Below are 57,671 nucleotides of genomic sequence, written 5' to 3' on the forward strand. Positions count from 1 at the left end.
GCGAACCCGGATCTTCATTGCCGGGGTCGTTGAGTTCTTCGTCGAGTTCTTTTGACATGACCGTCTCCGTTAACCGCCTTGGGTATCGATATCGGCATCGGTTTCAGGCTTGTGCTCGCGCTCAGGCTTGAAGTCAGGACTGTAGTCATTTTCCCTGGCCTTGGGGTCGCTGGCAGCCGTCGGGTCCTTGGGCGCATCGGCAGCGGTGCCCGGAGCGGGCTCGCCACCATCGATGGCAGGGTCATTGCGGTTGCTGGTTTGGGGATCGTTGGATGTAGACATGGCATACCTCTTCACAGACCGGTGATAAATCTTTACCGCGTAAAGCTAAGGCGCCACGTGCCCCAGTGAAGTTCCGTCCGATTGCTCAGCGCAGTGGATTGTCCACCTGGATATAAAACGCATAGATGCCCAACACCAGCCAGAACACCATGAACAACCACGGCGCGCGCATGGAAAACAGCAACGACTTGCGATAGCCCTTGTGACTGGACTCCATTTCGGAAAACAGCGGCGATTCATCGTAGGCCAGGCCCATCACCGGCTCGCTGCGCAGCAATTCGCTTTGCTTGTAGTGCCAGTGATCAATGATCTGGTAGGCCGCGCGTATGCCAGGCCAGGCGTTGAGCGAGCTGAGAATACCCAGCGCGGCGAGGATCACCGGTACCACAAGCGTGAACAGCTTGCCCCATTCCGGGTTGAGGTTGCCCATGCCGGACACGAAGGCGATCACCAGAAACGATTGCGCAGTGAGGTAAGCGTCGGTGCGGTTGGCCAAGATGCTGGTTTCGTACTGGATCTCGCGCCGGTAGAAGTCGAGGCGATCCTTGGGCGAGCCGAAGATCTTGGCGTTGTGTTCGCTATGGTCGGTCAGGGCCGCTTCCGGCGTGTTTGGGGAGATGATTCGGGGCACAACGATGCTCCACAAAGTGACGGGACTCATTAGAAGAATCGGGCATGGATGAAGTTCAAGTTTCTTATGCACCAAGTCAGGGCGCCCTCTGCCCCCTTGTGGTGAGCCCGCTTCTGTGGCGAGCGAGCTTGCTCGCGCTGGGCTGCGCAGCGGCCCCCACAAAAGCGCGAGCGCTGCGCACTCCAGCGCGTGCAAGCTCGCTCGCCACAGCTAATCGCCACCTTGTGTGCGTTCCGGCACATCCCTTGCTTTATCCATTCATCTACCCGAAAACAGGAGCATTCGTTACCCCGCGACCCAGCCGACTCCATAAGAAAGTAAGGACCAGGCCTGTTGGCACCCTCAGCCACGGGCTCATAAGAACATGCGTTTTTAAGCGGCAGTGCCACCCAGGAAATCCTCGGCACTGACAAGGTACTGGAATGGCTCGAACTTTCTTCGATGAAATGAATGACGCAAACGGCGTATGCCGTGCCCACTATCAGGATTTTTCCCGCTGGCTGGCCAACACGCCGCCGGAACTGCTGGCCCAGCGTCGCCGTGAAGCCGATTTGCTGTTCCATCGCGCCGGGATCACCTTCACCCTGTATGGAGACGAGCAAGACACCGAACGCCTGATTCCCTTCGACATCATCCCCCGCAGCATCCCCGCCAGTGAGTGGAGCCTGATCGAGCGCGGCTGTATCCAGCGGGTCAACGCACTGAATATGTTCCTCGCCGACATCTACCACGACCAGCGCATTATCAAGGCCGGGATCATTCCGGCAGAACAGGTGCTGGGCAACGAGGGCTATCAGAAGGCGATGGTCGGCCTGGACCTGCACCGCGACATTTACTCGCACATCTCCGGTGTCGACCTGGTACGCGACGGCGACGGCACCTATTACGTGCTCGAAGACAACCTGCGTACCCCCAGCGGCGTGAGCTACATGCTCGAAGACCGCAAGATGATGATGCGCCTGTTCCCGGAAGTGTTCGCCAAGCAACGCATTGCACCGGTGGACCACTACCCCAACCTGCTGCTCAAGACCTTGAAAAGCGCCAGCCGCCTCGATAACCCCAATGTGGTGGTATTGACCCCTGGGCGCTTCAACAGCGCTTTTTTCGAACACGCGTTCCTGGCGCGGGAAATGGGCGTTGAGTTGGTCGAAGGCGCCGATTTGTTCGTGCACGACCTCAAGGTTTTCATGCGCACCACCGATGGCCCCAAGGCGGTAGACGTGATCTACCGGCGCATCGACGACGCCTTCCTTGACCCCGAGGCGTTCAACCCCAAGTCAATGCTCGGCGTACCCGGCCTGGTGGCGGCCTACTGCGCGGGTAATGTGGTGCTCGCCAACGCGATCGGCACCGGGGTGGCTGACGACAAGTCGATCTACCCCTATGTGCCGGCGATGATCCGCTTCTATCTGGACGAGGAGCCGGTGCTGCAAAACGTGCCGACCTTCCAGTGCCGCAAGCCCGATGAACTGTCCCATGTGCTGGCCAACCTGGAGCAACTGGTGGTCAAGGAAACCCAGGGTTCCGGCGGCTACGGCATGTTGGTGGGCCCCGCCTCCAGCGCAGCCGAGATCGAAGATTTTCGCCAGCGCATCAAGGCGCGTCCCCACGCTTACATCGCCCAACCGACCCTGAGCCTGTCCACCTGCCCGACCTTTGTCGAAAACGGCATCGCGCCCCGGCATATCGACCTGCGCCCCTTCGTGCTCTCGGGCAAGGAAACCCGCCTGGTGCCGGGCGGCTTGACCCGCGTGGCGCTGAAGGAAGGTTCGCTGGTCGTCAACTCGTCGCAAGGCGGCGGAACCAAGGACACCTGGGTGGTGGAGGGCTGAGTATGTTGAGTAGAACCGCTGCTGATCTGTACTGGATGTCGCGCTACCTGGAACGCGCCGAGAACCTGGCGCGCATGTTGGAAGTCAGTTATTCACTGTCGTTGATGCCCCAGGCCGGGCGCAGCGATGGCCTGGATGAGCTGGCAATGTCGTTGCTCAGCAGCGGCACCCTGGACAGCTACCTGGAGCGTCACCAGACCCTGGATGCCGAGCGCATGTTGCACTTCTTCGCCCTGGACGAAGAAAACCCGGCCAGCATCTACAACTGCCTGCGCGCCGCCCGAGGCAATGCCCACGCCGTGCGCGGGCGCATCACCGCCGATATGTGGGAAAACCTCAACGCCACCTGGCTGGAAATGCGCAGCATCGCCGCCGGCGGCCTGGCGCGGCATGGCATCAGCCACTTCTGCGACTGGGTCAAGCAACGCTCGCACCTGTTTCGCGGCGCGACCTCGGGCACCATCATGCGCAATGACGCCTACCGGTTTATTCGCCTGGGCACCTTTGTAGAACGCGCCGACAACACCTTGCGCCTGCTGGATGCGCGCTATGAGATGTTTGGTGAAGAGTCCGAAGAAGTCAGCGACTTGTCGGCTCGCGGTTATTACCAGTGGAGCGCCCTGCTGCGTGCGCTGTCCTCGTTCGAGGCGTACACCGAGTTATACCCCAACGCCCTGAATGCACGCTCGGTCTCGGAGCTACTGCTGTTACGCAGCGATGTCCCGCGCTCGCTGCACGCGTGCATCGAAGAGTTGAGCCATATCCTCGCCGACTTGCCCGGCAGTTACGGACGCACGGCGCAGCGCCTGGCGGCGGAGTTCGAAGCAAGGCTGCGGTATACCGGGATCGATGAGATTCTGGAAGATGGGCTGCACGCCCGGTTGACAGACTTTATCGACACCGTGCGCGAGTTGGCGCGGGCGATACACAGTTCTTACCTGGAAGTAATCTAAGCAACACCACCGCTCCCACATTTGAATCGCCGTAAATCTGTCAAACATTGATCGCCCACCAACGCGGCAACAACTGCCGCACCCGTGCCTCGCCAAAGCGGTCATCGATCAGCATTACCACGCCGCGGTCGTGCTGGCTGCGGATTACCCTCCCCGCCGCTTGCACCACCTTCTGGATGCCGGGATACAGGTAGGTGTAGTCATACCCCGCGCCGAAAACCTCGCCCATGCGTGCCTTGATCTGTTCATTCACCGGGTTGAGTTGCGGCAAGCCCAAGGTGGCAATGAAAGCGCCAATCAAACGCGCCCCCGGCAGGTCGATACCTTCGCCAAACGCGCCGCCCAATACGGCAAAACCGATGCCTTGGCTGTGCTGGGTGAACTGGTCCAGGAACGCCTGGCGCTCGGCCTCGGCCATGCCGCGTGACTGCAGCCACAGTGTAATCTGCGGGTGTCGCTCGGCGAGTAACTGCGCCACTTGCTGCAGGTAATCGAAGCTGGAGAAAAACGCCAGGTAGTTGCCCGGCTGCTCGGCAAATTGCCGGGCGATCAATTCCACAATAGGTTCCAGCGACGCCTGGCGGTGCACAAAGCGTGTAGAGATGCGCTCAACGATGCTGACCTGCAATTGCTCGGCCTTGAACGGCGACTCTACATCGACCCAGGCAGTATCCGCCGGCAACCCGAGTAAATCGGCGTAATAGTGGCGTGGGCTCAGGGTCGCGGAAAACAGCACGCTGCTGCGGGCCGCCGTTAATCGGGGGCGGATGAATTCGGCCGGCACCACATTACGCAGGCACAGGGTCGAGCTACTGTGCTTGCTACTGAACTGGCGCTTGCTGATGTCGAAGATGAAGTGTTCGTTGAACAGCTCGGCCACCTTGGAAAATTGCAGTGCTTCAAAGTAGAAGGCTTGCAGGTCGCCATTGAGGGACTCGGGGTGATCGTTGAAGTAGTCGCCCATGGCGCTGGTGCACAGGCTCAGGGCCTGTAGCAGTTTGTCGGGCCGGGTGGCATAGGCCTGATACGGCGCGACTTGTTCCTTGTGCAACGCGTTCCACTCGCGGTTCAGGCGCTGCAAGGGTTTGTTCAGCGGCTCGGGCGCGGTCTCGCGCAAGGTCTTGAGGCTGTATTGGTCGAGGCTGGCGCTGTACATCGAACGGGCGCGTTCCACCAGGTTATGGGCCTCGTCGACCAGCGTCGCAACACGCCATTGGTTCAACTGCGCCAGGCCGAATAACAGGGCGCCGAAGTCGAAAAAATAGTTGTAGTCGGCGACTACCAGGTCGGCCCAGCGCGCCATTTCCTGGCTGAGGTAATACGGGCACACGTCATGGGCCAGCGCCACACTGCGCAGGCTGCGCTGATCGAGCAGGCGAACCCTGGACGCGGCCTGGCGGGCCGCGGGCAAGCGGTCGTAAAAACCCTTGGCCAGTGGGCAGGAATCACCATGGCAGGCTTTATCCAGGTGTTCGCACGCCTTGTCCCGTGCAACCAGCTCAAGTACACGCAGCGGCAGATCCGGACTGCTGTCGTACAGCACCTGGGCGGCATCCAGGGCGAGCTTGCGCCCCGGCGTTTTGGCGGTAAGGAAGAACACCTTGTCCAGCTGCTGCGGCGCCAGCGCCTTGAGCATCGGGAAGAGGGTACCGACGGTCTTGCCGATGCCCGTGGGCGCCTGGGCCATCAGGCAACGGCCGGTGCTGACCGCCTTGTAGACCGACTCGGCCAACGTACGCTGCCCGTGACGAAAATCGGCATGGGGAAATGCCAGGGCTTGGGCGGCCTTGTTGCGCTTATCGCGGTGCTGCATTTCCAATTGGGCCCAGTCGAGGAACAACGCACACTGCTGATTGAAAAAGTGCTCAAGCTGCGCCGCGTCGAAACGTTGGTTCAGCAGCGTCTCGCCTTCGCCAACGATATCGAAGTACACCAGCGCCAAGTCGATTTCGCCGAGGCCGAGCTTCTGGCACATCAGCCAGCCATACACCTTGACCTGGGCCCAGTGCAGTTGCCGATGGTTGGCGGGCTGGGCAGAGAGGTCGCCGCGGTAGGTTTTGACTTCTTCAAGGCGGTTGGCGTCGGGGTCGTAGCCGTCCGCCCTGCCCCGCACGTTGAGCTGCTGGTATTGCCCCTCCAGGGCGACTTCATTCTGGTAGTGCGCGCTGCGCCGGGACGCCACCGTACGGTGGCCGACGATACCTTCCTGGGCGCTGGGCGACGGGGTAAAGCGCAGGTCAAGGTCGCCGACCTTGGCCGTGAACTCACACAGCGCCCGTACGGCCACGCTGTAACTCAAGCGGGTTGCTCCGCCCAGCGCACATAACAGACGGTGACCGGCATCTGGTATTCACCGCAAAATTGCAGCCAGCGCAGTTGGTTGTCTTGCAGGCGATCGCCCGGGCCCTTGACCTCGATCATGCGGTAGGTTTTTTGTGCAGGCCAGAACTGGATCAGGTCCGGCATCCCGGTCCGGTTGGCGCGGATATCCAGCAGCAGGCGTGTGAACCAATGGCGCAGGTGCTCGGCGGGCAGGCAGGCCAGGGCTTGCTCCAACAGCTCTTCGCTGAGCAGGTTCCAGAACACGAAAGGTGATTGGATACCCCATTTGTCCAGAAAACGTTGGCGGATGGTGGCCTTGTAGCGCTCATCCCCCAGTTGCTCGAAACACGCAGCAAACAACGCCTCGCGGCGTTGATGGAAGTCTTCGCTGTGCAGGTCCGCCGGCCCACGCTGGAACGGATGGAAGAACGCGCCCGGCAGCGGCGCGAAAATCGCTTCCCAGCACAACAGGCCGAACAGTGAGTTGATCAACCCATTCTCGACGTAATGCACCGGTGCCTCGGGCTCGTTCAGGTGCGCCTGGACGCAGTATTCCACCGACATCAGCGGCGCCTGGGCGAGTGCCAGGTCAAGGCGTGCAACCGCTTGCGGCTTGGCCTTGGGCAACGCCGGTTCGCCGAGTTTGCGGCGCAGGCGCGGCAATACACGCAGCAAGTGCTGTTGTTCAGCGGCGCTTTCCGGGGCCTGCTGGGCTGCAGTGGCCAGGGCCAGCGCTCGGGCGTAATCCTCTTGGCGCTCAACGACCCGGATCAACCGCGCACGTGCACCGGGATAGGCGCAGGCAAGGTAGATCTGTTCAGCCAGCGCAAGCTCGGCGCAGCGCTCGCAATACTGGCCGATCTGGAACAACAGCTTGGCGCGGCGTTTTTCCAGCCAGGGGTTGTCGGTGCTCAGGCCGGCGATCTGCACCAGCAGCGTGTCCAATGCCTCACCGGCTTCAAACGCTTGCTGGCACTGGTGCAGGAACAGGAACCCCACCACGTCGTCACGCGTGCGTAACCCGCGGGACTCGGCGCAAATCTCGACTTTTTCATAGGTGTAGATGCCCAGGTCTGCCAGCACGAACTCGGACCAGTCCTGGTGCAGGTTGCCAAAGAACATCAAGCGCAGGCGATCACACAACGCCATGACCGTAAGGCTATAGAGCACATCATCCAAGCCCGGGCACCATTGAGCAAAACTGCGCGGCTCGCTGAACCGCGCCGCCAGCGGTTCGAGCCAAGTGGCCTTGTTGCCCTTGGGCTGATCGATCCAGGGCCTGAACGCGCCGAGGATTTCGCCCTTTTGCAGCAAGGCGAACAAGGTGGCAAACGGCAGCGGGCTTTGGTCATCCACCCATCCCAGTTCTCGTAATGGGCCCGCTGCCGCATGGGGGCAGCCGATTTCCACATAATTAAGCTTGGCGCCGCGAAAGTGCACACCCTTGCGCATCACCATGCGCACCAATAACGCCTGGGACGCCTGGGGCAACCTGTCAAATTGCTGAATGAAATGCTGTTCGTCCGCATCGAGCAGATCGGCATAGCGTTGCCCCAGCCAGGCCAGGACCTGGCGGAAGTTATGCAGGTAATACAAGGGGTCTTCGAGGGGGTTGGCCATGGCGCAATGGAGTCAAATACTGGTTATGCATACAGAGTGCCGATGCAAAGCCGTTGTTGCAATCGGTAATAGATAAATGGCGCCTGCAACTTTTTGCAAAAAAACGATCAGATGAGGGAGTTGATCGCGTAACATTTATAGCCCACAGCCAGACGCTGCGGGACTTTTCAGGGTTAAAGGTAAGGGTTATGAACATGAAGAATTTGGGTCTGCCGCTGGTTGCACTCACTTTTCTGGTATTGGCCGGTTGCTCCACGCAAACCGTGGTGACATTGCAAAATGGCACGCAGTATTTGACCAAGGACACGCCCAACGCCAAAACGGCCGATGGCTTCTACGAGTTCACCGATATTGCCGGCAAGCGCATTCGTATCAAGGCCGATGATGTGGCCACGGTGCGCAAGGAAAACTAATCCTCGAATCAACACCGATCAAATGTGGGAGGGGGCAAGCCCCCTCCCACAGTTTTCAACCGCATTCCAACTTAAGCGATAACAATCCCCTCCCCCGACAGACTGCTCACGCCCACCAACGTCACCGAATCGGCGCCAAAACTGATCACCGTATCCCCGCCCACCACCTTGGTGTGATCGCGATAATCGGGACTGCCCTGCACATCGTTGAACACCAGCTTGTCTGTCGACTGATAGCCAATCACTCGATCATTACCAAACTGCCCACTGAACAAAAACGTGTTATGCCCGCTGCTGTCGCGGATCGTGTCATTACCCTTGCCGCCTTCGATAAAGTCCGCGCCCCTGCCGCCCTTGATCAGGTCGTCGCCGTCGCTGCCGATGATAAAGGTATTGCCCTTGTGCGCCTCGGCATTGCGGTTCAAGTCCTGCACCCAGGTGTTGGCCCGTGCCGGATCGGACAGGTTGGCGACGATCACTGTGGAGTCACGGGTCATCTGCTCGTAGAAGCCGGACTCAAGAATGCGCGTCATGCCGTCGCCATAACCGGTGGGCAAGTGCGAGACCCAGGTTGGCAGGTTGAGGATGGAAAACGGCAGCACGTTCCACAGTGCGGAAGCGTAGTGATCGTTGAAGCTGACAATATTGTCGGTGCTCGACTCGTGGGGTTTGTCGTGCACGCCCAGGGACGACAGGTTGAATGAGGAACCGTCCAGCGCCCGGAATACCGGGTCGTTTTCGTAGCCGACGTTAAGCACCTTGTCGCCGGCGCTTTGGGTGGGCGACGCATAGGCCACGTAATTGGAATCGGTGTAGAACCCTGACCATTTGCTCCCGCTCAGATCCGCCATGCTGTTGACCGCAAGGCCGCCCAGGCTGTGGCCGCTGACCACCACATCCTTGCCGCTCAGGCCCTGGGCGCTGGCATAGTCAGCGATGTTGCCGAGCAAGTTGCCAAACGCCTCGCCGGCGTAGTTTTTTGCATAGTCCTTGGGGCCGAATGCAGCAAGCAGGTCACTGATCACATCCCCGATGGAGTCGGTGATCAGGCTTTCCCGTGGCCCCGAGGTGCCACGAAAGCCGATGCCGATTTCCAGCAGTTTGCCGGCGTCATCGTATTTGCCCAGCACTTCCACTTGGGCGGTGCCGTACGCAGTCTTTTCGCCAAAGAAGGTGCCACGGGCATCGACCTTGCCGGTATAGCCCAGGGTGCTGGCGCTGATGGGGGTCCAACCGGCCTGTTGCACTGCGTCGAGGGCGGCTTTTTCTGAATCCGGGTTCCACGGGATCCCGGGAATCACGCCTTGGGCGTTGCCGCTGCCAATCAGCGCGCTCACCAGCGTGGCCGGCAGGCCAAGGCCCAAGCCGTTGTTCTGGTAACCCACGGCAAAGCCGTTATCCAGGTTGTGGTAGGAATACATCGTGATCGCCATCGCATCGGCGAACAACGTTTTGGAGCCCTCGGTGCCGAGGTTTTTATAGTCAAAGATACCCATTGGTAGTGCCTCTCTGTTGTTGGATTTGTAGAGAAAGCCAAAACACCTGTTATCCGTTACCTACTGTAGGAGCGAGCTTCTGTGGCGAGGGAGCTTGCTCCCTCGCCACAACCAATTACACCTGGCCTTTAGAACGCCCAGTCCAGGCTCAAGCCGACGCCGTGCACCTTCTCTTTGCTGGCCAGCAGGCCGTTGTAGTCGAAGTTCACCCGCGCATCCTTGCTCAACGCCAGGCTGACCCGCGCCCCAACCAGTGCGGCATCCCGCACCATCGGCGCACTTTCGACCGCGAACGACGGGCCACCCGAGGCAAACGCCAGGTGTTGCTCGGAATCGGTGCTGCTCAGGTTGTGCTGCCAGCCCAGAGTGCCGGAGACTTCCAATTGCTGGTGGTCGTTGACGTTGAAGGTCTTCAAGGCGCGCACACCCAGGGTGCTCAACACCAGGTCGCGGCTGTCGTCGCCACTTTTCAGCGCAGCGGCATCGCCCTTCTCTTTGAAGCTGTCCGTGTCCAGGTGCACGTAGGCCAGGTTGGCGAACGGCTCCAGGGCCAGCGGTTGCAGGTTGATGCGATACGCCGCTTCGGTGAACACCTGGGTGCTGTGCGCATCGACCTTGGTCTTTTGCTTGCCGGCGACATCACCGTATTGCAGGTCGCGCTTCACATCGGCGCGGTGCCAGCTGTAGGTCGCCCCACCGCTCAGGCGCCAGGCGCCGATTTCATGCCCGGCATAGGCACCGAAGTGGTAGCTGTCGACCGAAGCGCGGCTATGGGTGTCGCTGCCCATGTTCAGCGAGGTATCGCTGTAACCCGCGACCAGGCCGATGCGCGTGGCGTCGTCGAGGGCACCGTCCACCCCGGCAAGCATCCCGCCGATGGAAGTGTTATAGCCAGCGGTGTCGCTGCGGCTGTCGGTCTTGCCCCAGGCGCCCAGGGCCTTGACCCACACGTTGCCACGGCTGTCGATGGCTTGGCTGGTTGCGCCCATCTCGCCATTGCGCAGGCGCTCGCCCACTGCTTCGCGTACATAACGGCTGTCATTGACCAATGCGGTTTGCAGCGCCGGATAGACTTCACCGCTCAGTTGCTGGAACGCGCCCTGGGCCGAAGCGGCCGTCGGTGCCAACAGCAAGCTTTCATACACGCCATTGCCCGCACCCAATTGCTCAGCGGCTGCGGCCACGGCGCGTTGGTTCGGTGTAGCAGCAACACTGGCGAAGCTGTTGGTGCGTGTCACGTCTAACTGCACACCGTTGGCCGCGTAATTCAAGGTGCCGCCGACAAACAGATAGTTGGGCAGTACAGCACCAAAACTGCCGGTGACACCGCCCGCCGCTTGCAGGATGTTGTACTGACGGCCGATCAGGCTTTGGGCCTGGGTTGCACTCAACAGTGTCGGGCTGTTTTCCAGGGCCAGGGTTACGGTGCCGCCATTGAGCGTGGCGGTACCCCCGGCGACGATACGGTCGCTGCTGGCAGGCGATAATTCCACGGCGTAGGTCGAGCCCGGGTTGAAGGTGACATTACCTGCCACGTTCAGGGTGCCAATGGAATTGCCCGGCGCCACGGCGCCGCCGCTATTTGCCGTCAGCGAGCCGATACGCCCCGAGCCACCGATTACGCCGGTCTGGCTGACGATGACATCGGAGGTGAGCGAACCGTTGACCGCCAGCAAGCCCTGGTTGACCAGGGTCGGGCCGCTGTAGGTGTTGGCGCCGGCCAGCACCAGGGTGCCGATGCCCTGCTTGGTCAAGCCGCCATGGCCTGAAATGTTGTTGCTCCACACATCCAGCCCGCAGTGCACGTCGTTGCAAATGCGCTGGGTCGGTTTGCCCGCGTCCACCACCGCACCGACGCCCGGCAGGTCCGCGACGAACTGGCCGCTGCCATAGGCGCCCTCAATGCGGAACTCGGCAGGAATGTCCTCGGCGGTGATAAACATCCCCGGGCCGTTGACCGCCTTGCCCAGATTGATCATGCCCCAGCCATACAGCGAGTCGATACCCGGCGCGCCGAGGTCAGTGGCCGTGGTCTTGAGCACCGTGGAGATCTGGTCGCCGCTCATGTACTCGAAGCGCTCCATCAGCACCGCTGCTGCACCCGCCACATGGGGGGCGGCCATGGAAGTGCCGTTTTTGTTGGCCCAGTCGGTGGTCAGGTTGTTCAGGTCGGTGCCGTTGATGATCGAGCTGTAGATCTTGGTACCGGGTGCCGACACGCAAAAACTCGCCGCATAGCCGCAACGTGAAGAGAAGGTGCTGATCACATACGGATCAGGGCTGGCGGTGTCCGGGTTCTGCTGCAATGCCGCCACCGACAGCCAGTTCGGCGCAATCTCCGGCACAAAATACGCCAGGCCGGAAATCGCGTCCGGGTTGTTGCGGTTGTAGTCGTTACCGGCGGCAAAGATGGTCAGCACACCACTGCGGGCCGCGTCGATGGCGCCTTGATAAGCACCACCTGCGATCGTGCCGAGGATCGGCCGGATCGTATTGAACTGCGCCTGGGCTTCATTCACGGTGAAATTGGGGAACGCCGGATCGCGACCGCCCTTGGCGTACTGGTCACCGATGCCGATGCCCCAGCTGTTGTTGATGATGCGTGCGCCGCTGGCGACCAGCCCGTCCCAGCCAGCCTTGTACACCGCGCCATCGTTGCCGAGGATAATCCCATCTTCCGGGCCCGGGTCACCGTTTTCGGCGGTGAGGATTTGCGCATTGAACGCCACGCCATGCATCGGCCCGCCATCGCGGTTACCCGCAGCAATGCCGCCGACGTGGGTGCCGTGGTTACCCAGCTTGCCGTTGGAGTCCTTGGACGGCGTGCCGTCGTAGCGGAACGCATCACCGGCCTTCACCGGGATATACGGGTCGGTGTATTGGCGAATGCCCTCGGTGACAATCGTCACCACCTTGTCGGGGCTGGCGAATTCCGGATGCTGGGCGTACACCGGCTGGTCGAAGATTCCCAACTTGACGCCCTTGCCGGTGTAGCCGGCGGCATACGCGGTGTCGGCATGCACGGCGCCCAAGCCCCAGTCGGCCTTGAACTCGTTGCTGCGCCAACTGGCGGCATCACCCAGCTTGCCGGTTTCCACATAGGGTGCAGCCTGAGCGGTTCCCAGGCTTGCCAGGCAACACAGCAACGCGCCGTATGGCACGCAGCTCAGCGCCTTGAGCGGGTAGCCCGGGCCGGTGTGGATGGCGGTAGTTAACCCTGACTTGCGTTTTTTCACGGTGACCTTCCTTAGTTTTCTTATTGCACGTGTGTAAATCACTTTCTCCAGAACACCGCCGATTCAATGTGGGCGCTGGTTTGCCTGCTCCCACATTTTTGTTCGCGGTGTCTTCAGAACTGCCAGTTCAGGCTCAAACCCACACCCTGGGTTTTCGCGCGGTCACCCAACTGGCCGTTGTAATCCAGGTTGACCCGCGTCGCGGCATTCAGCGCCAGGCTGGCTTGCAGCCCCACCAACGCAGCGTCACGCAGCAACGGCGCACTGCGCACGGCAAATGAAGGCCCGCCTGCGACAAACGCCAAGTGCTCTTCGGATTCCACGGCGGTGAGGCTGTGTTGCCAGCCCAACGATCCGGAGAGTTCCAGTTGCTGGTGGTCATTGAGGGCCAGGGTTTTCAATGCCCGTACGCCAAGGGTGCTGAGCACCGCATCGCGGCGGTCACTGCCGCGTTCCAGGGCGGCGGCATCGCCTTTTTCGTGGAACGACTCGCTGTTCAGGTGCACATAGGCCAGGTTGGCGAACGGTTCCAAGGCCACCGCTTGCAGGCGGATGCGGTACGCTGCTTCGGTGAAGACTTGCGCTGTGGTCGCATCCAGCTTGGTTTTTTGCTTGCCGCTGACATCACCCCATTGCAGGTCGCGCTTCACATCGCCGCGATGCCAGCTGTAGGCACCGCCGACACTCAGGCGCCAGTCGCCCAGTTCGCGCCCGGCATATGCACCGAAGTGGTAGCTGTCGATGGACGCCGATGAGTGCGTGCCGCTGCCCATATTCAAGGAGCTGTCGCTGTAACCGGCGACTACACCCACGCGGGTCTGCTCATCCAGTGCGCCATCCACGCCCGCCAACAGGCCACCGATGGAGGTGGTCGAACCGGCCGTTTCGCTGCGGCTGTCACTCTTGCCCCAGGCACCGAGTGCCTTGAACCACAGGTTGCTTTCGCCGCTCACCGGTACGTGGCGCAGGCGCTCGCCCACGGCATTGCGCAGTTGCAGGCTGTCGTTGATCAGCATCGCACCCACGGCGGGGTAGATTTCACCGGACAGTTGCTGCAAACCCTGCTGGGCGGTGGCGACTGACTGCGACTGCAACAGGCTTTCATACACCGGGTTGCTGGCGCCCAATTGCTCGGCAGCCGCCGCCACGTTGCGCTGGTTACGGGTGGCGGCGACGCTGGCAAAACTCGCGTCGTTGCGCCCCACGTTCAGTTGCACAGCGTTGGCGGCATAGTCGAGGGTGCCACCGAGGAACAGGTAGTTGGGCAGCACTTGGCCAAACTGGCCCTGGATGCCGCCCGCGGCCTCAAGGATCGAGTATTGCCGGCCGATCAGGCTTTGGACTTGACTTTGACTGAGTAACGTGGGGCTGTTTTCCAGCGCCAAGGTGACGGTGCCGCCGCCCAGGACCGCCTTGCCGCCCGCGACAATACGGTCGCTGCTGGTGGGCGTCAGCTCCACGGCATAGGTCGAGCCCGCGCCGAGGTTCACATCTCCCGCTACCTGCAAGGTGCCCACGGAATTGCCCGGTGCCACGCGGCCGCCGTTGTTTACCGACAACGCGGCGATACGCCCGGAACCGCCAAGGGTGCCGCTGTCATTCACCGTGACCGCCGAGGTCAGCGACCCGTTCACCGCCAACAGGCCGCCATTGACGACAGTGGCGCCCCGATAGGTGCTGTCACCGCCGAGTACCAGGCTGCCGGCGCCGGACTTGATCAGGCTGCCTTCATACACACGGTTCGCCGCTGCCTGGTCGCGGGCGCTGCCGATGGCGTAGTCGGTCTGGTCCTGCTGGCTGGCGGTGGCGCTCACGCCGTTCTGCCAGCCCTTGTCGATCAGGGTTTGCTGCCACGCGCTGTGCTCGGCGCGGTCCTCGGCCTGGCGCGCAAGCAAGGCCTGGTCGGAGATACCATTGCTCCACACATCACCCTGCCCGGCTGCCAGGTTCACATCCATGGCCCCAAGCAATTGCCCCGGACCGTGCATCGCCCGGCCGAGGTCCGGCACGCCCCAACCGACGATCGCGTTGGGCGCCTGGGTGATCGAACCGTCAAGCTGCGTCGCAGTGGTCAACAACACCTGCAACGCTTGATCGTTGGTCATATAGGGGTAGCGCTCCATCACTAACGCCAACGCCCCGGTGGCATGGGGTGCCGACATCGAGGTGCCGGATTTGACCCCATAACCACCGTCGGGAATGGTGCTGTTGATCAGCGCGCCGGGCGTGGAAATGCACCAGTATTTGGCGATACCGCACTTGTTGTATTTCTGGTTATTAGCCTTATCCAGCCCCGACACCGCCAGCCAGTGGCCTTCCAGTTCCGGCTGAAAATACGGCAAGGCCGAGCGCACGCTGGCATTGGCATAGCCGCTGTTGCCGGCGCTGAACACGTTGATCACCCCGGCCTTGGCCACATCCGCTGCGGCGTCCAGCCAGGTGCCACGGTTGTAGTGCTGGGCGTAGGCGGCGTGCAGGTCACCGAGGGTCTGGTAGCTGACATCCTTGGGCTGGCTGCCCCAACTGTTGTTGATGGCGCGCACGCCGGAATCCACCATCGCGGTGTATACCGTCTTGAAGTACTTGGGGTCTGGCGTCGGGCCGAACAGGAAGCTGTCGTTGGCGTTGGTGTTGCCCACATAGACTTGCGCGTTGTACGCCACGCCGTGCATGCCCACGCCGTCGCGGGCGGCGCCCATGGTGCCGGTGACATGGGTACCGTGGGAATCGTTGTTGGGGTTGAGCGCGCCCGTGGTGCTGAACGCGCTGCCGTCGACATAGGTGCCGGTGGCGGTCACCGCATGAAAGCGGTCTTTGGAGGCTTCGGGGTGATTGGCATCGAAACCCGAGTCCAGCGCGCCGATTTTCACGCCTTGGCCACTGATCCCGGCAGCGTAGGCTTCATCGGCCTTCATACGGCCCAGGCCCCAATCGCTTTGGTATTCGGTCGAACGCCAACTGGCCGGGTTACCCGCTTGGCCGGTCTCGGTGTATTGCGCCTGTGCCGCAACGGACAACAACAGCAATGAACCTGCGGTGAAGGGTTTGAAACGCGGTGAATCAGTGATCATCTGCACACTCCTGATTATTGTTATTCCCCTTATAGGAGCGAACTCCTACAGGTTTTTATCCGGGCCGAAGGCCTCGTCTACCTTGGCCAAATCGGTGTCGCGCAAGTTGCCCGCGTAGTAGTGCAATTTGGTCCAGGCCATCAGGTAGTCGTACCGCGCCTGGGCCAGGTCGCGGCGAGTGCTGTAGAGCTGCTGCTCGGCATTCAGCGCATCAAGGTTGACCCGCTCGCCGCCAAGGATGCTCTGCTTGGTCGACACCACCAGCGCCTCGGCGGACACCAAGGCTTTCTGGTAGGCACGCAGCTTGCTCACGCCGGACAGACACGCACTGAACTGGCGACGCAGCTCGATGAGGGTTTCGCGGGTCTTGCCTTCCAGCTCGTACTCGGCCTGCTCCATTGCGCGGCTGGCCTGGCGGGTGGAGGCCGAAATACCGCCACCGGCATACAGCGGCATGCTCACTTCGACGCCAATGGTGTTGGTGTCGTAGCGCTGGTTGTAGGTGTTGCCGCTGTCGGATTCCTGTTTGCGCGACGTGGCATACGCGGTGATTCGCGGCAAATGCCCGGCACGGTTGCGTTCCACTTCATAGCGCGCCACTTCCAGCGACTGGCGCTGTGAAGCCAGTACCGGGTTGTTGGTGAGCGCCAGCTCATGCCAGGTGTCGTAGTTGGCCGGGGTCAGGGTGAACGCGGCAAAGCTCTGGTTCAGCGGCGCCAGGTCGTTGATGTTGACGCTTTGCACGCCGATCAACGCGCCCAGCTCCCTGAGTGACGCGTCCTGCTCATCCAGGGCCTGGATCTCTTCGGCAGTGGCCAGCTCGTAGCGCGACTCGGCTTCAAGGATGTCGGTGCGCGTGCCCTCGCCGGCCTTGAACAAGTGCTCGTTCTGCTGGAATTGCTGCTCGAAGGCCTTTTTCTTTGCGCGGGCGATGTCGATCTGATCCTGGGCAAACAGCGCCTGGGTGTAATAGCTCAACACCCGCACCAACAGCGCCTGGCTCTTGTCGCGAAAGCTTTCATCGGCAAACAGCGCCTGGGCCACGCCCTTGCGGTAGTTGGCGTAGGCTTCGTAATCAAACAACGGTTGTTGCAGGCTGAAGGTGGAGCCGTAGCTGTTGTAGTTGCGGTCGTCCCTATAGCTGCCACCGCGCCCGTCGGGCAGATGCGCCTCGGAGTTGTTGCGGCCCTTGTTGTAGTTGTAGGACAGCCTCGGCAGCAGCCCGGCGCGGCCGATGGTGCGGTTTTCCAGGCCGGCGTTGCGCTCCTTGATCGCGCCGAGGAACACCGGATCGTTGCGCAGCGCCTGCTCGTAAACATCGAACGGGCCCATGGCGGCCTGGGCACTGCCACACACCAGCAATAGCGAAATGAACACTGGCTTCATGCTCATTCCTCAGTCAACGCGGAGCCGGCGCGATCCAGCAGCGGCTTGAACAGGTAATTGAGCAATGACCGCTCGCCGGTACGCACGAACATCTCGGCAGGCATACCGGGCTTGATCACCAGACCGTGGAGTTTTTCCATCGCCGCGTCGCTGACGCTGGTGCGCAGCACGTAATACGGCGCGCCGGTTTTTTCATCGAGCATCTGGTCGGCGGAAATCAGGCTGACTTCGCCCGGTACCCGTGGCGTGCGGCTCTGGTTGAAGGCGGTGAAGAGGATGTCGACGGGCAAGTGCGTGCCGACCTTGTCCACCAGATGCACCGGTAGATGCCCTTCCACTTCCAGGCGCGTGCCCTGGGGCACGATTTCCAACAGGGTTTCTCCGGCGCGCACCACAGCGCCTTCGGTGTGCACGCTGAGGTTGACGGCGATGCCATCGGCCGGCGCGTTGATTTCGCTGTGTTGCAGGTTGAACCCCGCAGAAGTGAGTTGCTGCTCCAGGGTCAGGCTGCGCAATTGCGCGTCGGCCAATTGGCTGCGCACCTCTTTTTGATATTCCTCGCTGTGTTGCTGCAATTTGAGCCGCGACTCGACAATACCCTGCTCTATCCGGCCGCTTTCACCGGCGTTTTGCGCCAGGTCCTGCTGCACCTGAGACAACTGGCGCTGGTAGTCCATCAGCCGGTTGCGCGGGATATAGCCGTTGTCGGCCAAAGGTTGCAGATTGCTCAGTTGCGCGCGCAGGGATTGGGCCTGGGCGGTCAAGTCACTGCGGGCACGGCGCATACCGCTCAACTGCGAGGTAGCGCCTTCGATGCTGGCGCGAATCCCGGCTTGTTCACGGGCGAAGGCGTCGCGGCGGCTGCTGAACAGCTGGCGCTGGCCTTCCAGCACCAACGCCAGGGCTGGATCAGGATTGGCGCTCAGCTCGGTGGGAAAGGTGATGCTCGGCAGGTTGTCGCGCTCGCTCTGCCAACGCGCCACGCTGGCCCAGGCCATGCGGTACTGCGCTTGCAGGGATTGCACGTCGGCCTGGTTCTGGGTCTGGTCGAGACGAAACAGCGGCTGGCCTTGCTTGACCAGTTCGCCCTCCTTGACCAGGATGCGGCTGACCACACCGGGGCTGAAGGTTTGCACGGCCTTGCGCTTACCCGACACCACCACGGTGCCTTGCACCGGGATGCCCTGATCCAACGGTGCCAGGCTGGCCCAGAGGAAAAAACCACCGGCACCGACGACCGTCATCAGCCAGCCCATACGCACGAAGAAGCGGGCGTCGCGCTCTTTGAAACGAGGTTCTACCGTAATACTGCTCATGCGCCTGGGTTCCTTGCGGCCGGGTACTGACGACTGAAACTGACACCGGTTTTTTCTTTCGGCGCTTCCTGCTGTTGCCCGGACAACGCCCGCAGCACTTCCTGGCTGGGCCCGAACGCTTGCAGATGGCCTTCGCCGAGCACCAGCAATTTGTCGGCCTGGGCCAATGCCGAAGAGCGATGCGTCACCAGCACGACGCTGCTGCCTTGGGCTTTCATCTGCACGATGGCGCTGGCCAACGCCGCCTCGCCGACCGTATCGAGGTTGGAGTTGGGCTCATCCAGCACAATCAGGCGCGGCCCGCCGTACAGGGCGCGGGCCAGGGCCACGCGTTGTTTCTGGCCACCGGACAGGCCGCCGCCGTTATCGCCCAGCACCGTGTCGTAGCCTTGGGGCAGGCGTAGGATCAGTTCATGCACACCGGCCTGTTGCGCGGCCTTGACCACCAGCTCCGGGTCGGCCTCGCGAAAGCGTGCGATGTTGTCGGCGATGCTGCCGCTGAACAGCTCAATGTCCTGGGGCAAATAGCCAATGTGCGGGCCGAGGTCGTCGCGGTCCCAACGGTGAATATCCGCGCCGTCCAGCCGCACGGTGCCGGTCAGGGTCGGCCACACGCCCACCAGTACGCGGGCCAGGGTGGACTTGCCGGAACCCGACGCGCCCAGCACGCCCAGCACTTCACCGGCCGCCAGGTTGAAGCTGACTTGATGCAAGGTCGCCATGCGCCGCCCCGGTGGGCCAGCACTGACCTGCTCGAAACTGACCTGGCCCTTGGGCGCCGGCAAGGCCATTTGCTCGCCCTCTGGCGGGAATTCGCGCAGCAGCCCATCGAGGCGCTGGTAGGCCAGCTTGGCCGAACTCCATTGCTTCCACACCGCGATCAACTGGTCGATGGGGCTGAGTACGCGGCCCATCAGGATGGAGCCTGCGATCATCATCCCGGCGGTCATCTGGCCCTTGATCACCAGGTAGGCGCCCAGCCCCAATACCAAAGATTGCAGGCACAGGCGCAGGGATTTGCTCAGAGAGGTAATGACCGACCCGGTGTCGCTGGCGGTGTTCTGGAAGCCCAAAAACTGCGAATGCACGTCGAACCAGCGTTTGCGCAACGCACCGAGCATCCCCATGGCCTGGATCGTCTCGGCGTTGTGCAGGTGGCTGGTGGCCAACTGGGTCGATTGCTGGGAAAACACACCCGCCTCGCCCAATGGTTTTTTGGTCAGGTATTCATTCAGGCAAGCCAGGGCAATCAACAACACCGCGCCAGCCGTGGCCAGCACGCCAAGCCACACGTTGAAGAGGAAAATCACGAATAGGTAGATCGGGAACCATGGCGCATCAAAGAACGCGAACAGCGCAGGCCCGGTGATGAATTGACGCAACGCGGTCAGGTCGCCCAAGGATTGCCCGGCATGACCCTGGCCGCGCTGCAGGTTGCGTTCGAACGCGGCCTTGTACACGCGCAGATTGAAACGCCGCTCCAACTGGCTGCCGATACGAATCACGATAAAGCTGCGGATAACTTCAAGCAGGCCAATAAACGCAAAGAAGCCCACGACCATCAGCGTCAACATCACCAGGGTGGTTTCATTCTGGGAGGACAACACACGGTCATACACTTGCAACATGTAAATCGACGGCACCAGCATCAGCAGGTTAATCAATGCCGTGAAACAGCCAACGCTGATTAAAATACTCTTGTACTCACCCAGCGCCCTGAATAAGGGCGCAACCCCTTGGGACTTCGCCATATTGTTTTATCTTCCTGAAGCGCACTGCACGTAATAATCGCCCTGCCGGTAAAGCGCACGGCCAACTACTAGATCGAGTTATATGCTTATAACTTTTAATTAAGGTATTCGTTTCAGCTCGACAACTTGCCCGGCTTTAGTGCGGGCCTGATATTCACCTTCTTTCTGGCGATTCAAATGCGTGATTCCAGCGCCTTCGGCGTTAAACAGCCAAATGCCGTCCGGCGTTGGCGACCACGTCTGTGGCTTGTCGCCCAACCATTGCTCAACACAAGCGATATCGCCTCCCAAGGCATTGGCCTGTTCCACTAACTCCAGTGCGCATACCTGGTCCTGCTGCTTCAATTGCCAATGCCCGGCCAACTGGGCGGAGGTCGGTAATACAAGACTGCTAGCCATCGCGTGGGCTCCTGCCAAAACGAACAACACCTGCGAAGCACAGGCGATCAAATGAGAAAAACGTGGCATATAAAGCTCCATCCTGGAGCGCGGCGCCGAGGCGCCGCGCCGTGCATCAGGCCACGATGTCGCTGACGGCTGCCTGGCCAACGGTGGTGACGAGGAAATCCGCCACGCCGTGCCCGGAGAAGTCCACGGCCAAGGTGCCCAGGTTAGTACCCGAGGCATAGCTCAGCACAGCATCGCCGGCATGGCCGGTGAACGCATTGACGAAGCTCAAGCCCGCCCCCTTGGTGATGCCCGACAGATCGATCTTGTCGGAACCGGAGGTGAAGTCAAAGATCTTGTCCGCGGCCCCTGGCTTGGAATCGGAACTGGCACCGTACACGAAGGTATCGCTACCGGCACCGCCCCACAGTTGGTCCGCACCGCCGCCGCCGTAGATGAGGTCGTTGCCGGCCCCGCCCTTGATGGTGTTGGCGACTTGGTTACCAATGATCAGGTCGTTGCCCGAACCGCCGAATGCGTTCTCGATAGTGACGCCCTTGGCGATCGACACGTTGCCGACCAGGCCGCCAACATCGGAGAACGAGGTGGCAGTGAGGTTGATTTTCTGGTTTTGAGTGAAGCCAGAGAAGTCCAGGGTGTCGTTGCCGCCACCGTCCCATACCGAGAACACCAGCTTGTCGGCGTTGGATGTGGCGCTGAGGAAATCACGCCCGGTGTTGGAGTTGAACCCGTAGGTGGTGTCGCCGGCGCGGGTGTTGAGGTTGGCACCGTAGAGCTTCTGGATCGCGGCGATGTCGTCGATCAGCGGGCCGGAAGCGTAAGCCTCGACGCCACCTTTGCTGAAGTTCTGGTTGGTGTTGCTCTCGCTCCAGTAGCTCATGAGGCTATAACCACGCGTGTCCTGTCCATAGGTCGCGTCGTTATAGGTCGGGTTGCCGTTCCCGGCGTTATAGTCGCCAGGGTGAGCCAGGCCCAGGGTGTGGCCGATTTCGTGGGTCAGGGTCTGCCGGCCATAGTTGTTCAGGTCCGGAGTCTTGTTCGGCGTGTAGCTGTTGTTGGTCAGGTACCACGAGGTGCCATCGTAGCCCGCACCGGTGCCGGGCAGGTAAGCGAAGGCCGCGGCGCCGTCCTGGCCGCTGCTGTAGTTGCCGAAGGTCATGTGACCGTCACCGCCGGAAGCCTTTTCGGTAAAGGTCACGTTGGCAACATCCGACCAGGATTGCATGGCCAGTGCGGCCTGTGCTTTCTGCTGGGCGTTGAACTGGCTGAACCCTGAGATGCCATGTTTGTTCATGGTGCTCTGGGTAGCCGAGGTGAGGAAGGTGTAGGTCAGATCGATCTTGCCGTTGCCATCAAAGTCCCGGTACGCGGCGCCATCCCGCAGCAGCTGGGTCGCTGCCTGGTCCACGGTGTAGGACGGTTTGCCATTGACCGTGAGGTTGCCGCCACGGTCATACAAATGGCTGAAGCTATCGATTTGCGAGTAAGCAGTGCTGGCTTGCGCGGCAGATACAATAGCTTTGTCTTTTACTTTTGACATAAACGTACTTCCTTGTTTGCAAGTGCATCAGTCTTTGTTCGATAGGAACCTCGCGGGCGAGGATAGTCCTATCACTCACCTCTTTTGAAGGCGTAAGAAAACTGACACAACTTGAAATCTTTCGTCTACATCTATTTCCACAGCAAAAATGTGACACAGGTTCAACTTGAGGAAGTCCCACGTAGTGTTTATTGGGAACGCTTGCTTTTACCCGCCGAATTCGAGCGCCGTATTATTTAAATATTAAATAGCAGTAAAGCCGCTCCGAGTTGAGCGGCGCACTTGAGTAATGGATCCAATATATTGTCACGGTGTCATTAGCGGCATTAAATAGCCACTATTTGCACTATTAAAGTGCAGTGCCCCCTATTACCGGGACACACTCCAGCCACACTTGTGCAATGCTGCCAAGAGGGTCTCGCCGGCCAGGCCAGGCACCTGGACACCCGCCTGTGTGGTCATGTCTTCCCCTGCCAGCATCGCGTTGATGATTGCTTCTTCCACTGCCTCCGCCGCCGCGCTGAACAGTGGAGAAATGTGATCGTTATTGACCATATGCAACGCGGTACGCAGCGGCAGGTCCTTGCGCCCGTAGTCCGCCTGCGGCAAATCCTGATTACCGGTGGCAAAGGCCAGAAACAAGTCACCGCTGGAATCCTCGGTGCCGCCACCGGTACGTGCGATACCGATGGACGCCCGCTGCGCCAAGCGTTTGCACTGATGGGGCAGCAATGGCGCGTCGGTGGCGATAATCACCACGATGGACCCCATGCCGGGCGTGCCCTGCTCGGCAAAGGGCGAAGCAATGTCCATCAAATGTCGGCCCACCGGGTAGCCATCGACCCGCAGCTCCTGGCGCTTGCCATGGTTGGCCTGCACCAATACGCCGACGGTCCAGCCGCCCTGCTCCACCGACAAGCGCCGGGATGCGCTGCCGATGCCGCCCTTGAACTCATGGCAGATCATCCCGGTGCCGCCGCCCACGGCGCCTTCCTGCACCGGGCCGGTTTCGGCATGGTCGAGTGCCTGGCGCACATGCTCAGGTTGCACATGCTGGCCCCAGATATCGTTGAGCAGGCCGTCATAGGTTTCCATGACCACCGGCATGCACCAGTACACCGCGGGGTCTTGCAGGCGTTCGCGCTCCAGGGCGATCAAGGTGTCACGCACGATCCCGACGCTGTGGGTGTTGGTGATGGCCATCGGAGTGGTCAACAAACCGGCCTCGTTGATCCACTCAAGGCCGGTGGCATCACCATTGCCGTTCAGCACGTGGTACCCGGCAAAACAGGGTTGATGCCGGGCCTCACCGGCGCGCGGCTGGACCACCGTCACGCCGGTACGCACCTGCCTGCCGTCGATACGCGTCTTGAGCGTGGTGTGGCCGACGCGAACCCCGGGAACATCGGTGATGGCATTCAATTCGCCAGGCGTGCCCAGCCCCAGCGTGATACCCAATTGACGTGCGCGCATACCCACTCCTTACAATTTCTGAAAGACCGGACTCGACCGGCCACTGATGCAATACAAAATCACCGACAGCGCCAGCAAACCGATAATGACCATGATGTCGCGCATCGACGCCTCAAGGATCAAGTTCACCAACAGATACCCCGCGCCGAGCACCGCCAGCACGGCCGGCAACGGCCACAATGGCATGCGATAGGGATGTTCGCGATCACGCAGCAGCACCCGGCTCATCAGCGCGCTCAGCGCCACCACCAGGTACACCAGCATGATCAGCAACACGCTGAACGACGTCAGGTCCGCCAGGTTCGAGCTGAAACTCAACAGCGCCGAAGGAATCGCCAGGAACAACGTAGCCAGCCACGGCGAATCCCAGCGCGGATGAATCCGCGTGAACAGCTTGTTGATACTCGGCGTCCAGAGTGCATCGCGTCCGCTGCTGAACACCACCCGGCCGATCTGGATGACAATGGCCACAATCGCGTTGAACACCGACAGGAAAATCCCGGCACTGACCAACCGCGACAGGGTTTCATTACCGTGGCTGGTCAAAAGATAGCCAATGGGGTCGGGGCTGCTGATCATCTCACTCAGGGACGGCGCGCCGATCAACAGTGCGGTGATTGGCACAAGTTCGATCACCACCACCAACCCCAGGGACCACAGCACCGCCTTGTGTACCCCCTTGCCGCCGCATTTCATGTCTTCGGCCAGCAATACCGCCGGGCCGTAGCCATTGAATGAGAACAGGCCAATACCGACAGCACCGATCACCAGGGCCCAGGGCGCCAGGTGCAACACGCCGTTTTCGACGATCTGCGGCTGGAACAATACGCTGGCCGGCTGCACCGGGTTGCCGAAGCCGATCACCACAATCACCAGCAACGCTGCCACTTCCAACAGCAGGCAGGTGCCGGTAATCCAGGCATTGAGCTTGATATTGAGAATGCCCAGGGCGTAGCTGCACACCACGATCACCAGGGCGACAGTTTGGGAGTCGAAGTTCGTACCCAAGGCATTATTCAGATAAGTCGCCGCACCAGTGGCCAATACCGGCGGGATAAACAGCAACATCACCAGCACTGTCAGGAACGTGGCGTAGCCGGCCATGCCACCAAACACGCGCTTGGCATACACATACTCGCCACCGGCACTGTTATGGGCGCGGCCGAGTTCGGCGTAACAGAAGGCGAACATCAACGCCAGCAACCCGGCCATCACAAACGCCAGGAACACGCCGCTGCCCGCTTGCTGAATGGCGAACGGGGCGATCACAAATACGGAGCTGGCCGGCGTCACCGCGGAAACGGTGATAGCCACTACATCAAAGACGCTCAAGGTGGGCTTGAGCAGGCCATCGGGCGTGGGGGTAGCGCTCATATCGTTATCCTCTGTCGTTGTTTTTGGTGTGAGGCAGAAACGAAAAATGATGTGTGTGTGCGGGATATGCTTCCCGTTGAATAGTGGTGACGTTATCGGCTGACGGGCCGGTAGGCCAATTCCCCTATTGGCGTACTCCCCTTGACGGTACCGGCTAAAAGCCGAACCCTTGGCCGATCTTTTGAGGGGAGCCAGTGATATGAGCCTGTTCCGGGAAATCGGCATGCACGCGGGGTTGGGGCGCACCTTGTCACAAATCGGCACCGAACGGTTCTGGAAGCAATTGGTGCTGTTATTGCACCAATGCCTGCCCTTCGATAACGCCCTGGCGATTTTCTACCCGCTGGACGGCCCGCCCCAGGCCCTTGAGGAGTACGACGCCCAGCCCAGCAGCAAACCGGCGTCGATGCTGGTGTACCTCAACGGTCTGTACCTGCTCGACCCGTTCTACCAGGCGTGCCGCGAGAACTATGCCAGCGGCGTGTACCGCCTGGAGGAAGTGGCGCCGGACCATTTTCGCCAGAGTGAGTACTTCCTCAACTACTTCCACGACAACGTGCTGGAAGACGAAGTGCAGTTGATCCTGCAATTGCCCGGCACGGGCACGCTTTCACTGTCCCTGGGCATGCAGCGACGCTTCAGCTTCGAGGAAACCGGGCTGTTGACCACACTGGCCGCTTGGGTGCTGCCATTGATGCAGCAGCACTGGCAGCAAAGCACTCAGCGAGCGCCGGCAATAGATAGCCAGATCCGGGACGCGCTGAGTCATTTCGGCAGTGGTGTACTGTCGGACCGCGAGCTGGAAATCGCTCGCCTGGTGTTGCGGGGGTTTTCCTCCAAGGCCATGGCCGAACGCCTCAAGATCTCGCCGGACACGGTCAAAGTGCACCGCAGGCACCTTTACGCCAAGCTCGATATCTCGTCACAGCCCGAGTTGTTTTCACTGTTTATCCAGTCGCTGGGGCATGACCTGGAGAACCCGTAGGCTTAATCCGAATGGAAGAAATTGATATGCTGCGGCAACAGATTTACACCATCAACGCGTACGGAAAAGTCCGGCCCTTCGGCATTGACTTTGATAGTCAATGTACTCACGCCGAACGCGTGGCTCAGTTGCACATCGCCCACCTCCACAGGCGGGCCTGGTTGAATATTGATTGCCGATATAGCGTGGTCCTTTAACATCAGGGACACATCGATCTCATCTTCTTTCGGATTGAAATTCAGGATCGTGTCCGGATCATCGCTGAGGGAGTCGGTGCTTTTTTCATATTTGAATGTATTGGCACCCTGACGCCCCACCAGCTGGTCGCCCCCTGCCCCGCCGACCAGCACTGAAGGCTCGCCGCGTCTGGCCTCCAGGCGTTCGCGCTGGTCTGTGCCACGTAACTCGGACTGGGTCCATGTACCGCCGATGGGAAGGCTTTCTATGGAAGACATATAAGTCACCTGTTGATAATCAGTTATGTGAGAGTGTTACGTGTTGCGGCCGAAATCTCTCACAGTGACAACCGTTCTTTCCATTCGGAATAGTTGACAGAAAATGTCTTAATCATGACGCCATTATTTATTTAACCAGTGGCCGGTTAATTATCTGAAAAGTGTCAATTAACGTCCGGTGCGATATAGACCGACGTTGCACAACTTGATAGCAGCCAACGTAACCACGATGCGAAGCGAGCCGCTCTTGATCTTGATCTGCTTTTGATCTTGATCTCAGGCGCCCCCCCAAATCCATGGCGGATTACGGGCACACCGAGCCCAGGCGAGGTGCCGAGTGGTGGGGCAAGAGCGTTTTGCTTACTTTTGCGCTCTTTTCAAAAGTGAGCCGCTGTAAAAGCGGAACCAATAGCAGCCGTTACCGCAGGAATGGATATGTACTCGGTCTGATCCAGCACCCTGGTCGGCCCTGAGGCCGCCATCGGGAGCAAGTCGAATCCTGCGCCAGCACAGCGACCAAAATGCTTGAGATTGCCTAAATCTACCCGCCCCCCACAATGGCCAGACGACCATTCGAAATAATGGCCTTTTGCCTAATCTGCTGTAGGACATGATCCACATCAAAATCAGGTAAAAGAACCGCCGAACGGGGCCAAAAAACTCACCTTGTACTTGCGAACGAATGCTATTTTTAAACTCTTCGACGTCTTGACCAACGAAGGTCCTGACCCCTGCCGCGAGCTAAAGGAAGCGCTCAATGAACAAGGTGGGCAACATGAACAAAGTGACTTTTCCCAATGCGTGCCAGTTGATGCGCTGGCATTTTCATCCGATGGGTTTCGAGGGGAGTATGGACGCCCCCGGCAGCATGATCGCCCGCCTGTTCGACCGCGCCAGCGGTGAAACATTGATCGCCATCGCCGGCATACCTTGCGCCACAGTGATGAACGCCGCTGATGTGGAACGCATCATCGAGGCCGTGGAGGATGAGCTGGAGTGTTTTGTGCCGCCGTTGTCGTTGCGGGCCTGAACAGCATTTGTCAGCCGCCGATTACCTGATGCGGGAGGAGACAAGCCCCTCCCACATTTTGCTGTGTGTCAGCTGAAGGTTCAGCGCTGATCGTCGAAAAACGCTTTCTTGCCATCCACCCGCTCGGAAGCCCTGGGCACGTTTACACCCTGGCCCTCCGGCTTTTCCACATACCAGTAGCAGTGGTTGACCGCTCGGGTAATACCGACGTAGGCCAGTCGTAGTATTTCGTCCTTTTGCGCATTGTCGTACGGCTCGCTGTCACCTTCCTTGCCCAAGCCCGCCATGCGGTAGACCTGGTTTTTGTAGGGCGAGCTGGTGAGATGCTGGCAGTCCCCAAGCAGAAATACTGCATCGGCCTGAAGGCCCTTGGCGCTGTGGTAAGTGAGCTGTTTCAGACGGCGCTCGTGGACCGGCAAGCTAGAATCCACATTAACAACAGACTGAATATGCTCTTGAATCAGCAACTTATCGCTGCTTTTTCGATAAAGCATCAAGACCGTATCCCCGCGTTGGTAATGCTCCAGCAACCGCCGGCCGAGCGCCGCGTCGTCGCGCTCCAGCACGGTGACCGGCACCAATGCCTTGGGCTCGCCACTGGCCTTGGCCTTCTTGCCGGGGATAGCCGGTGCGGTGCGCACGATATGCTCGGCCGCGTCGATAATGTGTTGGTGGCTGCGGTAGTTCTCGCCCAGCATCACGCGAGTGGTGCTCGGCGCGACAAATTCCTGGTTGAACTCCATGAAGTACTTGGGCGAGCTGCCGCGCCAGCCATAAATCGACTGCCAGTCATCGCCGACACACAGCAAGGATGAGCGTTGCGCCCCACGCCCGACGTGCATGGCCGGGCCGCGACTGCGGATTTCCCGCAGCGCGGCACGGATCCACGAGACAATCTGCGGCGATACATCCTGGAATTCGTCGATCATCAGGTGTGACATCGGCCGCAGCAAGGGATCACTGAGCAGCTTGAGGTTCTCCGGGGTATTTTCGCCAAACAGGGAAAACATTCGGTTGTAGGTCATGATCGGCGGTGATTGATCGAGCAGGTGGTCTTCCAGGGCCTTCCAGAAAATGCTCAAGGCCTCGAAGAACAACCGATCCGGGTCGTCCTTGGCGAAGCTCATCTGGCCCACAGCCGTCGGTACGTCCAGCCCGAGGTTCTCGATAAACCCGGCCGCCATGACAAAACTGTCCAGCAGCGGCGCCGAGGCGAGTTCACCCTTGACCTTGTAATCAAAGCCCGGCCCGGCCGTGGCCTCGCCGGCCAGACTGCTTAAAAGGCGCCTGGATGACTCGTAGTTATCAAGCCATATCAACGGCTTATGGCAGAAAGCTTGAAACAGGGTGCGCTTTACCGCCCACTCTGCGCGCACCGATAGTTTTGAGTTTGGGCGGCTGATCCCCGCGTTTTCCCGCGCATCGAAACCCAATACGACCCAGGCATCCAACTGCGGGATATAGCCGTGGCAATGAAACTTGGCACCGTTGATTTCAAAAGTCTGACGGCTGGGTTCGATGCCTTTGATCGGCCAGGCGCCCGCGCGGAACCACAGGTCCTCGATCACGTCGCAGAGTTCTTCATCACGTTTGGCCGCCAACTCGGTCACGGCCATGCGCTTTTGCACGTCCGGATGATCGCGCTCAAGCTCCTTGAGCTGCAGGCCCTGGCGAGCCAGCGGCGCAATCAACTCGCGAAAACGCGCATGATGCCCCTGCAAACGGTGATAACAGGCGTTCATATGCTGGCGCTGGGCATCACTGATACGTAGATCGAAGGCATTGCTATCGGCGTCTTCGAAGCCGCCACTGAGGTTTTCAAAGGCTTGCAGCCGTTCAAAACCCGGCAGGCTGCGCACCATCGGCAGGATACGCGAGTGAAACGTACGCACCACCGCCTGGGCTTGTTTCAGGTCAAGGGGTTGGCCCCACAGGCTCAGAATCTCCATGAGCTTGTTGATGAAGTCCTTGCGCGACTCGCGGGTGAACGTCACCACGGTCATCGAACTCAACTCAAAACCCAGGTAATGGGTGAGCAACAAGATACGCAACACCAGGGAGGTCGATTTACCTGCGCCGGCGCCCGCAATCACCGAGGTCGAGGGCGTGTCGCTGAAGATCATCTTCCACTGCGCTGTGCTCGGCTGCGCGTGGGCTGGCAGCAGGCGCGCCACATCCGCCTTCATGCGCTTCTTCACATCGGCGGTGAGCGGCAATCGCCAATCGTCGAACAGGCTGTCATCCACACCGGGCGCTCGGTGCTCATCAGGGCGAAAGTCGCGAATCAACAGGATCTGCCGGCCCTCTTCAAGACCATCGGCCTTGCCCTCGCGATACCCATATTCCACACCGGCTTCATGCCCATTGCGAAAACCGTCGGCCTGGCCATGCAGCCAGGAAAACCGGTGCTGCGCGCGCAAACGGGTGAGACCATGGCCGAACAGGCGAGCGGCCAGCCGCTTCAATAACGGCATTTCAGCCAAGGGGCGCAGTTCAGGGGGCAGATCAGGCTTTTGTTGCGGCACGCGGACTCCTGCGATGAGCTTGGCTTTGACAAGGCCGCCATGGTCGCCGGAATCGGCGCTCAGTTCCAGCCAATTGCTTTGCTGTCATGGAGTTAGGCGATGAAGTGAAAGTTGAAGCAGGTTTCAATGATCGAATTAATGGATAGGAATCAGGCATTTTTTACGCTTTTTATCGATCATGCGCTGCTGGATGATGGGCTCATTCACAGGAGACGATCATGCTTGAACTTCGACCTTTCAACACCCTCGGCGGTGCCCATCATGGCTGGCTCGACGCCCATCACCACTTTTCATTCGCCGAATACCACGACCCCGAGCGTATGCACTGGGGCAATTTGCGGGTTTGGAACGACGACATCATCGCGCCTGGCAGCGGTTTCCCCCAGCACCCGCACCGCGACATGGAAATCATCACCTACGTACGCGAAGGCGCAATCAGCCATGCCGATAACCTGGGCAACAAAGGCCGCACCGAGGCGGGCGATGTACAGGTGATGAGTGCTGGTACCGGGATCGCCCACAGCGAGTACAACCTGGAAGCCACCCCCACCAAGATCTTCCAGATCTGGATCATCCCCAATGAGGCCGGCTTACCACCGTCCTGGGGTGCCAAGCCGTTTCCGCAAGGTAATCGTGAAGGCTTTGTGACGCTGGCCAGCGGCAAGGCTGGCGACAGTGAAAGCCTGCGCATTCGTGCCGATGCACGCTTGGTGGCGGCGAACCTGAAAGTTGGGGAAAGCGCCGAATACAGGCTGGACAACGGACGCCGGGCGTACCTGGTGCCGGCAACCGGCGTAATTGAAGTCAATGGTTTGCGCGCACAGGCGCGAGACGGCGTGGCCGTTGAGGATGAGCAAGTATTGCGGGTGACGGCGATCGAGGACAGCGAGATCGTGCTGGTCGACCTGGCCTGATCTTGCATCATGCTGCTATCTAATGTGGGAGGGGGCTTGCTCCCGATGAGGTTATGCCAGTCAACACATGTGTGACTGACCCACCGCTATCGGGGGCAAGCCCCCTCCTACACAGTTACTGGGAAATTGCGCCGTCTACCAGCACCTGCGCCTCTTCCACCAGCTGCTTGAGGTGTTCTTCGCCGATAAAGCTCTCGGCGTAGATCTTGTAGATGTCCTCGGTACCCGATGGCCGTGCGGCAAACCAGCCGTTTTCAGTCATGACTTTCAAGCCGCCAATCGCCTGGTTGTTGCCCGGGGCATGGCTGAGGATCTGCTGAATGCTCTCGCCGGCCAATTGGGTGGACGTCACCTGCTCCGGCGCCAGCTTGCCCAGCAGGGCTTTCTGCGCCGGGGTCGCCTTGGCATCCACGCGAATGGCAAACGGCTCGCCGAGTGCATCGGTCAGGCCACGATAGATCTGGCTGGGATCCTGGCCCTTGCGCGAGGTCATTTCCGCTGCGAGCAGGGCCGGGATCAGGCCGTCCTTGTCAGTGCTCCAGACCGTGCCGTCCTTACGCAGGAACGAAGCACCGGCGCTTTCTTCGCCGCCAAAACCCAACGAGCCTTCGAACAAGCCATCGGCAAACCATTTGAAGCCCACCGGCACTTCATACAGACGCCGGCCAATACGTGCAGCCACGCGATCGATCAGGCCACTGCTGACCACGGTTTTGCCCACCGCCGCATCGGCTCGCCAGTCCGGACGGTTCTGGAACAGGTAATCGATGGACACCGCCAGGTAGTTGTTCGGCGCCAACAGACCGCCGGAGGGCGTGACGATACCGTGACGGTCGTGGTCCGGATCGCACGCAAACGCCACGTCGAAGCGTTCCTTGAGACCAATTAGGCTCTGCATGGCGTAGCTGGAGGATGGGTCCATGCGGATCTGTCCATCCCAGTCCACGCTCATGAAGCGGAATGTGGAATCCACTTCGGTGTTCACCACCTCCAGGTTCAGGCGGTAGTGCTCGGCAATCGCCGACCAGTAGCGCACCCCCGCCCCGCCCAATGGATCAACGCCCAGGCGCAGATCAGCGCTACGGATTGCATCCATATCGATCACATTGATCAGGTCGGCCACATAGCTGTTGAGGTAGTCATGGCGATGAGTGGTGTCCGCCTTGAGCGCCTGGGCATGAGTGATGCGCTTGACCCCAGCGAGCTTGTTGGCCAGCAGTTCGTTGGCTTTGGCTTCGATCCACTTGGTGACGTGGGTATCGGCCGGGCCACCATTGGGCGGGTTGTACTTGTAGCCACCACTCTGCGGCGGGTTGTGCGACGGAGTGATCACAATGCCGTCCGCCAAGCCGCTGGTACGGCCGCGGTTGTAGCAAATGATGGCGTGTGAGATCGCCGGAGTCGGCGTGTACTCATCGCCTTCAGCCAGCATGACGTGCACGCCATTGGCAGCCAGCACCTCCAGGGCACTGGCACCGGCCGGCGTGGACAATGCATGAGTATCCAGGCCAACGAACAAAGGCCCTGTGATGCCCTGGGCTTCACGGTACAGGCAGATCGCCTGGCTGATCGCAAGCACATGCCATTCGTTGAAGCTCAGCTCGAACGAGCTGCCACGGTGCCCGGAGGTGCCAAAGGCTACACGCTGGGTAGAGATTGCTGCATCAGGCTGGCCGGTGTAATAGGCCGTGACCAGTCGCGGGATATCCACCAGCAGCTGAGCCGGTGCCGGTTTGCCCGCAAAAGGACTGATAGTCATGCATAAACCTCGGAAAATAAGGATTCGGAAAAAATGACAGTTTACTCAGAGTTGGACTACTGAGCGATGTTATCGATCCCACAATTCGGAGAGAAGTTTCATACATTAATCGGTCTGTGCCTGGAGCAGCGCCTGAGCCAGCGCATTCAGGACAATATCCAGATTGGGGTGGCCGCTGAACGTATGACTCAAGCGCATATGCTGGTGATGCAAGCCAAAGAGGCTGAACAACTCCCCTGGCGCAATCACGACCTGCTGGGCGAGCATGCGCTGGAACACCAGGCGCATATCCACCGGCGCCACCGACTGCAACCAGAAACTCGCCCCGGCGATAGGCATTCGATAACTCACACGCCCTTGCATATGCACATCCAACCGATGGCTCATGGCTTGCGCCTGTTCCTGAAGGCGCTGGCATAACGTCTGCAGGTGCTGATCCAACCGCCCGCTCTCATAAAGCCGAGCAATGGCGCGTTGCCGAATGGATGAAAGTCGAAATGAGCGCAGCAAAAACTGGCGCTGCAACTCACTGCCCATTTGCTGCGTCAGTAGGTACCCAAACGGCGCTTCTGGCCCCAACACCTTTTCGAACGAAGAAAACACAATCAGCCGCTGCGGGTTGACCAGATTGCGCAAAGCCGTCTGCGACGACGCGAAGCTCAGCTCGCCAAACGTGTCGTTTTCCAGCAACCAACAGGCGTGCCGCTCCAGCAAATGCGCTACTTGCAGCCGTTCGGGTAGCGTCAGCGCATTACCCGAGGGCATGCTGACCACGGAGGACAGCAGCACAAGGTGCACCGGTTCGTGCTTGAGCAGGTGCTCGAACGTGGCCAAGTCGAAGCTGCCATCGGCGTGCCAGGGCAGTTCGATAACCCGCACGCCAGCGCTCTGTAACAGGCGCAAGACCAGGTAATCGCAGGGCGATTCAGCCAGCACCACCGTGCCCTCGAGGCCAAGCGTGTCGATCAGGATTTGCAGTACGCCCTGAAGATCGGCGCCGATATACACCTCGTCGGCCTGCCAGCAATGGCTAGGCGACGAGGTATAACGGGCCGCCAATGCCGCCCGTAATTCCCATACACCACAAGGTTGCGACGGTTGCAGGTGGTGTGGATACCTGCGCACCAGCTGGCGCTCCAGCGCAAGCAAAGCGCCATCCAGTGAACCCAACAACGCCGGCTCATCACCACTGAGCACAACCATGGTTGGTCGTCGCGCCGCCGCATACAGCCGCTCAAGCAAGTCGGCGCCCGCCATGACCGGCGGGTTTGCCGCCACCGGCCAGGCGAAATAGCCAGACTTGGCCACCGAGTAGACCCGCCCTTCCTTTTCCAGCAAAGAGTAAGCGTACTGAATCGTCGAGATCGACACGTTCATCCGTGTCGACAACTGACGCAACGACGGCAACTTGACCGGCGTTTCCAGGCTGACTTCGTTGATCAGGTTGATCATGTAGCGATACACCGCCTGATACGCGAAGTCAGACTGCCGCTCTCCCCTCAGGTTCATCGCCGCTCACCGGCATCTATGCGCCAATGCACGGTGCTAGCGCCCCGCCACTTGGGCGATTCGGGCCTCGGGCCGGCTAAACAGTTGTTTGTGGATACGAGAGCCGTGCGCAGCCTGCAATGTTCGCTTGCGATACAAATGCTGCAATAAGGCCAGCGGCAAACCACTGGTGTCTACCAGCCACTGATGCAACATGTCCGCAGCAGGCTTGCCCTGCAGCGCCTTGTGCAGTTCGGGCAGTGCCACCAACATGCCGGGGTGGCATTGACGCAAGAAGCCCTCCAGCCGTTCGCCATGCTGAACGAAAGGCGCGAACAGCAGGCAAGTCAACTGACTTTCGTCCAGACCAAAAAACGCCTGGGCGTAGGTGGTCGACAATACCCGCCCATCCGGGCTGGACGCCTCGGTGATCAACTCAATGGGGACGCGTCTGCGCAGCATGTAGTCTGCCGCGTGGCGAACAAAACCTTCGACACCGTGCTCGTAGGACAGCTCACGCAGGCATTGGGCCTGCAAGCCATACAAATGTGCCATGAGCAATGGGTTTGGATAGGCTGGATGGCTGAACTGGAACTCGAACGGGTCCCGCTTGTGAACCAGAAACTCCGTAAGCAGCGGCGCGCGGGCGACGTCGACATCGTCGAGCAGGTCGGCAATACCGATGTAGGCCAAATGCCGGTGCCCGCCCCGGCCTGGGCTCTCGGTGCCCGCGTAGTGCTCGCCATAGAGGTCGTGGTAGCAGCCGACGCTCCATTCTTCCATGCGGGCAAACAACCCGTTGAGCGATGTCGGCTTGCCGGGCGCGAACGCGAGACCGGTTGCCAGGGCATTTTTCTTCAGCCACGCGATGTATTGGCTTTGCTTGCGCACCGAATCGCCGCTGACCACCGCGTGCACACCGCCGTTCCAGGTGGCGACCCGCTGATAGAAATCGCCAAGGGCCAGATACGTGTCGTTGCACAGGATGGCGCGGATGTCCCCGGACGTCAGATGCCCTATCATCAGCATATTGCGCTGGCTGACTTCACGCCCGGCACTGGACGCCGGGCGCTGATGATTAAAGGGCAGTACTTCATGGTTTTCGACCATCAGCAGTTCCACCCGAGAATCATCATGGAAGAACAACGCGCCATAGCCCTGATGCAGTGAATCAAGCGTTGCCTGAGTCATTCCCGGATGCCGCAACGTTGCCACGCGCAGATGAAAAGTCTTGGGTGCACGCCCGGCGATGCTCAGTTGCGCCGCGCGCAACAGCGCCAGGGTGTAGCTGCTGACCTCACCCCCGCCGTGGGCAATCAGCACTTTGTAGTTGCCTACTTGTTCCATGCCACCGGCCGCTACCACAATTCGCTGGATCAACAGTTGCAGTGCAGTACGTTCGTCACGGGTAAAGTGCCCGACCAACCGTTGCAGAACTTGCTGGTAAACATAGTTCATGGCTTGCTCATGAATAGCGCTCATCGTTCTACTACCTGAATTGAAATATTAGCTTCAAGCAATTATCAACTGTCATTGCTCGACCCATTACATCTATAAGTTTGTCGTCAGTTGCATCGTGCGAGGTTGATTCAACATTAGCACCCTGCAACAAAATCGCAGGACCGCTCACCGGAGCTGTCAATGGCGCTATCGATGCCGAGCCGTGGGCGTGCGAGGCCTCCAGCGCGACTGGCCGCATGTCTTAGGAATATTCCGACAACGCCCTACACCACTTTAACTAAGCAACTAAAGAAACGTCCGACGCATATTAGTTATCCGCTCATTGTTGGCTCAGGCAAAGCGGCTGCGTATTTGTTTTGCACTTTCGAAAAGGCGACCCGTGCATCGTTAGTTTCAGAGGTACGAGACGTTAATGTCAGGTATTCAATCATTGCTCAATCCTTGAGATGACAGCGAAGACACAATTATCGGCACTCAAATAATGATTAACAGATACAGAACAACGCCTGAAAGCAGTTCAGATGGGCAGGCGACCGAACTTTTTTGGCGCGCACACAACAGCGCCGCGCTGGAATTCAGGGCGGCGTAAGGAAAAAAGGTATTGTTTGCGGGGCGCAACACCCTCGCGGCGGCTCAACCCCGATGCGGGTTAAGCCCTGTCAAATGGCGCATTTGCCTCATAGCCTCAGACGCCAAAGTATTCTTTTACGAATACTCCTACAGCTCAAACAGCTTCAACCTGCAACGCCACACGCTCGCGACACGGGCATTCGTCCATGTATCGATGCGCTTCGACGAACTTACCGAACGGAAACACCGTGGTTTTCAGTGGGACCAGCACCCGATCGGCCGTCAGTTGGTTGATCTCACGCAAGGCGCGCTGCACTGCCACCTGATCCTGGATGATGCCCAGTTCCGGCTTGCCGGTGAAGTTGCCGATACAGTGCACGAAGAACTGAATGTTCTTCTGGAACGCCGCACAGGCCGGGAACGGCGTCTGGTTGCCGCCTTGCAGGCCATACAGCACCAGGCTGCCACGCGGTGCCAGCACATCACCGAGCAGCGACATCTGCGGGCCACCCAGGCCATCGAATACCACGTCCACGCCACGATTATCGGTGAACTTGTTGATCTGCATGAGCAGGTCTTGTTCTTCGGTGACGATGACTTTTTCCGCCCCAAGGGACAGCAGGTATTCGCGCTCGGCACTGTCTTTGGTAGCGGCAATCACCCGCACACCCAAGGCCTTGCCCAGCTGTACAAACGATGGGCCGGAACAATGGCTGGCATCGGTCACCAAGGCAAACTGCCCCGGTTTGACCCGCGCCAGATCCATGTAGGCAAAGTAGGCAATCAGCAACGGCGTGTAGTGCACGCTGGCTTCAATCGGGCTCAACACATCCGGGTACCGGGTCAGCGCCGAACGGGGCAGGACGATCTGCTCGCCGTACACCGGGTAATCATTGGGGCTCTCGGCCGGAAAACTGGCCACCTTGTCGCCCACTGCCAAGTCATCCACGCCGTCACCGAGGGCGACAACAACGCCGGCCATTTCATGACCAAGGCCCGAAGGCAGGCGTGCATGGGAAGACGCCAGGTTCTGGCGCCACAGAATGTCGTACCAGCTGATGCCAATTGCCTCGACACGCACCTGCACTTCGCCCGGTGCGGGCTGCGCGGCTGCATGCTCTTCGCATTTGAGCACCTCGGCCGGACCAAACTTGTGAAAACGGATCGTGCGGGACATCGCAAACCTCGTCAAAGTAACCTCTAATGCCATGAACTTTATCTGGGCTTTCCAGGTAAGACCACCGGTCGCCATTAATAGTCGACATGTCTGTCATTGATTCCGCGAAGGAGGAGCAAACCTCAACTATCGTAGGAAAAATCAATTAGCCGGTGCAGAGTACCAGCCTTTCCCCGTAAGATTCATGCCGGTCATGCTTCTGAATAGGACCTTATGGGTTCCTGTGTGACCGCTCACATCAAGTTTGCAGACTCTTCCAGGACACAAGATGAACCGTAACGACCTGCGTCGTGTCGACCTTAACCTCTTGATCGTATTCGAAACCTTGATGCATGAGCGCAGTGTGACCCGCGCCGCCGAGAAATTGTTCCTCGGCCAGCCGGCCATCAGTGCGGCCTTGTCTCGCCTGCGTGGGCTGTTCGATGACCCGCTGTTCGTGCGCACCGGGCGCAGCATGGAACCCTCGGCCCGCGCCGTGGAAATCTTCGCCCTGCTCTCCCCGGCCCTGGACTCGATTTCCACCGCCGTCAGCCGCGCCGCCGAATTCGATCCCGCCACCAGCACCGCCGTGTTCCGCATCGGCCTGTCCGATGACGTGGAATTTGCCCTGCTTCCGCAATTGCTCAAACGCCTGCGTTCCGAAGCCCCCGGCATTGTGCTGGTGGTACGCCGCGTCAATTACATCCTGATGCCCAGTCTGCTCGCCTCTGGTGAAATCTCCATCGGCGTCAGCTACACAGCCGACCTGCCGGCCAATGCCAAACGCAAGGTACTGCGGCGCAGCCTGCCAAAACTGCTGCGCGCCGACAGCGTGCCCGGCTCGCTGAGCCTGGACGACTTCTGCTCACGCCCCCATGCATTGGTGTCATTCGCCGGCGACCTGAGCGGGTTTATTGATGAAGAGCTGGAGAAACTCGACCGCAAACGCCACGTAGTACTGGCCGTGCCGCAGTTCAACGGGCTCGGCACCTTGCTGGCGGGCACCGACATTCTGGCCACCGTGCCGGATTATGCGGCTGAAGCGTTGACCGCGGCGGGAGGGTTGCGCGCCGAAGACCCGCCGCTGCCCGTGCGCTCGTTTGAGCTGCATATGGCATGGCGAGGGTCGCAGGATAATGATCCGGGGGAGCGGTGGTTGCGGTCGCGGATTCAGATGTTTTTTGGGGATCCTGAAAGTCTCTAGGCGTCGCCGGGCACGCTGATCATTTCTGCCTTTCCACAAACCATGGAGCTCCATTCACTTCCAGTGGATTAATACGTTGGGGCATATTTGAGGGCATGCTTTGGATAGGTTGGAAAGGATGCCCCCAGCCTGAGGACCAACAACCCCTTTTCTTAATAGTCATACGCTACTGCTAGCAAACCGCCATCGAGTGCAATCCGATCAAATCAGTCTTTCGATTACTATTTTCTGGCCCCTATGAAATATTGCCGGCCCGGTGAAGGAACACGATACGTTCCTCCCACCGAACATAACGGTATGACCAAGCGTGACGGAGACCAACACGAAAATTCGGGCTCGTATTGTGTAACTGCGTCGAGTCGATGATTCTGACCTGGGATCTCACTGCGGTTCTCCTTGTTTGCCATTGGATCTTCAGCCAGTTGATCATGTGGTTACACGAGGAGGACTTGAGCGTCTGTCTGAGTCGGAGTAGTGGTGTTTAGCGTCAATCTCGAGAGAACCCGTACCCCGGCCCGGCAGAAGCAGTCAAACGTAAGCGTGCGCCCTCAGCAAGGCCTCCCTTGAGGGAAGATCGCCGGTTGCGTGCTGTCCTCACGCTGCCAGTGAGTCACGTTGAGCGGTGCACGATCGAGGCTTTCTTTGCATCGATGCAGCGCCACCTTGATGCCATTACCAAAGCACTCAGCCATGAGGGTTGGAAATTACTCCTGCGGGATTTCATGCAGGCTTTAGGAAAACTCTACATGCAAAATTTTGTAACCCAAACCAACATCAATGGCCGTCAACACCGCCTTAAACCCACGGCGAATTAATATCTCCATCTCATGTCCTGTACGTCTATTTGAAAAAGTGCTGTACACATAGACCGGATTGTTAAAAAGGCTTGAAATAGTGATAAGCCAAAGATGGAACTCCCCGCCATTTTTACGCTGAGCCTCATCGGAAAACCAAGCCGCACGATAGGCATTCAAGGTCGTGGAAAAAGCTCTATCGACGCCAATGGTCGCTCCAACTTGCAGTTTCCCAGGCCAATGACCTCCATGAAAAAGCTTTTGCCCAGCGCATAAGGTTGGGAGCGATGCCAGTTCAAGATCCAAACTTTCAGCATCGTGTTTGCAATCGCGGTATTTTTCTATTTGAGGAGAAGTACTCAAAGTAGGCATACCACTAAGCCAACTACGATAGACGCCAGTGTTCAGCTTTCTCTCGAGCTCAGATGTGAAAATGTTTCCATCAGCCCCACGTGTACTAGCAGCGTGATTGGCAAATTCAACAGCGTCATTTGCAACCAGCCTGGGCCGTAGCGACGCTACCGGAAAGCCAAGCTTTACTCGTTGAGCATGCAACGCTACTTCCCTAGGATGATGCTCACCCTCACTTAGAGGGTAAAAATCTAGCAAAGGTAATTTATGCATGGACATACCACGTTCAGGCGAAAAGATGGCATTTTGCCTTAAAACGGCGCGTAATTGTAATAACGCGCTAAATTCGATCGCGTACTGCCAGCTCAACGAAGGCCTGTTCCCTGCGCATTTATGCAGAATTCTGTGCACCGTATAACAGTCAAACAAACATCCGGAACGTCTTCACATAGCGTTCGCCCTCGGTAGACGACTGAACGCTCTGCTGCAAGCTGCTTGAAACCATCTGACGCCGCGTTTCGCTGTAGAGTCCATGATCGTCGAGAGGAACAATTGCAGGCATGCGCGAGAGCTAAGCTTTTAAAGCTTCGCACAGTTGCTCTTGCTCAATTGCATCAAACCCTCCGTCGAGCCCGCTGAAGACTGTCTTGTGCCAGCTCGGTCCTGCCAGAAATTTCCGTTTGAAATCGCTCGTGTAGTGCATGCGATTGGGGGCAAATCAGGGGGCTGATCCGCGGCAGGCAAACCTGTCGTCTTTAACCAAGGTGTGCCAGCACGAAGTTCAACAAACGATCAAGACCAACCGCAATGTTGCTGGAAACCTGAGCGACCGAATCTCCATCGCGCTCGCTGAGCGAAAGTCTGCCGAGATCTGAAGACAGTTGCCGAGCCGCCCGACACAATCCGCCTGACCGACACCCTCGATAGGGACGCGGTGACTGCGTCGTCCAAGATGAGGCTTCGATGGCTTTTCGGTAATGGCCCTATGCTATATTTCGCGCCATCCATTTGGCGACGACGTCAGCCGTTGCTCGCCGCATCAGGGAAGATAAGCAATGCAACGATTTGCCCGCAGTGAAATACCCCCACCTATTTTCCGCGAAAAAAGATTCACGTTGGCTCGAAAGGAGTTGCTTGAACTCTTCACACTCGACACGCAAGAACTCTCACAAACCCGCATTACGAGAGAAGAACTGAGTCTGGATTTGAGCCAGGTCGGCCCCGTTCACGACGCGTTGGTGCAGCTGTTTCACGGCAAATGTGCATTTTGCGAAAGCCAGGATCTGACCATCCCCTACCGATTTCGAGCGCCGTCATCTGTAATGTCGGCCATGGGAATGGTGCACTCACACCTCTACTATGTCTGGCTCGCGAATGCCTGGGAAAATATCTATCCCATCTGCATCAATTGTATTCCGCGCCAACCTGCGTTCTTTCCTGTCGACGGCAAACGTGTGCCCATTCCAAGCCTGGAGCAAATACGCCGGTATGCCGAAGAGGATCTTGGGTCATGGCGCACCTCCGGGCCACGTGAGTCAGCCGTTTTGCTCGATCCATGCATTGACCGGAATTTTGAGGGACACCTTTTTCCCTCCGTTGATGGCGAACTGCTGCCACTGAGTCAAAGGGGTGATACCACCATTGCCAATTTCCGCTTGGACCGTCTCGACTTGAATAAGGCGCGTGCCGCCAGACTTCGCCAGTATCGCGAGACTCTATTGGCGCCCGATCGAAACCAGGCGAATTTACGCTACGGCAATTTTAAAAATTTATTTGACTTCCAAGAACTCGAATTTGGTGGCCTGTGGTACCTGCAATGCCGGCTCATCGCGCGTTACCTATCGAAAAAAGTTGGCATGATCATGCCGACCGGCCGCTTCCACATAACAAGGACCCTGAGAACCCTGCTCTTTACGGGGAACTACAAGCTGTCGCATGACCAATTAAAGAGTTGGATTGAAGAGACTGATTTCGGCCGCCTAGTGCATAAGACCCTGCCCACGGAATATGGCGTTCCACCGCCCGCACCGGTGATCAAAAAGGCCGTCGTACCGCGGGTTTACCCTTCTTTGCACTCGTTGCAGTTTGACCACTTCAAGGTCATCGAGCACCTCAAGTTGAAACTTGATATACCCACCGCCCAATCGCAGTTGAACAACGCTGCGTTGCAACCGGCACTGTTGATATTGGGTGAAAACGCCACTGGTAAAAGCTCGATTCTCGAAGCCATTGCGCTCGCGCTCAGTACCCCTGAAACACGTAGGGCCTTGAACCTGACGCCAGGCTCGCTCGTGCTCTCCCCTGCACACCTGGGGTCAAATGACACGCCCACTCAATTCGGAGCAAGCGTGCGACTCGGGTTTGACGCGGGGCGTGACAAAGTGTTGAGCATTGACAATGCCGCCTGTGAACAATTCGGACCACGGCTTGTGCCACCCGTGTTTGCCTATGGTGCCTTTCGCCAGTACCAGAAAAAAACTCCGCCGGCCTTTGAACCCGCTCACGGGATCATCAACCTGTTCGAAACCGAACGCCTGCTCGCAAATCCGGAACAATGGTTACTTGGGCTCAAAAGCGAAGATTTCAATGACGTAGCACGTGCGTTGAAAATCATCATGTCCGTGGAAGGCGACATCAAAGTCATCGAACCCGCCCCCGACGGCAAATCCTGCTTGATCGTTACGGCGCCCGCCGGTGTGGTGACCAAGACACCGCTCAATGATGTGTCCTCAGGTTACCGGACCATCCTGGCAATGGTGTGCGACATCATGCAACGGTTGATGGATCGGCGCCTAAACCCCGACTTCCCGGGCCTTGAACATGCCCAAGCGGTGGTGTTGATCGACGAAGTCGAAGCGCACCTGCACCCACGCTGGAAAATTCAGATTATGCAGGTGTTACGCCGGGCATTGCCCAAGATCACGTTTATCGCCACCAGCCATGACCCCCTCTGCCTGCGCGGCATGCAGGACGGTGAAATCGTAGTGCTCCAGCGCCGGTCCAGGGCCGCCGGGGCCAATACCCAGTACGCGACGTGTATTGAGCAACTGCATGATCTTCCCGACTCCACGCAGTTAACGATTGAGCAGCTGCTGACATCCGACTTTTTCAATCTGACGTCTACCGACCAGCCGGCAACGGAAAAACAATTGGCCAGCGTTGCCGACGTGTTGAATAAATTAAAAAGAAAAGAGACGTTGACCGACGAAGATGAGCAGGTCATGGAGTATTTCGAAAAGGAGATCAAGGAGGCTCTTCCCATTGGCACCAGCGAAGCCCAGCGCGTCGTTCAAGAGGCTGTCGCCCAGTTTCTTCAGGAACGGCAGGAAAAGCCGTCCATCGAGTGGGACGCGATAAGAACAAACGCCAAGAACAAAATATTGAACGTCCTCAGGAACTCTTGAACCGTGCGCTTCGTTGACCGATCCTTGATTGAAAAGCCCCGTGCAATGCGGCCGAGAAAGACAACCATCAGTGCTGCGGCTCAGGAACTTCTGGACTTGACTGCCCATTTTGGAAAAAAGGCCGCCGCGCTTAAAGTTGCACTGGCGGCTGATGATCCGGTTGCGGCTGCCGCCGCTGTGGTGCAGGAGTTCTCAGCGAAAAAGCCGCCGTTCACGACCTACCGGAAAGACTCAGTCAAAACCCAGCTGTACGCAATATTTCATGGCAAATGCGCGTATTGCGAAACATTCTACCCCGCCGTAGCGCCAGTCGACGTGGAGCATTACAGACCCAAAGGAGGCGTGAGCCAGGATGCTGATCATCCAGGCTATTGGTGGTTGGCAATGGAGTGGGAAAATCTGCTGCCTAGCTGCATTCATTGCAACCGGCTGAATAAACACGCAACGCCAAAGCTATCGACCCAGCTCGTTGAACTGCGCGCTGACGGCACAGGCTTCAGTGAGCAGTACAAGGTCACCACGGGCAAGGGCAACCACTTTCCAATCCTGGGGCCACGCGCTACGCCAGCCTCAAGGGATTGTTCAACCGAATACCCACTGTTGCTCAACCCCTGCCTGGATGATCCCCAAGAGCATTTGGCCTTCCATGTCGACCGCAAAAAACTCATCGGGCTGGTGTTACCCAAACCGCACACGGGTGCGGGGCTACCGGCGCACGTTTCAACCACGGACCTGCTGCCAGCGTTTGCAGAGGAAATCGATCAGGCGCTAAAAGATAAGCTCAGCCTGCGCGGCGCCGTGTCAATCCACACCTATGGACTCAACCGATTGGGATTGGTCCAGGATCGCACGCGTGTGTTGCGCCAACTCGCCTTGCTGGAGGAGTCGGTGAAAGACCTTTGCGCCATGATCCAGAGTCTGGAAGCACGCGTAAATGATCCCTTCGCGGTTGAAAACAAACGCATCATCACGCGCATGGAGGCACTGGTAGAACGCACAGCGCAGCACATGGCGGATATGGCCAAGCCTCAAGCGCCCTACTCGACCATGGTTCGCGAGTTTTTACAGGGCTTTGAGGCGCGCCTGGTTGCCGTTCCCTAGGCTGGATCAACACATTTTCAACGCCTGGGCAATCTCGATCGCCAGTGCATCACATGCGAATGGGGGCAAAAATGGGGGCAAACCAAAACTTTCTCGGCCTGAAAACGCCGTGCTAGAGCCCAGTCAAAATGTTTTTCTGGGATCCGGATAGCCTCTAGCAAGCGTCGGCTAGATATGCACTCGCTGTGCAACGAAAAGACAGCAACCCAGCGTCGCGCTTGAATCCAGCCCTGCGCAGGCCTACCCTGCACGCGTCAAACAATCACCCAACACGTCAAGGAAGACTTCAAATGTGGGATGGCAGCGTTACCTTTGGCGACTCGTGGGCCGGCTACATTGGCCGTGCGGATCAAAACACTGCTCACTCCCATGTCGCTATCCAACTGTGCATCGGCGTAGGTCAACCCGCCACCCTTGAGCTGCCCGGAAGGGTGCTCCGTGCGGCAGGTGTGATCATCGGCCCCAACGTCGAACACCGTGCCGTGGCGGAGAGTCATCCGGTAGCGTTCTTATATGTCAGCCCGGACACGGCGTTGGGCCGTGCACTCAATGCGTTGCTCCAGGACGATGGGATCGCCCTGGCCAGTGATGAACTGCTGGCGTGCTTTCGTCGTAGCACATCCCTGTCGCACTTTGTCGACGCCCTCTCGCGTTTGCTGGCAATTACCCCGCCGATCGACCATAGGCTCCACAAAGCCCTGAATATTCTGCGCCTGGACCGCGACGGCCCAGGTTGCGTCAGTCGCGCTGCCCAGGCGGTGGGGTTGTCCAGCCCCCGGTTGCGCTGCGTCGCCACCCACCAGATGGGGGTTTCCCTCTCCCAGTGGATCATCTGGAACAAATTGGAACGGGCCTCCAAATCCCTGGCCGGCGGTTCGACGTTATCGGACGCCGCCGCCGACGGCGGTTTCTCCGACCAGGCGCATCTGGCTCGCATGATGCGCCGCATGATTGGCATGACGCCGCGCACCGCCGCTGAGGTTTTGCGTAAGACAAGCGTTTCGTTCAAGACGCACTGATATCAAAACGCCAATATCGATCGCATCTTATTCGCGACAACGTTAAGCGCTGATCACCTCCTCCCAGAGCACCTCAGCGCCACCGAAAGTGAATAGAAGAGTGTTCGCCCGGGGCACCTGTGCCTGCAATTCGGCGAAACGCACCATGAATTCTTTCGATGAGTCCGCAGGAAGCGCCCTACATGTCAGCACAGCAAAAACTAACCGTCCTTCTCACTGGAGGCTCAGGGGTGCTCGGTGAGTCACTGATCGACTGCCTGGCAGAGGACTTTCACCTGGTCTGCCTGGCGCGCAAAAGCCGTATCCGCGATCCCCGAGTGGAAGTGCTCAAGGGTGATATTTGCAGCGCTGACCTGGGCTTGGCCAGCGACGTTTATGCGGCGCTGGTTGAGCGTGTCGACTGGGTGATCCACGCCGCGGCGGTGACGCGCCTGGACGGTGATATCGATCAGATCTTCTCGGTGAACTACCTCGGCACCGAAAACGTCGTGGCCTTCGTGCAGCAAGCCAAGGTGCCGCTGTATCACATCAGCACCGCCTTTACCCACCCTTGCGACTATTACGAAGGCGTGCAAGCGGAAACGCCATACGAAGTCGCCAAGCGCCAGGCCGAAACCCTGGTGCGCTCGGCTGGCATCGATGTGTCGATCTTTCGTCCGTCCATCATTATCGGTGACGCCAGCACCGGGCATATGCCCAACTTTCAGGGTTTCCATATGACCATGGGGCTGATGATGTCTGGCGTACTGCCCATCGTACCCTGCCCGCCTGCTGGCTATGTCGACCTGATCGCCCGTGACGTCGCGGCCCGAGCGATTGCCAACGCGCTGCACCAGCGTTTGATCGGCGACGACTACTTTCTCACCAGCGGCCCACAGGCTCTGGATCTGACGGGGCTGCTGGACCTGATGTGCCAATCCATGGAAGCCCAGAGGCAACCCTTCACACGGCCACGCTGCATGGCGCCGGATATTTACGAACGGTTGATCCGCCCGGTATTTCTGCCGGCGCTGAGCGGCAATATCCAGGCTGCCCTGACCCGTGCCACCCAGTTGTGCCGCTATGCCTGCCTGCGCACGCCACTGCCCACTTCATTGCCGCAGTTACTCGGTGAGCCGGCGTTCAGCCAGCGTGATGTTGGCCGCGAGTTGCTGCTGTCGCTCAACCACCTGGCACCCAAGCTGGGGGCACTGACGCGCATGCTCAAGCAGCCGGTGACACCGAACACAGAAGTGAGCGTGGCATGAACCCGACAGTCATCGAACCCACCCTCGACGCCGCACAGGTCGACCAATACCTGCGCCAACACGTCAACTCGGGCTACGCACGCCTCGCTTCGCTGATGAACCTGCCGATCGAGCAATCCAGCCGTGGCGTCTACATCTACGACGAGCAAGGCCGTCAATACCTGGATGCAGGCGGCTATGGCGTGTTTTTCCTCGGCCATGGCCACCCGGTCGTCGTGGAAGCGGTTACCCGGCAACTGCAGCAAAACGCTTTGGCGAGCAAGTTGTTGCTCAACCCGCAACAGGCCTTTGCTGCCCACGCTCTGGCGGCACTGTGCCCGGGTGACCTGGACTATGTGTTCTTTTGCAATTCAGGCGCCGAGGCCACCGAAGCCGGCTTGAAACTTGCGCGCCTCAACGGTTGCCGCCGTACGCTGTCGACCTTCGGGGGGTTCCACGGCAAGACCCTCGGCGCCCTCGCCGTCACCGGCCGCGAGAGCTACCGAGAACCCTTCAGTGGGTTGCTCAGCGACAGTGAGTTCGTGCCGTTTGGCGACAGCGTCGCACTTGAGCAGCAACTACGCGCATCGCCGGACAAGGCCTGCGTGATCCTAGAACCGATCCAGGCCGAAGCCGGGGTAATTCTGCCTCCATCGGGTTACCTCAGGCGTGTGCGCGAGCTGTGCAATCAGTATGGCGCCGTGCTGATTATCGACGAGATCCAATCTGGCCTGGGCCGCACCGGCTATTGGTGGGGCTGTGACCAGGAACAGGTGGTGCCCGACATCATGCTGGTAGGTAAAAGCCTGTCCGGCGGTTGCGTACCGGTGAGCGCCATGGTCGCCAGCGCCACGATCTATGCGCCGTTCAATCGCAACCCTACGGTCCACACCTCGACCTTCGGCGCCAACCCGCTGGCCATGGCGGCCGTGCAGGCCACGCTGCAAGTGATGGTGCAAGAAGACCTGGTCGCGCGTGCCCGGCTACTGGGCCAGGACCTGCACGCCCGCTTCAGCGCGCTGTTGCAACAAAGAGGTTGGGCCGAACGTGTGCAGCTGCGCAGTGCAGGTTTGCTGTTGGGCTTTGAGTTCGCCGAGGCCTCAATCGCCGCCAATATGGTCATGGCCCTGATCGAGCAACGCATCATTGTGTGCCACTCGCTCAATGATCATCGCGTGATAAGGCTCACGCCGTCGCCATTGCTGACGGCCCAGGATTGCAACTGGTTGATCGACGGCTTCGCCCAGGCGCTGACCACTTCCATGCCATCCCTTTAAATGGAGTTTTCCCCCATGCAAGAAGTCAACGTGCAGGCCCATATTCCCCATGCCTGCGCTGATGAAGTATTTGCGGTGATCAGCGATTTCAGCAATTACGTCGAGCTCTGCGAGTCGGTGCGCAATATCAGCATCAACAAGGTCAGCGACCAGGTGTCGTTTACGTCCTGGGAGGTCAACTTCCACAGCGGCATTCTCAAGTGGCAGGAGCGTGACACCTTCAATGCCGACACCCGGGAAATTCATTTCGAGCAAATGGCCGGCGACGTCGATCACTTCTCCGGCACCTGGCACGTCTTGCCGGACGGCAAGGACGCGATCATCTCCTTCAAATCGCGCTTCGACCTGGGCCTGCCGATGCTCGCGGACATGCTCGACCCTGTGGCCAAACAAGCCATCCGGGACAACATTCACTCGATCATCACCGGCCTGTTTCCGGCGAGCTACTTGAAGGCCTGAACCATGTCACTGTCGTTACTGAATCGCTCACGCGATCTGCTTCAACGCTACGCCCCTGGTTTTGACGAGCGCCTGGCGGCCATTCCTCCGGCCCAGCGTGAGGCGCCACAGAGCGAGATCATCGCCCTGTTCAAGCAACATGGCCCGGTGGGGTTGCTGGTCAACCGCGAAGCCGGCGGGCTGGGCGCGAATATCCTTGATGCGGTGCATGTGCAGATCGCCCTGGGGGCCCGCTCGCCCTCGCTGGCGGTGGCCAGCACCATGCACCAGTTTTCCGTGGCGAGCTTATTGGCACTCACGCAGAACGGTGGCGGCGCCGAAGGCCTGTTGCTGGCTGCCGTCGCGCAAAAACGCTTGTTGCTGTCTTCGGGGTTTGCCGAGGGCACCAGCGGAGCGGGCATTCTCGACTCGGCCATGCAAGCGGTGCACACCCCAGAGGGGGTGTTACTCAGCGGCAGCAAGAAGCCCTGCTGCCTCGGACAGTCGATGGACTTGCTCACCGCCAGCTATATCCGCCAAACCCCTGGCGGCGAAGAGCTGATGGTCGCATTGATTCCGGCCACTGCGCCGGGCATCAGCCGCAACCCCTTCTGGCAGAACAGCGCCCTGGCCGGCGCTGAAAGCATCGAAGTACGCCTCAACGAAGTGCTGGTGCCCGAGCGCATGGTGTTTTCCGCCGGCTACACGCACCAGCTGGGCGACGTGCAAACCGTGGGTTTTATCTGGTTCGAACTGTTGATCTGCGCATCCTATGTGGGTGCCTGCGCCGGCCTGATCGAGTCGGTCACAGATGCCGCCCGCTGGACCGCGCATCACCGCGTGGACCTGGCAGCCGACCTGCAATTGGCGATCAGCGCGCTGGAAGGCGCGGCCCTGGATATCGAGCGCAACCCACAGGACTTGCCTAACGTGTTGGCCCGTCTGCTGCTGGTGCGTTATGGCATCGAGCAACGGCTTGCCCAGCTCTCCGACCAGGCCCACGCCATGTTGGGCGGGATGGCGTTCATCACCAGCAACCTGAGTTCCAACGGTTTGATGGCCTGCCGCGGCTTGCAATTTCATCCACCGGCCAGGATCTCGATGGCGACGAACCTTGACACCTACCTGTCCGCATCAACCTTCAGCATGACCGGAGCGCACTCATGAACCTGCTCGGAAAAACCATTGTTATCACCGGCACCGCGCGCGGCCTGGGTTTCGCGGCGGCCTGCAAGCTCAAGCGACTGGGCGCCACCGTGATTGGCCTGGATATCCTCGCACCGCAAGACAGCGGCCTGCTGGACGCGTTTTATCAAGTCGACCTATGTGACCGCCACGCCGTGGCCAACGTGATCAGCGCTATCAGCACCGATTTCGGCGACATCGACATTCTGGTCAACAACGCCGGCACCCTGACGCTGGAACGCGGCGAAACCGGCGTCACCGATGAGGTGACCCGCGCGGTGGATGTCAACCTGTTCGCGCCTTGGCAACTGACTTCGGGGTTCCTGCCGGGGTTGCTGCGAAAGCGCGGCAAAGTGGTCAACGTGTCCTCACTGTTCGCGCTGGTGAATGCGCCCTACGTGGCCGCCTATGCTGCGAGCAAACGTGCGCTGAGCGCTTATTCGGATGTGCTGCGTATGCAGTATCGCGGGGAACTTGACGTGGTCACGGTGTACCCGGGGTTCATCGACACGGCGATCCACTTGCCCGCGCAGCGTGTTGGCCTGTCGGTCAAACGCCTGGTGACCTTCAAGTGGGGTGACAAGACCCTGCTGTCCCTCGAAGAAAAGCTGGATGCCGCCGCGAACGGCCTGGTACGTGCCTGCCAGAAAAATGGCCTGCGCAACCGGGGGCTGACGTTCATGGGCACGCTGGCCATGTATACCGCACGCAGCGCGCCGAGCGTGGTGGATGGCTTTATCGCCATGCGCCTGCGCACGCTCACGCGCGGCGGCCACCTGGTGCTCAACCCTGAACTGATCGAGTAAGCCGTCGCCAATGGCCAGCCACCTGCACCCCAAGCCCCAGGTCCGCCTCGACCGCGCCTTGTTCAAGGCCCGGCCGAGGGAGTCCTTGCTGATCATCGCCTATGCCTTGAGCCTTTACCTTTTGCCACTGGCACTGTTTGTGTGGGTGGCGACCACAGCTTCCACCCTGTGGACGCTGGTGTGTTTGCCGTTGGTGGTATTGGCGGGATACGGGTTATTTCTGCAAGCGATCCTTGGGCATGAAGGTTTCCACTTCAACCTGAGTGCGAACCCCATGCGCAGTTGCTACCTGGGCATTGCCACCAGTTCGCTGCTGCCGGGGTTCTGTGTGACCGGTTACTTCGTAGACCATTGGCAACACCACCGTTACAGCAACAGCACGAAGGACCCGGACTACCAGCTCTTTTCGCGTTACCACACACTGGCAAGCCGCATCACCCTGTCGCGCTTGATCGCCACCCTGCGTTATCTGCAGACCACCTGGCGCCTGGCGTTCGGGCCATTGGGCAATCCCTCGGCGCTGCCATTGAGTTCGGTGCAGGTGCAACGGCTGGCGCGCTGCAATATCGCCTGCCAAGTCGTATGGCTCAGCCTTTATGGGCTGGCCATATGGCTCATCGACGGGTTGCTGCTGGGGTTTTCCTTGAGCCTGGCGGTGGCGTTCATGCTGTCGGCGGTCAATGCCTATCAGGAACATGCTTTCGACGCAGGCCCGCACTTGCCGCCAGCGCGTTCACGCACTTCGCGCCTCAACACCTGGCTGCACGCAGGTTCGAACTTTCACCTGGAACATCATTTTTACCCCGCGGTGCCTTGCTGGCGACTGCCCAAGGTACACCGTCAACTGCTGGACGCGGGGTGGTACGAAGACCGGCAATTCCTGCTGGAAAAGCACTTCGTGCGGTCTTTCCGGTATGCCACCGGGCGCCACCCCTACCGTACAAACACGGTAAACGACACACACCCTTAATTTCCGCTGGATTTTCTGCCTGACCCTTCAGGCCGCAGGAGCACGCATGCCTTTTGATATCGATAGCCACATTGAAACCGAGCGCGAGCAGCTGTTCAGTCACCCCTTGTTCGCCAATATCCGCACCGTAGAAGACGTGCGCACCCTGATGGAATTTCACGTGTTCGCTGTCTGGGACTTCATGACCTTGCTCAAGCGTATCCAGCGCGACCTCACCTGCGTGGAGTTGCCCTGGGTACCGCCGGTACACATCACCGCCGCCCGCCTGATCAACGAAATCGTGGTCGGTGAAGAGACCGACGAGCATCCCGAGGGCGGTTTTATCAGCCACCTGGACCTGTACCTCGCGGCCATGGATGAAATCGGCGCCGACAGCAGCGTATTCCGCCGCTTCCTGACCGCTATCCAGGCCAAGGTGCCGCTGGCCAAGGCGCTCAACCACGGAGAGATTCCAACGGCGGCCAAAGTGTTCATGTGCCAGACCCTCGATATTGCGCAACACGGCAGCACCGAAGCGGTCCTGGCGTACTTCTTCTTCGGGCGTGAAGACATTATCCCCGACATGTTTGGTCGGCTGCTGTCGCAATGGTCGGTCAGTGAAAGCGAGGTACCGATGCTCACGTATTACTTGAAGCGCCACATCGAGATGGATGGTGACGATCACGGCCCGGCGGCCAAACGCATCATCGCCGAAATCGTCACCAGCCCCGCGCAACACCTGCACATGGTCGAGAGTGCCAAGACCGCAATCAACTCACGGATTGACCTGTGGAATGGCGTGCATCAGTTCCTGCTGGACAAGGCTCAGCCGACGGTGAGCCGTCCTGCGCGGGAGGTCCACACCGTTTCTGAGCCTGCTTGACCTCAACGCGCATTGACAGGGAGTACCACATGACCAAAGGCAAGTTGATAAAACTGACGCTGTGCGGCGTCGTGGTCGGCGGGTTGCTGATACTGGGCTGGCAGCGCTGGCAGTATTCCAGCACCTACGTGAGTACCGACAACGCCGAACTCGACGGGGTGATCATCCCGGTACGGGCCAAGCTCTCGGGCGTGGTGATCAGTGTGCCGGTGGTGGACAACGTCACGGTACAAAGCGGCGACCTGCTGTTTCAGATCCGCGACAGCGAATATCGCTACCAGCTGCAGCAGCGCGAAGCACAGTGGCAAGCGCTGCTCGCCGCCGCCGGGCGCGCAGGCGTGCCGGGGGCGTTGGACAGCCAGGTGCTCGGTGCAGTGGCCATGCGCGAGGCCGCGCAAGCGGCCCTGGCTCAAGCGAGCGCCAACCTTGAGCAAGCGCGCAACGACTACCAGCGTGCCCGTCGCCTCGGCGCTCAAGGCGTGCTGAGCACCCAGGACCAGGAAGTGGCCAAGGCGCGTTTCGATGCCCTCAGCCATGCCCAGGGGGTAGCGCGCAGCAACGCCCAGGCCGCTGCCCAAAGCACCTTGGCCAACAAGGCCGAACTCAAGGTGCAGGACTATCGGATCGCGGCCGCGCAAGCTGAGCTGGAACAATCCAGGATCCAGCTCAACGACACCCGCCAGACCGCGCCGTTGCGCAGCATTGTCTCGAAAAAAGAAGTGGAGCCTGGCCAGTTTGTGGTCGCCGGCCAAAAGCTCATGAGCCTGATCGCCACCGAACCGCTGTGGATTACCGCCAACTTCAAGGAGACCCAGGTCGGCCGCGTGCGCGTCGGCCAGAACGCCCGAGTTACCGTGGACGCCTTCCCCGGGCACGCCTTCGACGGCGTCGTCGAAAGCCTGGCACCGGCCACCGGGGCGAAGTTCTCATTGCTGCCCCAGGAGAATGCCACGGGCAACTTCACCAAAGTGGTGCAGCGCGTGCAGGTGCGCATCGCGCTCAATGATGTGCCGGATGACTACAAGTCGCTGTTGAGCCCGGGCATGAGCGCGTTCGTCGAAGTGGCCGCACCTGACGACACCGGCCAGACGCTATGAGGTCGCCCTACCTGATTGCGTTTACCGTCACGCTGGTCTCGATGATGGAGTTGCTCGATGTCACCATCGTCAACGTCGCGATTCCCAGCCTGATGGGCACTTACGGTGCATCGGTGGATGAAATCTCCTGGGTCTCCACCGGTTATGTGGTGGCCAACGTGGTGATTCTTCCGGTCAGTGGCTGGCTATCGGCGTGGTTCGGCCGGCGTACTTACTACCTGGTCTCTACCGCGCTGTTCGTACTGGCATCGTTGGGTTGCGCGATGTCTGCCGAACTCTGGCAACTGGTCGCGTTCCGGGTGCTGCAAGGCCTGGCGGGCGGCGGTTTGCTGGGGATATCCCAAGCCATCATCTACGACGTGTTCCCCAAGGAAAAGGTCAGCAGCGGCATGGCGCTGTACGGCGTGGGCGTGATGATGGGGCCGACCCTCGGCCCGACCGTCGGCGGTTACCTGATCGACACCTTGTCGTGGCACTGGATCTTCTTGATCAACTTGCCGATCGGGGCCGTGGCCTTGTTGCTGTGCTGGCTGTGCATCAACGACTCGCCCAACGAACAAAAACCTTCCAGCGTCGACTACAGCGGCTTCTGCTTGCTGGCTCTGGGCGTCGGCAGCCTGCAGATCCTGCTGGAGCGCGGCGAGCACTGGGACTGGATGGCGTCCAACTGGACCGTGGCCTGCCTGTTGCTCAGCAGCTTCAGCCTGGTGGGCTTCTTCTGGTGGGAGCGGCGTGTGGCCAACCCGATCGTCAACGTCGCACTGTTCCAGAACCGCGAGTTCCTGATGGGTTGCATCTGCGCGTTTTGCGTGGGCTTCGGGCTGTACAGCACGTTGTTCATGGTGCCGCTGTTCTTGCAGACCCTGCTGGCGCAGAGCGCTTACCAGAGCGGGTTGGTGATTTTCCCCGGGGCGGTGGCCAGCGCCATCAGCACCTTGGTGATCGGCAAGCTGTCCCAGGAAAACAAGATCGACGAGCGTGTGTTCGTCACCCTGGGCATTGTCATGTACTGCTATGCGATGTTCCTGCACACCCAGTTCACCCTCGACAGCAACCCCGACTCGCTGTACTGGCCCTTGGTGATCCGCGGCCTGGGCCTGGGCATGATCTTTGTGCCGCTGACCAACCTGGCGATGCGCCGCCTGCCGCTGACATTGATCTCCGGTGCTTCGGGCGTACTCAACCTGATGCGCCAGTTGGGGGGCAGCGTGGGTATCGCCATCGCAGCCACCCTGCTCACACGGTTCTCGTGGGAACGCTACCGCCTGCTTTCCGAACATGTCACCGAATCGAGTCTGGTTGCCAGCGGCTGGGGAGGCGTGGAAACCGACCCGCTGTTTCTTTCCCTGGGCCTGGCGAGCCATCAACAAGCCCTGGCGCTGATGCCCTACATGCAAGCGCGCGAACAAGGGCAAATGCTGGCGTTCAGCATGCTGTTCGGCACCTTGGGAGCGGTAATGGCCATTGGTATTCCCATGGTGCTGATGATGCGCAGAAGCCACATCAGTCGATAAATCTTTCAGTGGAGCACACCCCTTGCGTATTCCAGGCCTGCATCTCAACACCGCCCCCCTGCTCATGCCTCTGTATTGGCTGGCACTCGCCTGCGCGCCCACCCAGGTATCGGCAAATGACTTGTACCACCTGTACCAGAAGGCACTGACCCACGACATGCAGTTCGCCGCCGCACAGGCCCAGCAATTGGCCACGGCAGAAAAGGAACCGCAAAGCCGTGCCAACCTGCTGCCAGACCTGTCTGTCACCGGCGGCGCGGCCTGGGTCGATGCCGAGGACTCTTCCGATTATCATCGCAATCGCAATAACACCAACGCCTACGCGGTGGTCCTCACACAGCCGCTGCTGCGTTGGCAGAATGTGATCGCCCACGACCAAAGCAAACTGTTGATCAGCGCCAGTGAACTGCACACTGAACAGGCGCGCCAAGCGCTGATGCTGCGCGTTGCCCGCGCTTATTTCGACGTGCTGCTCAATCAGGAACTGTTGAACACCCGCACACAACAGCTACAAACCCTGCGCGAGAGCCAGACGCGCAGCCAGCGCCTGCTGGCCGACGGGGCCACCACCGCTAACGCGCTCGCGCAGGTTCAGGCCAAATACGACCAGGCATTCGCCGAACAGATTGCCGCCCGTGGTGCATTGGACATCGCCAACGAAACACTCACCCAATTGACTGCCGCACAGGCGGGGCCGTGGTCAGGCAAAGAGCCGCAGTTCAGTGCCCCGGTGCCCGCTGCCATCGATGATTGGGCCACGACCGCGCAACAGGGCAACCTCGCCGTACAGGCGGCGCAGATTGCCCAGCGCCTGGCCGAAATGGACATCGACAAGGAACGGGCCGGCCATTTACCCACCCTTGATCTGATCGCCGCCCATGGCCGCTTCGCCTCTGTCGGCGGTGATGTATACGATGTGACATTACCGGAAAATCGCTACAACCAGACCGTGGTCGGGGTCAAACTGAGCGTTCCGCTCTACAGCGGTGGCCGCACCAGCAGTCGCGTGCGCGAAGCCCATGCACTGCAAAGCAAGGCAGCGGACGAAGTCGAAGATGCACGCCGCAACGCCGGGATGAAGGCACGTCAGGCCTACCTGCAAGTCACTAACGGCATGAGCCAATATCAGGCACTCAAGCAGGCCTTGAACTCCAGCCAGATCAACCTCGCCGCCGTGACCCACGGCTTCGAAGCCGGTTCCCGCATCAACACCGACGTACTGGATGCCCAACAGAAAGTCACCGATACCCAACAGCGCCTGGCCCAACAACGCTATGCCATTCTAATGGCCCAGTTGCACCTGTTGGCGTCCACCGGCAACCTGAGCGATGCGCGCCTGCGTGAGGTCAGCCGTACACTGAACTGACGCGCGGATGAAAGCGCTGACATTCGCTCAACGTAGGGCCTGAGTTGGATTAAGCTGGGGCATCTCAAAAATGGAACACTGCCCATGTTCGACCTGAACGAACTCTTCCTTTACGCCAAGGTGGTCGAGCACGGCGGCTTTGCTGCGGCGGGCCGAGCGTTGAACCTGCCCAAATCGACCCTGAGTCGCAGAGTCGGTCAGCTTGAGGCAAGGCTTGGGGCGCGGTTGATACAGCGTTCGACGCGCCAGTTCCAGGTTACCGATATCGGCCAGGCTTATTATCGACATTGTGTGGCGATGATTGCCGAGGCCGAGTCGGCAGAAGATGTGGTGGCCTTCAACAAATCAGAACCACGCGGCTTGATTCGCCTGAGTTGCACCACCGCGCTGCTCAACTATTGGGTGGCGCCGATGCTGGCTCAATTCATGGCGCAATGCGGTAATGTCGAACTGAATGTGAAGAGCTTCAACCGTAAGGTCGATGTGATTGCCGAGGGCTATGACCTTGCCTTGAGCCTGTGTTTCCCGCCCCTGGAAAGCAGTGAACTGGTGATGAAACTGCTCGGTAAAAGTACTCAGGTGCTGGTGGCGAGCGCGGCTTTTTTGCAGGACTATGCCCTGCCCTCGCAACCCGCCGACCTTGCCGGGCTGCCCACCGTGCACTGGGGCAACCTGATGATTCAGTACGTGTGGGAGCTGACCGGCCAGGATGGTGCGACGACGCAGATCCAGCACACGCCGCGCCTGGTCAGCGATGATGTGCCGACTTTGAAAAACGCGACACTGGCGGGAGTAGGCATCGCCAACCTGCCGTGGGTGGTGGTCAAGGAGGATGTCGCCGAGGGGCGCCTGGTTGTCTTGCTGCCTGAGTGGCAGCCCGTGCAAGGCGTTATCACGGCGGTATTTCCATCCCGGCGCGGGCTGATGCCGTCGGTGCGCGCCTTGATCGATTTTCTGGGTGAAGCGTTTGAAGCGCCGTGATTCTAACTAGCAGCCGTTTCATGAACTAAAGCTAGGCCAGCGACATCGTAGACCACACTGTCATATTCAAATGTCAGGTAAAACTGAGCCTTGATGGTATCTTTCTCACTCTCTTTGAATCTTTTTATTTTTAGTTTCCCGCTGTCCGCCTTGATGAGCGACGGTAAAGCAAAAGTAGCGGTGATACCTGCTTCATCCCTGCTCACGTCATGGTCGCCATCTTCTATAAGTTCCGGCATCTTGAGGGTGAGCAACTCAAATCGACCGGTCTCCTCTTCATGAAGGCTCCCACGAAGAATGAGAAAGCCATCGTCCGACTCATAGTAATGGAACGCTAACGCTTTCCAATATTCCTCAACCATTGGAAAGGGAGGAGCAAACATGAAATTAAAATAAACAGGGCTGGCTTTTGGATTCTTCATTGCGACGGAAAATTCGCTGGATTTGGTGTTTTTCATGGCGACCTTCCTGAGCTGATTGATTAGTCTACGTTTGCCATTGCAATACCCCTGAGTGCATGAATATCACCCTACTCAAACACCGTTAATCAAACTACTGTCAGACTTCCCGGTTGACATCTGCGCCATGTGGTGCTCAGTGGCCTCTGATTGATTGAGCAACACACCTGC

The 57,671-nt window shown here is 59.4% G+C and carries 44 protein-coding genes (1 of these 44 running past the window's edge); 21 read left to right on the forward strand and 23 right to left on the reverse strand.

Going from position 1 to position 57,671, the window contains the following annotated elements; translation table 11 throughout:
* The 3 genes from IH404_RS27985 to IH404_RS15320 all read right to left on the reverse strand — a co-directional run.
* Positions 1 to 58 carry the beginning of a hypothetical protein gene (locus tag IH404_RS27985; protein ID WP_005788437.1) on the reverse strand. It extends 77 nt beyond the left edge of the window, so the window shows 58 of its 135 coding nt (coding positions 1-58); it begins with the start codon at positions 56 to 58; its stop codon lies off the left edge, out of view.
* A gap of 11 nt (positions 59 to 69) precedes the next feature.
* Positions 70 to 282: a hypothetical protein gene (locus IH404_RS15315; protein ID WP_005788439.1), complete on the reverse strand. Its 213-nt coding sequence runs from the start codon at positions 280 to 282 to the stop codon at positions 70 to 72.
* An 85-nt stretch (positions 283 to 367) separates the two neighbouring features.
* Complete coding sequence (locus tag IH404_RS15320; RefSeq protein WP_032803895.1) at positions 368 to 913, reverse strand: hypothetical protein; 546 nt, start codon at positions 911 to 913, stop codon at positions 368 to 370.
* A gap of 422 nt (positions 914 to 1,335) precedes the next feature.
* Between IH404_RS15320 and IH404_RS15325 the strand changes: the two genes are divergently transcribed.
* Together IH404_RS15325 and IH404_RS15330 are read left to right on the forward strand one after the other, a co-directional pair.
* Positions 1,336 to 2,745 (forward strand): circularly permuted type 2 ATP-grasp protein, encoded by a 1,410-nt coding sequence (locus IH404_RS15325; protein ID WP_005788442.1) that lies wholly within the window; start codon positions 1,336 to 1,338, stop codon positions 2,743 to 2,745.
* A 2-nt stretch (positions 2,746 to 2,747) separates the two neighbouring features.
* A complete protein-coding gene (locus tag IH404_RS15330) occupies positions 2,748 to 3,698 on the forward strand; it encodes an alpha-E domain-containing protein (protein ID WP_005788443.1) in 951 nt (316 codons plus the stop codon).
* A 40-nt stretch (positions 3,699 to 3,738) separates the two neighbouring features.
* On the opposite strand, the gene IH404_RS15335 is transcribed toward IH404_RS15330, so the two are convergent.
* Complete coding sequence (locus IH404_RS15335) at positions 3,739 to 5,997, reverse strand: ATP-dependent DNA helicase (RefSeq protein WP_194438302.1); 2,259 nt, start codon at positions 5,995 to 5,997, stop codon at positions 3,739 to 3,741.
* Positions 5,994 to 7,640 (reverse strand): VRR-NUC domain-containing protein, encoded by a 1,647-nt coding sequence (locus IH404_RS15340; protein WP_194438304.1) that lies wholly within the window; start codon positions 7,638 to 7,640, stop codon positions 5,994 to 5,996. The genes IH404_RS15335 and IH404_RS15340 overlap by 4 nt, the downstream gene beginning before the upstream one ends.
* Positions 7,641 to 7,828: 188 nt before the next feature.
* Between IH404_RS15340 and IH404_RS15345 the strand changes: the two genes are divergently transcribed.
* Entirely contained in the window at positions 7,829 to 8,053 is a 225-nt protein-coding gene (locus IH404_RS15345) for a YgdI/YgdR family lipoprotein (protein ID WP_005788446.1), read from the forward strand.
* 71 nt (positions 8,054 to 8,124) lie between these two features.
* On the opposite strand, the gene IH404_RS15350 is transcribed toward IH404_RS15345, so the two are convergent.
* From IH404_RS15350 to IH404_RS15395, 10 genes are all read right to left on the reverse strand, one after another.
* Positions 8,125 to 9,549, reverse strand: a complete 1,425-nt coding sequence (locus tag IH404_RS15350; protein WP_005788447.1) for a hypothetical protein — start codon at positions 9,547 to 9,549, stop codon at positions 8,125 to 8,127.
* 128 nt (positions 9,550 to 9,677) lie between these two features.
* Positions 9,678 to 12,785 carry an autotransporter serine protease gene (locus tag IH404_RS15355; RefSeq protein WP_194438306.1) on the reverse strand — a complete coding sequence of 1,036 codons (3,108 nt, stop codon included), beginning with the start codon at positions 12,783 to 12,785 and terminating at the stop codon, positions 9,678 to 9,680.
* 113 nt (positions 12,786 to 12,898) lie between these two features.
* Positions 12,899 to 15,856, reverse strand: a complete 2,958-nt coding sequence (locus IH404_RS15360; RefSeq protein ID WP_194438308.1) for an autotransporter serine protease — start codon at positions 15,854 to 15,856, stop codon at positions 12,899 to 12,901.
* Between the two features lie 45 nt (positions 15,857 to 15,901).
* The gene (locus IH404_RS15365) at positions 15,902 to 17,242 is read right to left on the reverse strand and encodes a TolC family outer membrane protein (RefSeq protein ID WP_194438310.1); all 1,341 of its coding nucleotides are present in this window, start codon (positions 17,240 to 17,242) and stop codon (positions 15,902 to 15,904) included.
* 2 nt (positions 17,243 to 17,244) lie between these two features.
* Positions 17,245 to 18,558: an HlyD family type I secretion periplasmic adaptor subunit gene (locus tag IH404_RS15370; RefSeq protein WP_005788451.1), complete on the reverse strand. Its 1,314-nt coding sequence runs from the start codon at positions 18,556 to 18,558 to the stop codon at positions 17,245 to 17,247.
* A complete protein-coding gene (locus tag IH404_RS15375; RefSeq protein WP_194438312.1) occupies positions 18,555 to 20,309 on the reverse strand; it encodes a type I secretion system permease/ATPase in 1,755 nt (584 codons plus the stop codon). The genes IH404_RS15370 and IH404_RS15375 overlap by 4 nt, the downstream gene beginning before the upstream one ends.
* 99 nt (positions 20,310 to 20,408) lie before the next feature.
* On the reverse strand, positions 20,409 to 20,777 hold the full coding sequence (locus IH404_RS15380) for an AprI/Inh family metalloprotease inhibitor (RefSeq protein ID WP_005788453.1): 369 nt from the start codon (positions 20,775 to 20,777) through the stop codon (positions 20,409 to 20,411).
* Positions 20,778 to 20,823: 46 nt separating this feature from the next.
* Positions 20,824 to 22,257, reverse strand: coding sequence for a serralysin family metalloprotease (locus tag IH404_RS15385; protein ID WP_005788454.1), 1,434 nt, complete (start codon positions 22,255 to 22,257; stop codon positions 20,824 to 20,826).
* Positions 22,258 to 22,626: 369 nt separating this feature from the next.
* A complete protein-coding gene (locus tag IH404_RS15390; RefSeq protein ID WP_194438313.1) occupies positions 22,627 to 23,730 on the reverse strand; it encodes a P1 family peptidase in 1,104 nt (367 codons plus the stop codon).
* A 9-nt stretch (positions 23,731 to 23,739) separates the two neighbouring features.
* Positions 23,740 to 25,104 (reverse strand): APC family permease, encoded by a 1,365-nt coding sequence (locus tag IH404_RS15395; RefSeq protein ID WP_194438315.1) that lies wholly within the window; start codon positions 25,102 to 25,104, stop codon positions 23,740 to 23,742.
* A gap of 199 nt (positions 25,105 to 25,303) precedes the next feature.
* Here IH404_RS15395 and IH404_RS15400 point away from each other — a divergent pair, with 199 nt between their 5' ends.
* Positions 25,304 to 26,089, forward strand: coding sequence for a LuxR C-terminal-related transcriptional regulator (locus IH404_RS15400; RefSeq protein ID WP_005788457.1), 786 nt, complete (start codon positions 25,304 to 25,306; stop codon positions 26,087 to 26,089).
* Between the two features lie 2 nt (positions 26,090 to 26,091).
* On the opposite strand, the gene IH404_RS15405 is transcribed toward IH404_RS15400, so the two are convergent.
* Positions 26,092 to 26,544 (reverse strand): M10 family metallopeptidase C-terminal domain-containing protein, encoded by a 453-nt coding sequence (locus tag IH404_RS15405; RefSeq protein WP_005788458.1) that lies wholly within the window; start codon positions 26,542 to 26,544, stop codon positions 26,092 to 26,094.
* A 757-nt stretch (positions 26,545 to 27,301) separates the two neighbouring features.
* Here IH404_RS15405 and IH404_RS15410 point away from each other — a divergent pair.
* On the forward strand, positions 27,302 to 27,574 hold the full coding sequence (locus IH404_RS15410; RefSeq protein ID WP_005788459.1) for a DUF1652 domain-containing protein: 273 nt from the start codon (positions 27,302 to 27,304) through the stop codon (positions 27,572 to 27,574).
* An 80-nt stretch (positions 27,575 to 27,654) separates the two neighbouring features.
* On the opposite strand, the gene IH404_RS15415 is transcribed toward IH404_RS15410, so the two are convergent.
* Complete coding sequence (locus IH404_RS15415; protein WP_194438317.1) at positions 27,655 to 30,099, reverse strand: UvrD-helicase domain-containing protein; 2,445 nt, start codon at positions 30,097 to 30,099, stop codon at positions 27,655 to 27,657.
* 218 nt (positions 30,100 to 30,317) lie between these two features.
* Here IH404_RS15415 and IH404_RS15420 point away from each other — a divergent pair, with 218 nt between their 5' ends.
* Entirely contained in the window at positions 30,318 to 31,013 is a 696-nt protein-coding gene (locus IH404_RS15420; RefSeq protein WP_005788461.1) for a pirin family protein, read from the forward strand.
* Positions 31,014 to 31,128: 115 nt separating this feature from the next.
* On the opposite strand, the gene pgm is transcribed toward IH404_RS15420, so the two are convergent.
* The 4 genes from pgm to IH404_RS15440 form a co-directional block, all read right to left on the reverse strand.
* Positions 31,129 to 32,772, reverse strand: a complete 1,644-nt coding sequence (gene pgm / locus IH404_RS15425; RefSeq protein ID WP_005788462.1) for a phosphoglucomutase (alpha-D-glucose-1,6-bisphosphate-dependent) — start codon at positions 32,770 to 32,772, stop codon at positions 31,129 to 31,131.
* A 105-nt stretch (positions 32,773 to 32,877) separates the two neighbouring features.
* Positions 32,878 to 34,281, reverse strand: a complete 1,404-nt coding sequence (locus IH404_RS15430) for a PLP-dependent aminotransferase family protein (RefSeq protein WP_194438319.1) — start codon at positions 34,279 to 34,281, stop codon at positions 32,878 to 32,880.
* A gap of 36 nt (positions 34,282 to 34,317) precedes the next feature.
* Complete coding sequence (locus tag IH404_RS15435) at positions 34,318 to 35,742, reverse strand: hypothetical protein (protein ID WP_194438320.1); 1,425 nt, start codon at positions 35,740 to 35,742, stop codon at positions 34,318 to 34,320.
* A 703-nt stretch (positions 35,743 to 36,445) separates the two neighbouring features.
* The gene (locus IH404_RS15440; protein ID WP_005788465.1) at positions 36,446 to 37,468 is read right to left on the reverse strand and encodes a zinc-dependent alcohol dehydrogenase family protein; all 1,023 of its coding nucleotides are present in this window, start codon (positions 37,466 to 37,468) and stop codon (positions 36,446 to 36,448) included.
* A gap of 268 nt (positions 37,469 to 37,736) precedes the next feature.
* Here IH404_RS15440 and IH404_RS15445 point away from each other — a divergent pair, with 268 nt between their 5' ends.
* On the forward strand, positions 37,737 to 38,651 hold the full coding sequence (locus IH404_RS15445; RefSeq protein ID WP_032875232.1) for a LysR substrate-binding domain-containing protein: 915 nt from the start codon (positions 37,737 to 37,739) through the stop codon (positions 38,649 to 38,651).
* A gap of 731 nt (positions 38,652 to 39,382) precedes the next feature.
* On the opposite strand, the gene IH404_RS15450 is transcribed toward IH404_RS15445, so the two are convergent.
* A complete protein-coding gene (locus tag IH404_RS15450; protein ID WP_194438322.1) occupies positions 39,383 to 40,165 on the reverse strand; it encodes a hypothetical protein in 783 nt (260 codons plus the stop codon).
* A gap of 686 nt (positions 40,166 to 40,851) precedes the next feature.
* On the opposite strand from IH404_RS15450, the gene IH404_RS15455 reads away from it, so the two are divergent.
* The 14 genes from IH404_RS15455 (at position 40,852) to IH404_RS15520 (ending at position 57,042) form a co-directional block, all read left to right on the forward strand.
* On the forward strand, positions 40,852 to 43,200 hold the full coding sequence (locus IH404_RS15455; protein ID WP_194438324.1) for an AAA family ATPase: 2,349 nt from the start codon (positions 40,852 to 40,854) through the stop codon (positions 43,198 to 43,200).
* 3 nt (positions 43,201 to 43,203) lie between these two features.
* Positions 43,204 to 44,301, forward strand: a complete 1,098-nt coding sequence (locus tag IH404_RS15460; protein ID WP_242462610.1) for an endonuclease — start codon at positions 43,204 to 43,206, stop codon at positions 44,299 to 44,301.
* Between the two features lie 290 nt (positions 44,302 to 44,591).
* Entirely contained in the window at positions 44,592 to 45,320 is a 729-nt protein-coding gene (locus IH404_RS15465) for an AraC family transcriptional regulator (protein ID WP_005788479.1), read from the forward strand.
* A gap of 182 nt (positions 45,321 to 45,502) precedes the next feature.
* Positions 45,503 to 46,567, forward strand: coding sequence for an SDR family oxidoreductase (locus IH404_RS15470; protein WP_087945285.1), 1,065 nt, complete (start codon positions 45,503 to 45,505; stop codon positions 46,565 to 46,567).
* A complete protein-coding gene (locus IH404_RS15475) occupies positions 46,564 to 47,823 on the forward strand; it encodes an aminotransferase class III-fold pyridoxal phosphate-dependent enzyme (RefSeq protein ID WP_194438326.1) in 1,260 nt (419 codons plus the stop codon). Before IH404_RS15470 ends, IH404_RS15475 begins: the two co-directional genes overlap by 4 nt.
* Before the next feature lie 15 nt (positions 47,824 to 47,838).
* Positions 47,839 to 48,282 carry an SRPBCC family protein gene (locus tag IH404_RS15480; RefSeq protein ID WP_005788482.1) on the forward strand — a complete coding sequence of 148 codons (444 nt, stop codon included), beginning with the start codon at positions 47,839 to 47,841 and terminating at the stop codon, positions 48,280 to 48,282.
* 3 nt (positions 48,283 to 48,285) lie between these two features.
* Positions 48,286 to 49,428, forward strand: coding sequence for an acyl-CoA dehydrogenase family protein (locus IH404_RS15485; RefSeq protein ID WP_005788483.1), 1,143 nt, complete (start codon positions 48,286 to 48,288; stop codon positions 49,426 to 49,428).
* Positions 49,425 to 50,252, forward strand: coding sequence for an SDR family NAD(P)-dependent oxidoreductase (locus tag IH404_RS15490; RefSeq protein ID WP_194438328.1), 828 nt, complete (start codon positions 49,425 to 49,427; stop codon positions 50,250 to 50,252). Before IH404_RS15485 ends, IH404_RS15490 begins: the two co-directional genes overlap by 4 nt.
* A gap of 10 nt (positions 50,253 to 50,262) precedes the next feature.
* A complete protein-coding gene (locus IH404_RS15495) occupies positions 50,263 to 51,222 on the forward strand; it encodes a fatty acid desaturase (protein ID WP_005788485.1) in 960 nt (319 codons plus the stop codon).
* A gap of 46 nt (positions 51,223 to 51,268) precedes the next feature.
* Positions 51,269 to 52,084 (forward strand): DUF3050 domain-containing protein, encoded by an 816-nt coding sequence (locus IH404_RS15500; protein WP_194438329.1) that lies wholly within the window; start codon positions 51,269 to 51,271, stop codon positions 52,082 to 52,084.
* A 29-nt stretch (positions 52,085 to 52,113) separates the two neighbouring features.
* Positions 52,114 to 53,181: an HlyD family secretion protein gene (locus tag IH404_RS15505; RefSeq protein WP_194438331.1), complete on the forward strand. Its 1,068-nt coding sequence runs from the start codon at positions 52,114 to 52,116 to the stop codon at positions 53,179 to 53,181.
* Positions 53,178 to 54,695: a DHA2 family efflux MFS transporter permease subunit gene (locus IH404_RS15510; protein ID WP_005788488.1), complete on the forward strand. Its 1,518-nt coding sequence runs from the start codon at positions 53,178 to 53,180 to the stop codon at positions 54,693 to 54,695. The genes IH404_RS15505 and IH404_RS15510 overlap by 4 nt, the downstream gene beginning before the upstream one ends.
* A gap of 22 nt (positions 54,696 to 54,717) precedes the next feature.
* Positions 54,718 to 56,061 carry a TolC family outer membrane protein gene (locus tag IH404_RS15515; protein WP_005788489.1) on the forward strand — a complete coding sequence of 448 codons (1,344 nt, stop codon included), beginning with the start codon at positions 54,718 to 54,720 and terminating at the stop codon, positions 56,059 to 56,061.
* Between the two features lie 84 nt (positions 56,062 to 56,145).
* Positions 56,146 to 57,042: a LysR substrate-binding domain-containing protein gene (locus tag IH404_RS15520; protein ID WP_005788490.1), complete on the forward strand. Its 897-nt coding sequence runs from the start codon at positions 56,146 to 56,148 to the stop codon at positions 57,040 to 57,042.
* A 2-nt stretch (positions 57,043 to 57,044) separates the two neighbouring features.
* On the opposite strand, the gene IH404_RS15525 is transcribed toward IH404_RS15520, so the two are convergent.
* The gene (locus IH404_RS15525) at positions 57,045 to 57,500 is read right to left on the reverse strand and encodes a hypothetical protein (protein ID WP_194438333.1); all 456 of its coding nucleotides are present in this window, start codon (positions 57,498 to 57,500) and stop codon (positions 57,045 to 57,047) included.
* Positions 57,501 to 57,671 lie beyond the last annotated feature (171 nt).

Source organism: Pseudomonas sp. OST1909, assembly GCF_015277575.1.
Lineage (GTDB): Bacteria > Pseudomonadota > Gammaproteobacteria > Pseudomonadales > Pseudomonadaceae > Aquipseudomonas > Aquipseudomonas synxantha_A.

Coding starts and splice junctions, on each gene's coding strand:
- IH404_RS15315 (WP_005788439.1), bottom strand. CDS start 282: ATGTCTACATCCAACGATCCCCAAACCAGCAACCGCAATGACCCTGCC.
- IH404_RS15325 (WP_005788442.1), top strand. CDS start 1,336: ATGGCTCGAACTTTCTTCGATGAAATGAATGACGCAAACGGCGTATGC.
- IH404_RS15330 (WP_005788443.1), top strand. CDS start 2,748: ATGTTGAGTAGAACCGCTGCTGATCTGTACTGGATGTCGCGCTACCTG.
- IH404_RS15340 (WP_194438304.1), bottom strand. CDS start 7,640: ATGGCCAACCCCCTCGAAGACCCCTTGTATTACCTGCATAACTTCCGC.
- IH404_RS15345 (WP_005788446.1), top strand. CDS start 7,829: ATGAACATGAAGAATTTGGGTCTGCCGCTGGTTGCACTCACTTTTCTG.
- IH404_RS15350 (WP_005788447.1), bottom strand. CDS start 9,549: ATGGGTATCTTTGACTATAAAAACCTCGGCACCGAGGGCTCCAAAACG.
- IH404_RS15360 (WP_194438308.1), bottom strand. CDS start 15,856: ATGATCACTGATTCACCGCGTTTCAAACCCTTCACCGCAGGTTCATTG.
- IH404_RS15365 (WP_194438310.1), bottom strand. CDS start 17,242: ATGAAGCCAGTGTTCATTTCGCTATTGCTGGTGTGTGGCAGTGCCCAG.
- IH404_RS15370 (WP_005788451.1), bottom strand. CDS start 18,558: ATGAGCAGTATTACGGTAGAACCTCGTTTCAAAGAGCGCGACGCCCGC.
- IH404_RS15375 (WP_194438312.1), bottom strand. CDS start 20,309: ATGGCGAAGTCCCAAGGGGTTGCGCCCTTATTCAGGGCGCTGGGTGAG.
- IH404_RS15380 (WP_005788453.1), bottom strand. CDS start 20,777: ATGCCACGTTTTTCTCATTTGATCGCCTGTGCTTCGCAGGTGTTGTTC.
- IH404_RS15385 (WP_005788454.1), bottom strand. CDS start 22,257: ATGTCAAAAGTAAAAGACAAAGCTATTGTATCTGCCGCGCAAGCCAGC.
- IH404_RS15390 (WP_194438313.1), bottom strand. CDS start 23,730: ATGCGCGCACGTCAATTGGGTATCACGCTGGGGCTGGGCACGCCTGGC.
- IH404_RS15395 (WP_194438315.1), bottom strand. CDS start 25,104: ATGAGCGCTACCCCCACGCCCGATGGCCTGCTCAAGCCCACCTTGAGC.
- IH404_RS15400 (WP_005788457.1), top strand. CDS start 25,304: ATGAGCCTGTTCCGGGAAATCGGCATGCACGCGGGGTTGGGGCGCACC.
- IH404_RS15405 (WP_005788458.1), bottom strand. CDS start 26,544: ATGTCTTCCATAGAAAGCCTTCCCATCGGCGGTACATGGACCCAGTCC.
- IH404_RS15410 (WP_005788459.1), top strand. CDS start 27,302: ATGAACAAGGTGGGCAACATGAACAAAGTGACTTTTCCCAATGCGTGC.
- IH404_RS15420 (WP_005788461.1), top strand. CDS start 30,318: ATGCTTGAACTTCGACCTTTCAACACCCTCGGCGGTGCCCATCATGGC.
- pgm (WP_005788462.1), bottom strand. CDS start 32,772: ATGACTATCAGTCCTTTTGCGGGCAAACCGGCACCGGCTCAGCTGCTG.
- IH404_RS15430 (WP_194438319.1), bottom strand. CDS start 34,281: ATGAACCTGAGGGGAGAGCGGCAGTCTGACTTCGCGTATCAGGCGGTG.
- IH404_RS15435 (WP_194438320.1), bottom strand. CDS start 35,742: ATGAGCGCTATTCATGAGCAAGCCATGAACTATGTTTACCAGCAAGTT.
- IH404_RS15440 (WP_005788465.1), bottom strand. CDS start 37,468: ATGTCCCGCACGATCCGTTTTCACAAGTTTGGTCCGGCCGAGGTGCTC.
- IH404_RS15445 (WP_032875232.1), top strand. CDS start 37,737: ATGAACCGTAACGACCTGCGTCGTGTCGACCTTAACCTCTTGATCGTA.
- IH404_RS15455 (WP_194438324.1), top strand. CDS start 40,852: ATGCAACGATTTGCCCGCAGTGAAATACCCCCACCTATTTTCCGCGAA.
- IH404_RS15465 (WP_005788479.1), top strand. CDS start 44,592: ATGTGGGATGGCAGCGTTACCTTTGGCGACTCGTGGGCCGGCTACATT.
- IH404_RS15470 (WP_087945285.1), top strand. CDS start 45,503: ATGTCAGCACAGCAAAAACTAACCGTCCTTCTCACTGGAGGCTCAGGG.
- IH404_RS15475 (WP_194438326.1), top strand. CDS start 46,564: ATGAACCCGACAGTCATCGAACCCACCCTCGACGCCGCACAGGTCGAC.
- IH404_RS15480 (WP_005788482.1), top strand. CDS start 47,839: ATGCAAGAAGTCAACGTGCAGGCCCATATTCCCCATGCCTGCGCTGAT.
- IH404_RS15485 (WP_005788483.1), top strand. CDS start 48,286: ATGTCACTGTCGTTACTGAATCGCTCACGCGATCTGCTTCAACGCTAC.
- IH404_RS15490 (WP_194438328.1), top strand. CDS start 49,425: ATGAACCTGCTCGGAAAAACCATTGTTATCACCGGCACCGCGCGCGGC.
- IH404_RS15495 (WP_005788485.1), top strand. CDS start 50,263: ATGGCCAGCCACCTGCACCCCAAGCCCCAGGTCCGCCTCGACCGCGCC.
- IH404_RS15500 (WP_194438329.1), top strand. CDS start 51,269: ATGCCTTTTGATATCGATAGCCACATTGAAACCGAGCGCGAGCAGCTG.
- IH404_RS15505 (WP_194438331.1), top strand. CDS start 52,114: ATGACCAAAGGCAAGTTGATAAAACTGACGCTGTGCGGCGTCGTGGTC.
- IH404_RS15510 (WP_005788488.1), top strand. CDS start 53,178: ATGAGGTCGCCCTACCTGATTGCGTTTACCGTCACGCTGGTCTCGATG.
- IH404_RS15520 (WP_005788490.1), top strand. CDS start 56,146: ATGTTCGACCTGAACGAACTCTTCCTTTACGCCAAGGTGGTCGAGCAC.
- IH404_RS15525 (WP_194438333.1), bottom strand. CDS start 57,500: ATGAAAAACACCAAATCCAGCGAATTTTCCGTCGCAATGAAGAATCCA.